Source organism: Corynebacterium sp. LK2510, assembly GCF_040946405.1.
In the GTDB taxonomy this organism is placed as follows: Bacteria; Actinomycetota; Actinomycetes; order Mycobacteriales; family Mycobacteriaceae; genus Corynebacterium.
This window is the reverse complement of sequence record NZ_JAYWLR010000002.1, coordinates 169076-224089: the sequence shown is the minus strand read 5'-3', so window position 1 is coordinate 224089 and position 55014 is coordinate 169076. Positions and strand designations below refer to the sequence as shown.

At 64.7% G+C, this 55014-nt stretch carries 62 protein-coding genes (2 of these 62 only partly in view); 9 read left to right on the top strand and 53 right to left on the bottom strand.

The window, feature by feature from the left end; genetic code table 11:
* From guaA to guaB, 3 genes are all read right to left on the bottom strand, one after another.
* Positions 1-1164: the 5' portion of a glutamine-hydrolyzing GMP synthase gene (gene guaA, locus VVR41_RS02880; protein WP_368523508.1), read on the bottom strand. 393 nt of this gene lie to the left of the window's left edge; the window shows 1164 of its 1557 coding nt (coding positions 1-1164); it begins with the start codon at positions 1162-1164; the stop codon falls past the left edge of the window.
* A 72-nt stretch (positions 1165-1236) separates the two neighbouring features.
* A complete protein-coding gene (locus VVR41_RS02875) occupies positions 1237-2394 on the bottom strand; it encodes a GuaB3 family IMP dehydrogenase-related protein (RefSeq protein WP_321102838.1) in 1158 nt (385 codons plus the stop codon).
* 15 nt (positions 2395-2409) lie between these two features.
* Positions 2410-3945, bottom strand: coding sequence for an IMP dehydrogenase (gene guaB, locus VVR41_RS02870; protein ID WP_368523507.1), 1536 nt, complete (start codon positions 3943-3945; stop codon positions 2410-2412).
* Between the two features lie 230 nt (positions 3946-4175).
* On the opposite strand from guaB, the gene VVR41_RS02865 reads away from it, so the two are divergent.
* Positions 4176-4547, top strand: a complete 372-nt coding sequence (locus tag VVR41_RS02865) for a DUF5319 domain-containing protein (protein WP_321100795.1) — start codon at positions 4176-4178, stop codon at positions 4545-4547.
* Positions 4548-4571: 24 nt separating this feature from the next.
* On the opposite strand, the gene VVR41_RS02860 is transcribed toward VVR41_RS02865, so the two are convergent.
* A complete protein-coding gene (locus tag VVR41_RS02860) occupies positions 4572-5450 on the bottom strand; it encodes a hypothetical protein (protein ID WP_368523506.1) in 879 nt (292 codons plus the stop codon).
* Entirely contained in the window at positions 5447-6019 is a 573-nt protein-coding gene (locus VVR41_RS02855; protein ID WP_321100791.1) for a sigma-70 family RNA polymerase sigma factor, read from the bottom strand. The genes VVR41_RS02860 and VVR41_RS02855 overlap by 4 nt, the downstream gene beginning before the upstream one ends.
* 467 nt (positions 6020-6486) lie before the next feature.
* On the opposite strand from VVR41_RS02855, the gene VVR41_RS02850 reads away from it, so the two are divergent.
* Entirely contained in the window at positions 6487-6798 is a 312-nt protein-coding gene (locus VVR41_RS02850) for a WhiB family transcriptional regulator (RefSeq protein WP_368523505.1), read from the top strand.
* 141 nt (positions 6799-6939) lie between these two features.
* On the opposite strand, the gene groL is transcribed toward VVR41_RS02850, so the two are convergent.
* The 10 genes from groL to glmS form a co-directional block, all read right to left on the bottom strand.
* A complete protein-coding gene (gene groL, locus VVR41_RS02845; RefSeq protein ID WP_368523504.1) occupies positions 6940-8562 on the bottom strand; it encodes a chaperonin GroEL in 1623 nt (540 codons plus the stop codon).
* Between the two features lie 20 nt (positions 8563-8582).
* On the bottom strand, positions 8583-8882 hold the full coding sequence (groES, locus tag VVR41_RS02840) for a co-chaperone GroES (RefSeq protein WP_368523503.1): 300 nt from the start codon (positions 8880-8882) through the stop codon (positions 8583-8585).
* Between the two features lie 154 nt (positions 8883-9036).
* Positions 9037-10083, bottom strand: coding sequence for a tRNA (adenosine(37)-N6)-threonylcarbamoyltransferase complex transferase subunit TsaD (gene tsaD, locus VVR41_RS02835; protein WP_368523502.1), 1047 nt, complete (start codon positions 10081-10083; stop codon positions 9037-9039).
* Complete coding sequence (rimI, locus tag VVR41_RS02830) at positions 10080-10568, bottom strand: ribosomal protein S18-alanine N-acetyltransferase (protein ID WP_368523501.1); 489 nt, start codon at positions 10566-10568, stop codon at positions 10080-10082. Before rimI ends, tsaD begins: the two co-directional genes overlap by 4 nt.
* A complete protein-coding gene (tsaB, locus tag VVR41_RS02825; RefSeq protein ID WP_368523500.1) occupies positions 10565-11242 on the bottom strand; it encodes a tRNA (adenosine(37)-N6)-threonylcarbamoyltransferase complex dimerization subunit type 1 TsaB in 678 nt (225 codons plus the stop codon). Before tsaB ends, rimI begins: the two co-directional genes overlap by 4 nt.
* Positions 11239-11745 (bottom strand): hypothetical protein, encoded by a 507-nt coding sequence (locus tag VVR41_RS02820; RefSeq protein ID WP_368523517.1) that lies wholly within the window; start codon positions 11743-11745, stop codon positions 11239-11241. Before VVR41_RS02820 ends, tsaB begins: the two co-directional genes overlap by 4 nt.
* Before the next feature lie 38 nt (positions 11746-11783).
* Positions 11784-12317 (bottom strand): tRNA (adenosine(37)-N6)-threonylcarbamoyltransferase complex ATPase subunit type 1 TsaE, encoded by a 534-nt coding sequence (tsaE, locus tag VVR41_RS02815; protein ID WP_368523499.1) that lies wholly within the window; start codon positions 12315-12317, stop codon positions 11784-11786.
* Positions 12314-13390 (bottom strand): alanine racemase, encoded by a 1077-nt coding sequence (gene alr, locus VVR41_RS02810; RefSeq protein WP_368523498.1) that lies wholly within the window; start codon positions 13388-13390, stop codon positions 12314-12316. The genes tsaE and alr overlap by 4 nt, the downstream gene beginning before the upstream one ends.
* Positions 13391-13400: 10 nt before the next feature.
* Positions 13401-14072, bottom strand: a complete 672-nt coding sequence (locus VVR41_RS02805; protein WP_368523497.1) for a hypothetical protein — start codon at positions 14070-14072, stop codon at positions 13401-13403.
* A 30-nt stretch (positions 14073-14102) separates the two neighbouring features.
* Entirely contained in the window at positions 14103-15965 is a 1863-nt protein-coding gene (gene glmS, locus VVR41_RS02800) for a glutamine--fructose-6-phosphate transaminase (isomerizing) (RefSeq protein WP_368523496.1), read from the bottom strand.
* Between the two features lie 104 nt (positions 15966-16069).
* On the opposite strand from glmS, the gene VVR41_RS02795 reads away from it, so the two are divergent.
* Complete coding sequence (locus VVR41_RS02795) at positions 16070-16924, top strand: alpha/beta hydrolase (protein WP_368523495.1); 855 nt, start codon at positions 16070-16072, stop codon at positions 16922-16924.
* Here the strand turns inward: VVR41_RS02795 and VVR41_RS02790 are convergent.
* The 11 genes from VVR41_RS02790 to eccCa form a co-directional block, all read right to left on the bottom strand.
* Entirely contained in the window at positions 16921-17160 is a 240-nt protein-coding gene (locus VVR41_RS02790; protein ID WP_321103060.1) for a hypothetical protein, read from the bottom strand. The genes VVR41_RS02795 and VVR41_RS02790 overlap by 4 nt on opposite strands.
* Positions 17160-18719 carry a hypothetical protein gene (locus VVR41_RS02785; RefSeq protein ID WP_368523494.1) on the bottom strand — a complete coding sequence of 520 codons (1560 nt, stop codon included), beginning with the start codon at positions 18717-18719 and terminating at the stop codon, positions 17160-17162. Before VVR41_RS02785 ends, VVR41_RS02790 begins: the two co-directional genes overlap by 1 nt.
* On the bottom strand, positions 18716-19027 hold the full coding sequence (locus VVR41_RS02780) for a hypothetical protein (RefSeq protein WP_368523493.1): 312 nt from the start codon (positions 19025-19027) through the stop codon (positions 18716-18718). Before VVR41_RS02780 ends, VVR41_RS02785 begins: the two co-directional genes overlap by 4 nt.
* 148 nt (positions 19028-19175) lie before the next feature.
* Complete coding sequence (gene glmM / locus VVR41_RS02775) at positions 19176-20519, bottom strand: phosphoglucosamine mutase (RefSeq protein ID WP_368523492.1); 1344 nt, start codon at positions 20517-20519, stop codon at positions 19176-19178.
* A 117-nt stretch (positions 20520-20636) separates the two neighbouring features.
* The gene (gene rpsI / locus VVR41_RS02770; RefSeq protein WP_321103053.1) at positions 20637-21179 is read right to left on the bottom strand and encodes a 30S ribosomal protein S9; all 543 of its coding nucleotides are present in this window, start codon (positions 21177-21179) and stop codon (positions 20637-20639) included.
* On the bottom strand, positions 21179-21622 hold the full coding sequence (gene rplM, locus VVR41_RS02765; RefSeq protein ID WP_321103051.1) for a 50S ribosomal protein L13: 444 nt from the start codon (positions 21620-21622) through the stop codon (positions 21179-21181). The genes rpsI and rplM overlap by 1 nt, the downstream gene beginning before the upstream one ends.
* Positions 21623-21875: 253 nt before the next feature.
* Positions 21876-22505 carry a hypothetical protein gene (locus tag VVR41_RS02760; protein ID WP_368523491.1) on the bottom strand — a complete coding sequence of 210 codons (630 nt, stop codon included), beginning with the start codon at positions 22503-22505 and terminating at the stop codon, positions 21876-21878.
* A 413-nt stretch (positions 22506-22918) separates the two neighbouring features.
* Positions 22919-23203, bottom strand: a complete 285-nt coding sequence (locus tag VVR41_RS02755; RefSeq protein ID WP_321103909.1) for a WXG100 family type VII secretion target — start codon at positions 23201-23203, stop codon at positions 22919-22921.
* Between the two features lie 45 nt (positions 23204-23248).
* The gene (locus tag VVR41_RS02750) at positions 23249-23560 is read right to left on the bottom strand and encodes a WXG100 family type VII secretion target (RefSeq protein WP_321103910.1); all 312 of its coding nucleotides are present in this window, start codon (positions 23558-23560) and stop codon (positions 23249-23251) included.
* A 152-nt stretch (positions 23561-23712) separates the two neighbouring features.
* Positions 23713-24648 (bottom strand): type VII secretion-associated protein, encoded by a 936-nt coding sequence (locus VVR41_RS02745; protein ID WP_368523490.1) that lies wholly within the window; start codon positions 24646-24648, stop codon positions 23713-23715.
* Positions 24645-28271, bottom strand: a complete 3627-nt coding sequence (gene eccCa, locus VVR41_RS02740) for a type VII secretion protein EccCa (protein WP_368523489.1) — start codon at positions 28269-28271, stop codon at positions 24645-24647. The genes VVR41_RS02745 and eccCa overlap by 4 nt, the downstream gene beginning before the upstream one ends.
* Positions 28272-28442: 171 nt before the next feature.
* Between eccCa and eccD the strand changes: the two genes are divergently transcribed.
* Positions 28443-29762, top strand: a complete 1320-nt coding sequence (gene eccD / locus VVR41_RS02735; RefSeq protein ID WP_368523488.1) for a type VII secretion integral membrane protein EccD — start codon at positions 28443-28445, stop codon at positions 29760-29762.
* The gene (locus VVR41_RS02730; RefSeq protein ID WP_368523487.1) at positions 29762-30961 is read left to right on the top strand and encodes a S8 family serine peptidase; all 1200 of its coding nucleotides are present in this window, start codon (positions 29762-29764) and stop codon (positions 30959-30961) included. Before eccD ends, VVR41_RS02730 begins: the two co-directional genes overlap by 1 nt.
* Here the strand turns inward: VVR41_RS02730 and eccB are convergent.
* From eccB to secY, 13 genes are all read right to left on the bottom strand, one after another.
* On the bottom strand, positions 30944-32209 hold the full coding sequence (gene eccB, locus VVR41_RS02725) for a type VII secretion protein EccB (RefSeq protein WP_368523486.1): 1266 nt from the start codon (positions 32207-32209) through the stop codon (positions 30944-30946). The genes VVR41_RS02730 and eccB overlap by 18 nt on opposite strands.
* A gap of 68 nt (positions 32210-32277) precedes the next feature.
* Entirely contained in the window at positions 32278-34470 is a 2193-nt protein-coding gene (locus tag VVR41_RS02720) for a DUF6541 family protein (RefSeq protein ID WP_368523485.1), read from the bottom strand.
* Between the two features lie 84 nt (positions 34471-34554).
* Positions 34555-35430, bottom strand: coding sequence for a tRNA pseudouridine(38-40) synthase TruA (gene truA, locus VVR41_RS02715; protein ID WP_368523484.1), 876 nt, complete (start codon positions 35428-35430; stop codon positions 34555-34557).
* Positions 35431-35529: 99 nt separating this feature from the next.
* A complete protein-coding gene (rplQ, locus tag VVR41_RS02710; RefSeq protein WP_321102181.1) occupies positions 35530-36024 on the bottom strand; it encodes a 50S ribosomal protein L17 in 495 nt (164 codons plus the stop codon).
* A 45-nt stretch (positions 36025-36069) separates the two neighbouring features.
* Positions 36070-37083: a DNA-directed RNA polymerase subunit alpha gene (locus tag VVR41_RS02705; protein ID WP_321102179.1), complete on the bottom strand. Its 1014-nt coding sequence runs from the start codon at positions 37081-37083 to the stop codon at positions 36070-36072.
* A gap of 120 nt (positions 37084-37203) precedes the next feature.
* On the bottom strand, positions 37204-37809 hold the full coding sequence (rpsD, locus tag VVR41_RS02700; protein WP_321102177.1) for a 30S ribosomal protein S4: 606 nt from the start codon (positions 37807-37809) through the stop codon (positions 37204-37206).
* Positions 37810-37835: 26 nt separating this feature from the next.
* Complete coding sequence (rpsK, locus tag VVR41_RS02695) at positions 37836-38240, bottom strand: 30S ribosomal protein S11 (protein ID WP_019193981.1); 405 nt, start codon at positions 38238-38240, stop codon at positions 37836-37838.
* A 3-nt stretch (positions 38241-38243) separates the two neighbouring features.
* A complete protein-coding gene (gene rpsM / locus VVR41_RS02690) occupies positions 38244-38612 on the bottom strand; it encodes a 30S ribosomal protein S13 (RefSeq protein ID WP_321102174.1) in 369 nt (122 codons plus the stop codon).
* Between the two features lie 189 nt (positions 38613-38801).
* Entirely contained in the window at positions 38802-39020 is a 219-nt protein-coding gene (infA, locus tag VVR41_RS02685; RefSeq protein ID WP_018017508.1) for a translation initiation factor IF-1, read from the bottom strand.
* A 206-nt stretch (positions 39021-39226) separates the two neighbouring features.
* Complete coding sequence (locus VVR41_RS02680) at positions 39227-40045, bottom strand: L,D-transpeptidase (RefSeq protein ID WP_368523483.1); 819 nt, start codon at positions 40043-40045, stop codon at positions 39227-39229.
* Positions 40046-40103: 58 nt separating this feature from the next.
* Positions 40104-40895, bottom strand: coding sequence for a type I methionyl aminopeptidase (map, locus tag VVR41_RS02675; protein ID WP_368523482.1), 792 nt, complete (start codon positions 40893-40895; stop codon positions 40104-40106).
* A gap of 82 nt (positions 40896-40977) precedes the next feature.
* Positions 40978-41526 carry an adenylate kinase gene (locus VVR41_RS02670; RefSeq protein ID WP_368523481.1) on the bottom strand — a complete coding sequence of 183 codons (549 nt, stop codon included), beginning with the start codon at positions 41524-41526 and terminating at the stop codon, positions 40978-40980.
* Positions 41526-42854 (bottom strand): preprotein translocase subunit SecY, encoded by a 1329-nt coding sequence (gene secY, locus VVR41_RS02665; protein WP_368523480.1) that lies wholly within the window; start codon positions 42852-42854, stop codon positions 41526-41528. The genes VVR41_RS02670 and secY overlap by 1 nt, the downstream gene beginning before the upstream one ends.
* 285 nt (positions 42855-43139) lie before the next feature.
* Here secY and VVR41_RS02660 point away from each other — a divergent pair, with 285 nt between their 5' ends.
* Positions 43140-43688 carry a DUF1707 domain-containing protein gene (locus VVR41_RS02660; protein WP_368523479.1) on the top strand — a complete coding sequence of 183 codons (549 nt, stop codon included), beginning with the start codon at positions 43140-43142 and terminating at the stop codon, positions 43686-43688.
* Positions 43689-43798: 110 nt separating this feature from the next.
* On the opposite strand, the gene rplO is transcribed toward VVR41_RS02660, so the two are convergent.
* The 8 genes from rplO to VVR41_RS02620 all read right to left on the bottom strand — a co-directional run bounded on the left by rplO (position 43799) and on the right by VVR41_RS02620 (position 49193).
* A complete protein-coding gene (rplO, locus tag VVR41_RS02655) occupies positions 43799-44245 on the bottom strand; it encodes a 50S ribosomal protein L15 (RefSeq protein WP_321103156.1) in 447 nt (148 codons plus the stop codon).
* A 7-nt stretch (positions 44246-44252) separates the two neighbouring features.
* The gene (rpmD, locus tag VVR41_RS02650; protein ID WP_321103158.1) at positions 44253-44438 is read right to left on the bottom strand and encodes a 50S ribosomal protein L30; all 186 of its coding nucleotides are present in this window, start codon (positions 44436-44438) and stop codon (positions 44253-44255) included.
* Positions 44439-44442: 4 nt separating this feature from the next.
* Positions 44443-45075, bottom strand: a complete 633-nt coding sequence (gene rpsE / locus VVR41_RS02645; RefSeq protein ID WP_368523478.1) for a 30S ribosomal protein S5 — start codon at positions 45073-45075, stop codon at positions 44443-44445.
* A 40-nt stretch (positions 45076-45115) separates the two neighbouring features.
* Positions 45116-45520 (bottom strand): 50S ribosomal protein L18, encoded by a 405-nt coding sequence (gene rplR, locus VVR41_RS02640; RefSeq protein ID WP_321103160.1) that lies wholly within the window; start codon positions 45518-45520, stop codon positions 45116-45118.
* Between the two features lie 2 nt (positions 45521-45522).
* Positions 45523-46059, bottom strand: coding sequence for a 50S ribosomal protein L6 (gene rplF, locus VVR41_RS02635; RefSeq protein WP_368523477.1), 537 nt, complete (start codon positions 46057-46059; stop codon positions 45523-45525).
* Positions 46060-46076: 17 nt separating this feature from the next.
* On the bottom strand, positions 46077-46475 hold the full coding sequence (rpsH, locus tag VVR41_RS02630) for a 30S ribosomal protein S8 (RefSeq protein ID WP_321103163.1): 399 nt from the start codon (positions 46473-46475) through the stop codon (positions 46077-46079).
* Between the two features lie 344 nt (positions 46476-46819).
* Positions 46820-48337 (bottom strand): lipase family protein, encoded by a 1518-nt coding sequence (locus VVR41_RS02625; RefSeq protein ID WP_368523476.1) that lies wholly within the window; start codon positions 48335-48337, stop codon positions 46820-46822.
* Positions 48338-48419: 82 nt separating this feature from the next.
* Complete coding sequence (locus VVR41_RS02620) at positions 48420-49193, bottom strand: DUF2786 domain-containing protein (protein ID WP_368523475.1); 774 nt, start codon at positions 49191-49193, stop codon at positions 48420-48422.
* 201 nt (positions 49194-49394) lie between these two features.
* Between VVR41_RS02620 and VVR41_RS02615 the strand changes: the two genes are divergently transcribed.
* From VVR41_RS02615 to fdhD, 3 genes are read left to right on the top strand one after another with little or no spacing between them, the layout of a single operon-like run.
* Entirely contained in the window at positions 49395-49925 is a 531-nt protein-coding gene (locus VVR41_RS02615) for a carboxymuconolactone decarboxylase family protein (protein ID WP_368523474.1), read from the top strand.
* A 26-nt stretch (positions 49926-49951) separates the two neighbouring features.
* Complete coding sequence (locus VVR41_RS02610; protein ID WP_368523473.1) at positions 49952-50242, top strand: DUF6457 domain-containing protein; 291 nt, start codon at positions 49952-49954, stop codon at positions 50240-50242.
* Positions 50239-51066, top strand: a complete 828-nt coding sequence (gene fdhD, locus VVR41_RS02605; RefSeq protein WP_368523516.1) for a formate dehydrogenase accessory sulfurtransferase FdhD — start codon at positions 50239-50241, stop codon at positions 51064-51066. Before VVR41_RS02610 ends, fdhD begins: the two co-directional genes overlap by 4 nt.
* A gap of 8 nt (positions 51067-51074) precedes the next feature.
* On the opposite strand, the gene VVR41_RS02600 is transcribed toward fdhD, so the two are convergent.
* The 6 genes from VVR41_RS02600 to VVR41_RS02575 all read right to left on the bottom strand — a co-directional run.
* Complete coding sequence (locus tag VVR41_RS02600) at positions 51075-51857, bottom strand: formate/nitrite transporter family protein (protein ID WP_368523472.1); 783 nt, start codon at positions 51855-51857, stop codon at positions 51075-51077.
* 270 nt (positions 51858-52127) lie between these two features.
* Complete coding sequence (gene rplE / locus VVR41_RS02595) at positions 52128-52706, bottom strand: 50S ribosomal protein L5 (protein WP_321103959.1); 579 nt, start codon at positions 52704-52706, stop codon at positions 52128-52130.
* A gap of 2 nt (positions 52707-52708) precedes the next feature.
* Entirely contained in the window at positions 52709-53023 is a 315-nt protein-coding gene (rplX, locus tag VVR41_RS02590) for a 50S ribosomal protein L24 (RefSeq protein ID WP_321103960.1), read from the bottom strand.
* A 2-nt stretch (positions 53024-53025) separates the two neighbouring features.
* Positions 53026-53394 (bottom strand): 50S ribosomal protein L14, encoded by a 369-nt coding sequence (gene rplN / locus VVR41_RS02585; protein WP_321103961.1) that lies wholly within the window; start codon positions 53392-53394, stop codon positions 53026-53028.
* Between the two features lie 276 nt (positions 53395-53670).
* A complete protein-coding gene (locus VVR41_RS02580) occupies positions 53671-54480 on the bottom strand; it encodes a nucleotidyl transferase AbiEii/AbiGii toxin family protein (RefSeq protein ID WP_368523515.1) in 810 nt (269 codons plus the stop codon).
* A gap of 33 nt (positions 54481-54513) precedes the next feature.
* A protein-coding gene (locus VVR41_RS02575; RefSeq protein ID WP_368523471.1) for a type IV toxin-antitoxin system AbiEi family antitoxin crosses the window boundary here: on the bottom strand, positions 54514-55014 show its end. It continues 525 nt past the right edge of the window; only the last 501 of its 1026 coding nucleotides appear in the window; its start codon lies beyond the right edge, outside the window — the gene reads right to left on this strand; it ends in the stop codon at positions 54514-54516.

The window sequence follows — 55014 nt, the reverse complement described above, 5'->3', positions numbered from 1 at the left end:
GACCTCGGGAAGGCCGAGCTCACGGCCCACAGCGCGGACCTCGTCCTTGAACAGAAGGCGCAGCGGCTCGACGAGCTCAAACTCGACGTCGTCAGGCAGACCACCGACGTTGTGGTGGCTCTTGATGTTGGCGGTACCGGTGCCGCCGCCCGACTCCACCACGTCCGGGTAGAGGGTACCCTGCACGAGGTAGTCGACCTTGTGGTCGGAGAGAACGTCGGCAACGGCACGCTCGAAGGAGCGGATGAACTCCGCGCCGATAGCCTTGCGCTTCGCCTCAGGCTCCGAGACACCGGCGAGCTTGTCCAAAAACGCGCGCCGCTCGTCCACCGTCACCAAGTTCGCACCGGTGGCTGCCACGAAGTCGGTCTCCACCTGCTCGCGCTCGCCCTGGCGCAGCAGGCCGTGGTCGACGAACACACAGGTGAGGCGGTCCCCGATGGCGCGCTGCACGAGCGCCGCCGCGACAGCGGAATCAACGCCACCGGACAGGCCGCAAATGGCGCGGCCGTTCTCACCGACCTGCTCGCGCACCTGCTCGATGAGCTGCTCCGCAATGTTGGAGGCAGTCCAGTTCTGCTCCAGGCCCGCGATCTCGGTGAGGAAGCGGGTCAAAACCAGCTGGCCGTGCGGGGAGTGCATGACCTCAGGGTGGTACTGCACACCAGCGAAGCGCTTCTCAGCGTTCTCGAATGCCGCCACGGGCGCACCCGGGGTCGAGGCGGTGACCTCGAAGCCCTCCGGTGCTTCGGTGACAGAGTCACCGTGGCTCATCCACACGGAGTGCTCCTCTGCGAGGCCAGCGTGGAGGATGCCCGACGAATTCTTCATCGCGGTGCGGCCGTATTCGCGCGCACCGGTCTTCTCCACCTTGCCGCCGAGTGCCTGGGTCATCACCTGGAATCCGTAACAGATGCCAAAGATGGGCAGGCCGAGCTCGAAGATGTCCTTGTCGAGCTGCGGGGCGCCTTCTTCGTAGACGGACGAAGGGCCACCTGAGAGAACCAGGGCGACCGGGTTCTTTTCTTTCACCTCAGCGGCCGTGATTGTCGACGGCACCACTTCGGAGTACACGCGTGCTTCACGCACGCGACGGGCGATGAGCTGGGCGTATTGGGCGCCGAAATCGACGACGAGTACGGGACGCGTTCCGGGAGTAGTCACGCACCAGATCTTAACCCACAACAGGCCCGACCCATATCTGGGCCGGGCCTGCGTGCGAACTTAAGGGCAACCCTAACGGTTCATGGCAAGATCGACCTTCTGGAATGCCTTGACATCGGTGTAGCCGCACTTCGCCATAGCGCGGCGCAGGCCACCAACCAGGTTCATCGTGCCGTACGGGTCACTCGCCGGGCCGTTGAGCACGGCTTCGAGGGGCTGGCGCTCCTCGGTGTAGCCGATCGGTGCGACGGAACCGCGCGGGAAACGCGGGTGCGCCGACGGAGCCTCCCAGTAAACGCCATGGCCCGCGGCTTCCCGTGCCGCGGCCAAGGGGCGGCCAACCATGACGGCATCGGCTCCGCACGCGATCGCCTTGGCGATGTCGCCGCTGGTACGGATCTCGCCGTCGGCTATGACGTGCACGTAGCGGCCACCCGTCTCATCGAGGTACTCGCGGCGCGCAGCGGCCGCATCCGCGATCGCCGTCGCCATCGGAACACCCAAGCCGAGGGTCTGCGAGCTATTCGTGTTTCCAGAGCCGACGATGATGCCGGCGGCGCCCGAGCGCATCAGGTGCGTGGCAGTGGTGTAATCGTGCACGCCTCCGGCGATGACGGGGACCTCGAGGGAACCGATGAACTCCTTCAGGTTGAGCGGTTCGCCACCGCTTTGCACGTGCTCGGCGGAGATGATCGTGCCGTGGATGAAGAGGATCTCTGCACCGGCCTTCACCACGACCGGTGCGAGCTCGCGCGCATTTTGCGGGGAGACGCGCACACCGACGGTGGCTCCGGATTCACGCACCTGCGCGATGCGCTCGGACAGCAGGTCGTAGTCCAGCGGAGCCGCGTGCAGCTCCTGCAGGGTCTTGGTCGCGGAGTGGCGCGAGCGCAGGACTTCGTCCATGCGCGCGAAATCCTCCGAGACGGCACCGATGTTGGAGACCTTGGCTACCGCGTCCTCGAAGGAGGCGTGGCGGCCAATCAGTCCCTCGGCGTTGAGCACGCCAAGGCCACCGAGGCGTCCCATCTCGATGGCGAACTCCGGGCTGGCCAGAGCGTCCGTCGGGTGGGACAGGAGCGGGAACTCAAACGCGTACGCGTCGATATTCCAGCTCGTATCCACGTCCGAGGCAGACCGAGTGCGCCTCGCGGGCACCAGGGAAATGTCGTCGAGCTTGTAGGCCCGACGTGCCTCGCGGCCGATTCCGATTTCGACGTAGTCGCGCATGAGTGGCTGCTCCTTCTAGCTGCGGTAGTTCGGCGCTTCGACGGTCTGGGTGATGTCGTGGGGGTGCGACTCACGCAGGCCTGCGGTGGTGATCTGGACGAACTGACGCGTTTGCAGCTCTTCGATAGACGCAGAACCGGTGTAACCCATCGCCGCGCGCAGTCCGCCGACGATCTGGTGGGTGATCGCGTCGATCTCGCCGCGGTAAGGAACGCGGCCTTCGATGCCCTCCGGCACCAGCTTCTCCTCGCTGGTCACGTCGGCCTGGAAGTAACGGTCCTTGGAGAAGGAACGCTTCTCACCAGACAGGCCGCGGCCCTGCATCGCGCCCATGGATCCCATGCCGCGGTAGCGCTTGTACTGCTTGCCGCCAACCACGACGATGTCGCCCGGTGCTTCCTTGGTGCCGGCGAGCATCGAACCGAGCATGACGGTCGACGCGCCCGCGGCGAGAGCCTTGGCGACGTCACCGGAGTGCTGCATACCGCCGTCGGCGATGATGGGCACGCCCGCGGCGCGCGCCGGAACGCTGGCCTCGAGAATCGCGGTGATCTGCGGGGCTCCCACACCTGCGACGACGCGGGTGGTGCAGATGGAGCCCGGGCCGATACCGACCTTGATCGCGTCGGCGCCAGCCTCAACCATGGCCTTCGCTGCCTCGCGGGTGGCGAGGTTACCGCCAACCACGTCGACGCGGTCGCCGAAGTCCTTCTTCACACGCGAGACCATCTCGAGCACGCGGTTGTTGTGGGCGTGGGCAGAGTCGACCACAAGCGCGTCCACGCCTGCCTCGACGAGCAGCGCCGCACGCTGGTAGGAGTCCTCGCCGGTGCCGATGCCGGCTGCGACGAGCAGGCGGCCCTGGGCGTCCTTGGACGCGTTCGGGTACTGCTCGCTTTTAACGAAGTCCTTGACCGTGATCAGGCCGGTGAGCTTGCCCGCGGAATCGACGATCGGCAGCTTCTCCACCTTGTTGGCGCTGAGCAGGGACAGCGCTTCGCTCTTGCTCACGCCGTCCGGGGCAACGACGAGCGGCATAGCCGTCATGACCTCGGTGACGCGGCGGCCGTAGTCCGGCTCGAAGCGCATGTCACGGTTGGTGATAATGCCCACGAGGGTGCCGTCTGCGTCGACAACCGGTAGCCCCGAAATGCGGAAGCGGGCGCACAGATCGTCAACGTCGCCGACGGTCATATCGGGCGAAGCGGTAACCGGGTTGGAGATCATTCCGGACTCGGAGCGCTTCACCAGATCGACCTGCTCCGCCTGGTCCTGAGCGCTGAGGTTGCGGTGCAGCACGCCGATGCCGCCCTGGCGCGCCATCGCAATCGCCATCCTGGACTCGGTGACAGTGTCCATGGCCGCGGAGGCGACCGGCATGTTCAACCGGATGTTGCGGGTGAACTGCGTGGAGGTGTCGACCTCACCCGGCACGATGTGGGACTCCGCTGGGAGGAGGAGGACATCATCGAACGTCAGGCCCCGCAGTGCAATCTTGTTGGGGTCGTCTCCACCCGTTTGGACCCGATTCTGAACGTCGTCTCGTCCCATTAAAGTGCTTCTCCTTCACGCGCGTCATCACATGCCCTGATGTTTCACACATGATATAACGGCCATCCAAATTCGACACTGTCCGTCCGATCAGGCGTCGCAAAGCGCCTCATGCACACCCGTGGTGAAGCGGTGGTGAACCCGCGGAAGCCCGCGGGCGCGCTCGCCCCGCCGTTACTGCACCTAGAGGGAATTGCCCCGGCCACACGGGCGCAATATGGTGATTTGTTGTGAACTACGACGACATGATGCCCCTCGACCCGTTCGCGGACGACCCCAATGACCCGGCATCCTTCATCGAGGACGACGAGGTTGCTGTGCCGCTGTCGCCCGAGGAACGCGTCGATGTCACACGCGACCTGGCGCAGGTGCGCGAATTCAAAGCTGTGCTCAAGCCACGCGGCATCCTCGGCATCTACTTCATGTGCGAAGACTGCGACCAGATGCACTACTACAACTGGGAGATCATGGAGGCGAACATGCTCGCCAGCCTCCGCGGCGAGTTGCCTCCCGTCCATGAGCCCAGCGCGCAGCCCAACGTCGAGGCGTATGTCCCGTGGGATTATGCGCTCGGCTACTTGGATGGCCTCGACGCGCGCTAGGAGGGCGCGCGCCCGGGCGGCAACCTAGCTTCCTTCAGCGACGCCCTCTGCCGGAGCGTTAGCTGTCGCCAACGGGTCCACGAACGCGTCAGGCCCGGTCGGGACCGGCGCTGGCTCAGCACTGCGGGTCGATGTGGGCGCAGGCGAGCTCACTGGCGGGCGGGACGGAGCCGTTACCGTCACCGTGACCACGCTGGTGACGGTCGCAGTTTCCGTCTCGGTGGCTGTTGCCACGCTCGGCGCCTCTGCCGGGACCGGTTCGACCGGTGCAGCGGGGGCGGGCTCTGGGCGATCGGGCGAGACGGTGACGGATTCCGTTGCAACCGATGTTGTCGTCTGCGGGGTCGGGTGGTGCTCGTCCTTGTTGAGGTTCTGAATTGAATCCACCAGCAAGCGTGCTTGCTCGAGAAGCTTGCGTGCCCCATCGGCGTCGCCGGACTTGTTGGCGGCGTCAAGATCCTCGAGCGTTCCGGCCAGTTCTACGACCGCAGCACGGTCACCGAAGACGGCGGTGGACGCCCCCCACAGCGGGGAACCCGGGGTAGCGCCGTAGAGGGCAGCACCGCTGCCGACTACAGCAACGGTTGACGCCGCAGCGCCCAACAGGGCTGCAGCCCACGGGCTGACGCGGCGACGCGAACGAGCGCTATCGAGGGAAGCCACGTTCGCCTCGGCGCCTGCGGAATCGCTAGATTCCTCATGCTCCCCCGGCTCCCCGACGAGCGGCGCCGACGGCATCGGACGCTCGACGTCGGCACGCAGCGCGAGAAAGAGCTCTCCAAGTTCATCGTCTCTCGTGTTCTCGCCACGCGACAAGGCGGTGAGGAATGCGTCATCATCCATGACGGGACCCAAGAGCGCAGAAAGCTCACGAGGCTGGTCCTCGTGTTCGCGTCGGTTCATGGTGTGTTCCCTTCATCAATGGCCTGGCGCAACGTGGCTAGCGCTCGGTGCTGAGCGACCCGCACGGCACCTGCTGTGCCGCCCACGATTTCCGCAGTTTCCTCCGCCGATAGCCCGACGAACACCCGGAGAATCAGGATGTTTCGAGCTTTGTCACTTAGTAAATCGAGCAGTTCCCTCACTCTGTTACTACCGTCGCTGACCAGCGCAAACTCCTCCGGGGTTCCACCGGTGTACTCCTGATCCGGAACCTCATCGGTGGGGCTGATCCGGTCACGCGCCATAGCGCGGTGCGCGTCAGCGACCTTGTTGAACGCGATGCCATAAACAAAGGCCATAAACGGCCTGCCCGTGTCGACGTAGCGGCCGATAGATGTGGCGACGGCGAGGCAGATCTCCTGGGCAACGTCGTCCGCCGTGGGAGTGCGCCCGCCGCCGATACGAGCACGGGCATAGCGCAACACCGGCGGGTGGATCAGTCGGATAATGTCCTGGATCGCGCGCTGGTCGCCACGCACGGCCTTCGGCACGAGTGCCGAAAGGGCGGAGTCGAGGTCAGTTTTCGACATCGCATTCCTCCCTGTGGCTGGACACGGCGAACAAGACCGCGCGGACATCGTCCCCGCCACCCGGTACCGCCCGAACACGCCTGGGCGGATGCGCACGTTTGCGTGTGCGTTCACCTCGAGCGGCGCGATTTACTCAATTGCCCATCTATCCTACGCCCCAGATCCACTTCTCGTGCAGGAATCTGGCTGAGAAGGAGCGCGGTGCAGCGCCGGGCGACCGTGTGGAGGCGCACCTGGACATCGCCAGAAATTCACCCATCTTTAACCTGCAAAGAAACCCCAGTGTATGGGCATGTTTTTTGCAGGGTTCGGCCGTGCCGCAACTACCTGTTACTCATCCGATACCTAGCGTTTACCGAAGTCGGTGATCATTCGGGAGCAAGCGCGGCACCGGCACTCAGCGGCACTTCTGCGCTTTGCGGGACTTATATCTATCGGACACCGAAGTTAATAAGGAGCTCCAGTTCATGTCGCAGCCCCACCTGCTCCCTGGCCCCAACGCAGACTTCTGGGATTGGCAGCTCCACGGCGCTTGCCGTGGCGAGGCCTCCGAGGTTTTCTACCACCCGGACGGGGAGCGAGGCCGCGCCCGCGCTCAGCGTGAAAACCGGGCCAAGGCTATCTGCTACTCCTGCCCCGTCCTGACCCAGTGCCGCGACCACGCGCTCAAGGTCGCGGAGCCCTACGGCATCTGGGGCGGCATGAGCGAGGCAGAGCGCCAGTCCCTGCTGCGCGGTGCCTCACGCGGCAGCGTCGCTCTCACCGCCTCGTCACGCTAGGCCAGCCTTCTCCGTACGCATTTTCGGTACCAGGGCAAGGAAAAGCCCGGGGCCTGCCCCTTTTTCGCAGGGACGCCCCGGGCTTAATTGCCCCTCAGAGCCTGTGATCGTCAGACGCGATACCAGGCCCTAACACCAGGCTTAGTGTGCGTGGCCGTGCCCGTGGCCGGCGTGGGAGTCGTTCTCCTCGGCAGGCTTGGTCACGACGGACGCCTCGGTGGTGAGGATCATCCGCGCCACAGAGGTCGCGTTGACCACGGCGGAGTGGGTGACCTTCACCGGGTCGATGATGCCGGCCTCCAGCAGGTTGCCGTACTCGAGCGTCGCGGCGTTAAAGCCCTCGCCGTTGCCGAGCTCCGCGATCTTCGCCACGACGACGGAGCCGTCGAGACCAGCGTTCGCGGCAATCCAGAACGCCGGCTTGGTCATCGCGCGGGCAACCGAGAGGACACCGATCTTCTGCTCACCGGTGAAGTCCTCGGCGAACGCCTCGAGCTCCTTGGCAATCTGGACGAGTGCGGAGCCACCGCCGGCCACGATGCCCTCCTGGGCTGCGGCGCGGGCTGCGTTGATGGCGTCCTCGACGCGGAGCTTGCGCTCGTTGACCTCGGTCTCGGTGGCTGCACCGACGCGCAGGACGGCGACACCACCCGACAGCTTGGCCAGGCGCTCTTCCATCTTCTCGCGGTCCCAGGTGGAATCCGTCGCCTCGATGTCGCGGCGGATCTGCTGGCGGCGCTCCTCGACGGCCTCGGCGGTGCCGGCACCGTCGACGATGACGGTGTCGTCCTTCGTCACAGTGATGCGGCGCGCAGAGCCGAGCTGCTCCAGCGTGACATCCTTGAGGTTGATGCCCACCTCGGGGTCGATCACGGTGGCGTCGGTCACCACGGCGAGGTCGTCCATGAAGGCCTTGCGGCGCTCACCGAAGTACGGGGACTTCACGGCGACGACCTTGAGTGCCTTGCGGATGGAGTTGACCACGAGGGTCTGCAGCGGCTCGCCATCGACGTCCTCGGCGATGATGAGCAGCGGCACGGACTCGTTGGCAATCTGCTCCAGCAGCGGCAGGAAGTCCGGCAGCGAGGAGATCTTGTTGCGCACGAGCAGCACGCGAGCGTCCTCGAGCACGGCCTGGCCGGCGTCCGGGTCGGTCATGAAGTACGGGGACAAAAAGCCCTTGTCGAAGGAGATACCTTCGGTGATGTCCACGTAGGACTCGATCGACTGGGACTCCTCGACGGTAAGGACACCGTCCTTGCCCACCTTGTCCATGGCTCCGGCAACCATCTCGCCGACCTCGGGGTCGCGCGAGGACACGGTGGCCACGTTGGCGATCTCGGTGGAGGAGGACACCTCGGTTGCGCGGTTGCGCAGCTCCTCGACGACCTTGTCGGCCGCCGCACGGATGCCCTTGTTCAGCTCAATGGGGTTCGCGCCAGCTGCGACGTTGCGCAGGCCCTCGTAAACGAGTGCCTGGGCGAGCAGGGTCGCGGTGGTGGTGCCGTCGCCGGCGATGTCGTTCGTCTTGACCGCGACGGACTTGACCAGCTGGGCACCAAGGTTCTCAAACGGGTCCTCGAGGTCAATGTCGCGGGCGATGGTCACGCCATCGTTGGTGACGGTCGGGCCGCCCCATGCCTTGGACAGCACGACGTTGCGGCCGCGGGGGCCGAGGGTGACCTTGACGGCGTCGGCAAGCGTGTCGACACCCTTCTGGATACCCTCGCGGGCCTCCTGGTCAAATGCAATAAGTTTTGCCATTGGTGGCTAAGCCCCCTTAATTACTTCTCGACGACGGCAAGCAGGTCGCGGGCGGAGAGAAGCAGGTACTCCTCGCCGTTGTACTTCAGCTCGGTTCCGCCGTACTTGGAGAACACGACGGTGTCGCCCTCCTTGACGTCGACGGCGACGCGGTTGCCGTTGTCGTCCAGGCGACCCGGGCCTACTGCGATGACGACGGCTTCCTGCGGCTTCTCAGCTGCGGAATCGGGAATAACCAGGCCGGAGGCGGTGGTGGTCTCAGCCTGGGCGATCTGGACGAGAACCTTGTCTTCGAGCGGCTTGATGTTGACGTTTGCCATGATCAACGACCTTTCGTGTGTTGAGCTTTACAATTGAGCGATTACGCAGGTTTTAAGGGGACTGCAGCCGTCGTCGCGGGTGAACAACTGAGCTCTTAACAACCGTGTTAGCACTCTACCCTTACGAGTGCTAACACTCAACCTTTCCGGCGCTCTACACCAGCGGAGTTTCGACCTCAAGAGACGGGTTCGTCGCCGCCCCTAGCGGCGAAGGCTCAGCACCCTCGTGGATGAGCTGCGCGGCCAGCGCCGCGATCATCACGCCGTTGTCGGTACACAGGGAGAACCGCGGGATCCGCAGCTCGATGCCGCGCGCAGCGCACCGCTCGGCCGCCAGCTCGCGGAGCCTGGAATTAGCCGCCACTCCCCCGCCGAGCAGCAGCGTGCGCGCGCCCGTGTCCTCACACGCCATGACAGCCTTCGCGGTGAGCACGTCGCACACTGCCTCCTGGAACGACGCGCACACGTCCTCCACCGAGATCACGCGCCCCTCGCGCTCGGCGGCCTCGACGTAGCGGGCCACCGCCGTTTTCAGCCCAGAAAACGAGAAGTCGAAGCGGTGCTCGCCGCGTAGGTCCTCGGCCTTGCTCAACCCCCGCGGGAACGCGATCGCGTTGCGGTCGCCTTTCGCCGCTAGCTTGTCGACGACCGGCCCACCCGGATACCCCAGCCCCAGCAAACGGGAGACTTTGTCGTAGGCCTCGCCGGCGGCGTCGTCAAGCGTCGAGCCCACCTCGCGCATGGGCTTGCCCACTGCTTGAACCTCAAGGAGCTGCGTGTGGCCCCCGGAGACAAGCAGCGCGATGGAGTGTGGCAGCTCGCGTGCGTCATCCAGGTTCGCCACCGCGACGTGGCCACCTAAGTGGTTGACCCCGAAAAACGGCACGCCCCACGCGGCGGCGTAGGCCTTGGCTGCCGACGCCCCGACCAGCAGCGCTCCCGCAAGCCCTGGGCCCACGGTGGCGGCGACGGCGTCGGGTTTATCCACCCCTGCTTCGCGCAACGCGGCCGCCATCACCTGCGGCATGGCCTCGAGGTGGGCGCGCGAGGCGATCTCGGGCACGACACCGCCGAAGCGGGCGTGCTCCTGCATGGAGGACGCGACAGAGTCGGCGAGCACCTCCATCTCACCGTCCGCTCCGAGGCGCACCACGCCCACTCCAGTCTCGTCGCAGGAGGATTCGATCCCCAGAACAATCATCGTGACTTCCTCTCCCGTTCACTCGCGCGGTGGCGCATCATCGAAAACGCGTCCGCCCCCGAAGGTTGGTAGTAGTTCTTCCGCACCGCCAGGCGGATGAAACCGTAGCTTTCGTACATCGCCACGGCGGGTGCGTTGTCGGTGCGCACCTCAAGAAACATCGGCCCGTCCATCAGGTCCGCAGTGTGGACGAGGTTGTCCATCATGGCTCGGCCAATCCCCTGACCTTGGTAGGCGGGGTCAACGCCAATGGTGTGGACCTCGAACTCGGGGTCGTCACGCGGGCCGAGCATCGCCACACCCGCGTACCCCACCAAGGTTTCGTTGCCGTCTACCTCGTCAAAAGTACCGAGGTAGAAAGTGTAGGGGTGCGCAAACTGGGCGACGAACACGTCACGCGACCACGGACTGTCGTTGGCGAAAAGCACGTGCTCTAGCTCGGCGACCTTAGTCGCGTCCGCAATCGTGAGCTCACGTACCTTCATCGCGCGGACCCGGCGGCGGAAATATCCACGTCCGGAATCGCCGGCGACTTCGGCTTCGGTGTCGGCGGCACCGCATCGGGTCGGCGCAGGTAGTGCGGCACCAGCAGCGCCGGCTCGGAGTCGAGGTCAGCCACCGCGACCAGGGCGGCGGGCGTTGGAGACTGGTACACCGTGTTCCGGGCCTCGACGTTGAGTGTCTCCGCTAGATGCTGCGGGACGCTGAGTACCGCGACGTCGCCGTCGATAAGCACTGCCCCCGGCGCGGTGACCTCCGGGCCGGCGACACGTCGCCCATTGACGTAGTGGGCCCAGTACACCTCGCGGCGGCGCGCATCCGTGACCACTAGAGCGGAGTCGGCGGCCAGGGCGTGGGCGACGGCGTCGTGCGTCACCACCCCATGGACAGGCACACCGAGGGCCTGCCCGAGAGCAGACGCCGTGGCCATCCCGACCCGCAAGCCGGTGAAGGGCCCGGGCCCACAGCCGACAACCACAGCGCCGATGTCGGTGAAGGCCAGCCCTGCGGTGTCGAGAAGCGACTGCACCGTGGGAACGAGCTGCTCGTTGTGCGCGCGGGTCTCGACGATCGACTCCGCTATTGTCTCACCCGTCTCGCTGTCGACCACGCCCGCGATCAAATCCGTTGTGGCTGTATCGAGGGCGAGGACGATCACTGCGCGTTCGCCCCCAGGGTCCAGGTGGCGTTGTCCATGTAGAACGGCAGCGGGGTGTTCAGCGGGTACGGCTGATCCATCGGAACGGTGCAGATGTTGACCGCCTGGAGGTTGACGCGATCCAGCACGACCTCATCAGTCTGCGCGGACAGCAGGATCATGTAGCCGTACGGGCCGGTGAGGTTGACGTCCGCCTCCGTCAGGCCGAGCTGATCCATCTTGGCGGCGGCGAGCTGCGGCGGCTCATTCGGGCAGAGGCTCAGGTAGCCCGCGAACTCGGACGCGTCATAAACCCGCGCTGGGTCGACGAGCTGGCCCACGGTTGCATCGCCTGCAGCCGGCGTACTGTGCAGTAGCGCCTGCTCGAGCGAGTTGGTGTGCCCGGTCTGCACCCCCGATGCAGCCCGCGTCTGCGGGACGACAATGATCGCGGCGAGGACCGCCAGCCAGAAAAGAACTGCGAGGACGACCCAGCTTCGGTGCTTGTTGCTCAGCTTCAACATAGTTGCCAAGCCTACATTCCTCCCCGGACACGGGAAGCCTATACGTCAGCGTCAGCGTGTGAACTGGTGTCAGAGTCAGGTCCCCCACCGACGACGCGCCACGAAATGATGCGCGCCTCCGAGTCCGGATCCTGCTCCACGAGTGTGGTGCGGTCCAACTCGATGAGCAGGTAGCCGCCGGCGATCTGCTCGACCAACCCGCCGCCCCACTCGGCTACGACCACGGCGCCGAGAAGATCCGTATCCAGATCCAGAGCATCCAGCTCACCCAAGGGGTCGCCGGAGGAGCCCTCCCCCAACAGCCGGTACGCATCGACGTGGATCAGCGCGGGGCCGCGGCCAAGCGAGGGGTGCTCGCGAGCGATAACGAACGTCGGGCTGGTGACGCGCCCGCGCACTCCTAGCCCCTGAGCGATGCCCTGCGTCAGGGTGGTCTTGCCCGCACCGAGCGGGCCATCGAGGATCACCACATCCCCGGCACGCAGGACGCTGCCCAGCTCACGGCCCAGCGCCGCTGTCTGCGCCGCCGTGTCACAGACGCGCTGCCCCGCTACTGCGAATTCGCCTCTCATCGGTCCTCCTCCGCGTAGGTGCGCACGGTGCGACCGCCCGGGGCGCACACGACCTCATAGTTAATGGTTCCGGCTCGCGCGGCAAGCTCCGTAGCGCTGAGCCCGCCCTCGCCGAACAGGACGGCCTCGTCGCCTGCAGCAACGCCGCCGGCATTGTCGCCGAGCCAGACGACGATCTGGTCCATGCAGACGCGCCCGACCTGCGGGTAGAGGCGCCCGTTGATGCCGACCTCAAGGTACCCCTGCCACGCGCGAGAGACCCCGTCGGCGTAGCCGGCAGAAACCACGGCGGTCATCCCGTCGGCCGGCGCGTTCCACGTCAGGCCGTAGCTCACGCCCTCGCCGGCGTGGACAGGCTTGACCGCGAGCACGCGCGCCACCCACGTCATCGCCGGGCGCAGCCCGTTGTCCGCATCCTCCACGGGCTCGTGCCCGTACAACGCAATGCCGGGGCGCACCATGTCAAGGCCGAGGTCCTCCCGTGACAGCACAGTGGGCGAGTTCGCAATGTGGGCGCACTCGATGGCGAGCCCGTGGGCGCGGGCTGCGGCAAGAGCACGGCGGAACGTGTCCGCCTGGGCGTCGGAGTAGGTCCCGTCTGCGGAATCGGCGCACGCCAAGTGGGACATGAGGCCGACGACGTTCAGTCCGGCGCGCTGCGCCAGAGCAAAGGCCTCGTCCCACTCTTCCTCGTCGACCCCGGCACGGTTCATGCCCGTGTCGACCTTGATGTGGACGGGGTTGGTAAAGGAGGCGTCGATAAGCGCGCGAAGATGGCGAATGCTCGGCGCAGCGACCTCGATACCGTCGGGGATGGCCTGGCCGGGAACCCACAGCCACGCGAGGACCGGAAGGCCGGTCAGCTCGCGCACGACGCTGGCTTCGGCGAACGTGGCGACCCCGAATGCGTCCGCGCCGGCGGCTTCCATCGCTGGCACGACGCGCTCAACGCCATGGTTGTATGCGTTGGCTTTGACCACGCACATCACCCGGGCATCCCCGGCGCGCTGTTTGACTGTGCGCACGTTATGCGCGATCGCCGCGAGATCGATCCGGGCTTCGAGCAAGTTCATGCCGCCCACTTTAAACCAGGTGCACGACACCGAGGCCGATGAGCAGCACCGAAACCGCCCAGGTCGCCGCAAGCGTCATCGTCCGCGGGTTCGCCCGCGCCCACACGAAGGCGTGCCCCGCCAGGCTGTCGGGGCGAGCGCGCACCCACCCGACGAGGAAAGCGCATAGCGTTGGCAGGCTGAGCGCGACCGTCGCGTAGAGAACGAGCGACACGTAGCGCACCAACGGGTCGATGCCGGCGGCCGACAACACCGCCAGCCCCAGGTAGAACGGCGCCGAGGTGGCGGACTGCACGACCCCGAGCACAAACCCGGTCACCACAGTCAAAGGGTTCGGAGTCCGCAGCGGGCGCATGATCTTGTCGATCAACGCCGAATTATCCCCGCCTTTTAGAGCCAGCAGGCCGACTACAAGGCCAGTGGCGATGAGCACCGTCGCAAAGGCGGGGCCTTCGACGAAGCTCTGGACGACCTCCCCCAGCCCGTCGAAAATAACGAGCATGACCAGCGCCAAGGTGGCCACGCCGAGCCAGTCCCCGGCGATGAGCAGCGCCGTAATCGGCGCATAACGGCTTCTCCCCGACGCGCTCGCGCGGGGGGAGACGATGCCCACGGCCACGATCACACCGATGAGAAGCAGGTTGATCGAGTCAATGAAGGCCAGCGATAACGCACTGAGCACGGTAGACCGGCTCTCCTCTCGGGCAGTCGCCTACTCGACGGTAACGGACTTGGCCAGGTTGCGCGGCTTGTCAATGTCCTCGTTGCCGTTCTCGCGCGCGATATCCGCGGAGAGGAACTGCAGAGGAACCGTGGCCAGCAGCGGCTGCATGATGGTCGGGGTCTGCGGGATGCGGATAAGCCAGTTCGCGAAGGGCTCGACGGCGGTGTCACCGTCTTCCGCAATCACGATGGTCTTTGCACCGCGGGCGCGGATCTCCTGAATGTTGGACACGATCTTCGAGTGCAACTGGGAGACGCCGCGCGGGCTCGGCACGATGACCACGACGGGCAGATCGTCCTCGATCAACGCGATTGGGCCGTGCTTGAGCTCGCCTGCCGGGAACCCTTCGGCGTGGATGTAGGCCAGCTCCTTGAGCTTGAGCGCGCCCTCGAGGGCGATGGGGAAGCCCACGCCGCGGCCGAGGAAGAGCATCGTCTTGATCGCGCCCAGGGTCGAGGAAATGTGCTTGATCTTCTCCTGGACCTCGAGGACCTCTTCAATCTTGGACGGAATCGCCTCGAGCTCATCCCAGATCTGGCGGATCTCGTCGGGGTACTTCGTCCCCTTCGCCTGGGCGAGCGCCAGGCCGACGATGTAGTTCGCGGCAACCTGGGCGAGGAAGGCCTTCGTCGAGGCCACACCGATCTCCGGGCCGGCGTGGGTGTAGAGCACAGCGTCGGATTCGCGCGGGATCTGCGAACCGTTGGTGTTGCACACCGCCAGCACCTTTGCGCCCTGGGTCTTGGCGTGGCGCACTGCCTCGAGGGTATCTGCGGTCTCGCCCGACTGCGAGATCGCGAGAACGAGCGTGCGCTCGTCGAGGATCGGATCGCGGTAACGGAACTCGGAAGCCACCTCGATCTGCACCGGGATGCGCACCCAGTGCTCGATGGCGTACTTCGCAGCCAAGCCAGAGTGGTAGGCGGAACCGCAGGCGACCACGAACACCTGGTTGAAGGACTTCAGGTCGTTCTCGGTGAGGTTGTTCTCGTCAAGGGTGACACGCTCCCCGTCCCAGTGGCCCGCGAGCGTGTCGCGCACGGCGGCCGGCTGCTCGAAGATCTCCTTGAGCATGAAGGAGTCGAATCCGCCCTTCTCCGCGGCCTCCAGGTCCCAGTCAATGACGAACGGGGTGCCTTCACCCTCAGTGCCATCGAAGTTGAGGATCTCGTAGTTGTCCTTGTCAATGATGACAACGGAATCCTGGCCGAGCTCCACCGCGTTCTTGGTGTGCTCGATAAATGCCGCAACGTCGGAACCGAGGAACATCTCGCCCTCGCCAACGCCCACCATCAACGGGGTGGAGCGGCGCGCAGCGATGATCTGGTCGGGGTGGTCAGCGTGGAGGAACAGCAGGGTGAAGGCGCCCTCGAGGCGGTTAAGGACCTTCAGCGCGGAAGCGCGGAAGTCACCCGCCGTGTCGCCGTCGTTGTACGCCAGGGCGAGCAGGTGCGCCGCGGTCTCGGAATCGGTCTCGGAGGCGAACGTGATGCCTTCCTTTTCAATCTCTTCGCGCAGGGGGCCGAAGTTCTCGATGATTCCGTTGTGGACGATCGCCACCTTGCCGTCGAAAGAGAGGTGCGGGTGGGCGTTCTCATCCGTCGGGCGGCCGTGCGTTGCCCAGCGGGTGTGTCCGATGGCGGTGGTGCCGGCGAGGTTCTCACGGCCGACCTCGGCGATCTTGTCCTCCAGGTTGGCGAGCTTGCCGGCACGCTTCACCACAGAGAAATCCCCGCTGCCCGCCACCGCGATACCTGCGGAGTCGTACCCGCGGTACTCCATCCGACGCAGCGCCTCAAGCGCGATATCCAGCGACGCGCGCTGGCCGACGTATCCCACGATTCCACACATGGGAAACAGGATACATCCCCAACCCCGCGCACCTATTCCCCGACGGCCCTGGCACGCGCCCCAACCCCCGCCATGTGCGTGCGGCATCACGTATCCTTGTCCACGTGTCTGCGAAACTGAAGAATCTCTCCGACCTGACCAACCGTGGCCCGCACCAGGTGATGGAAGGCGACCTCGGCTACACCGGTCTGCCCGGTGTGCTCTACGCCCCCGCCGAGGGAACGGACCTTCCGGCTGTTGCTTTCGGCCACGATTGGACGCGCAGCGTCGCCGATTACCGCAACACCCTGCGCCACTTGGCCAGCTGGGGCATCGTCGTAGCGGCTCCCGATACGGAAACGGGTCTTAACCCCGACCATGCCGGCCTCGCAGCTGACCTGGAGACCACCCTGCAGATCCTCGCTGGCGTGCGCCTCGGCAACGGCAACATCACCGTCGCCCCCAGCAAGCTCGGCCTCGCCGGCCACGGCATGGGCGCGGGCGCGGCGACCCTGGCCGCTGTCGAAAATGAGAAGCTCGCCGCGGTCGCCGCAGTTTTCCCTGCAGCCACGGCCCCTTCAGCTATCGACGCCGCCCGAAACCTCTTCGTCCCCGGCATGGTGATCGGACCGGACTCGGACGCAAACGCGATTTTCGATCCCGGCAACCCCGCCGCGCTGGCCTACAACTGGGCCGGTGAGGTGGTCTACCGGGTGGTGAAGAACGGCAGCCAGAACAACTTTGCGGAAGACGGAATGGCCAAGCGCCTCATCGGGCTCGGTGCCCCGAACCGCCGCGTCCAGTCGACCGTACGCGCCCTGCTCACCGGGTACTTCCTTCACCAACTAGGTGGCGACAAGGACTACGAGGCGTTTTCTGAAGTCGATGCATCCGGTAAGGGTGTCAGCTCCATGTTCGGTGAGGAGCTGGCCAAGCACGCGGGGTTGACTCCAAACGACAACGGACTACCGATCCACTAGGTCTCGGCACCGGGTTCTTCGCGCCGCAGTACGCCTTGGACACGGCGGTTGCGTTGGGGGCGATACGCGCCCAGGGGAACATCGGTCGGACGCTTGAGGTTTAACTCGCGGGCCAACTGCTGGTGTCGCGCCGTCTGCTCCATCTGGCGGCGCGATTCGCGTATGGCCGCCTCGAAGTCCATCATTCGTTTCGCCGTGCGGATCTTGTACTGCTCCGCAAACTCGATGAAATCCATCACCACTCCCCCGTCTTCTTGATCCGCGACTCACCGGCGGGTTGCACCGGCACAGACTCCTGCACGTTATGTACCTCGAGGGGCACCTCCGCTCCCTGCACCTCAGCGGCGACAACCGGCTGAGGATCAAGATGCGGGCTGGGCGCACCTGCGTCGTATCCCCCCGACACACCATCACCCACCGCCACGTCTCCCGCAACCGCAGGCTGCGTGAACGCTGCGAGCTTCGCAGCCGGCGCGGGCGGCTCCTCCACAACGGCCAGTTCCACAGGCGGCGGGATCACTCCTTCCGCCACGGGCGGCTCAGGTGGGCACTCGGTCTCTGGAGCAGGTTCTGGCTCTGGCGCTGGTTCCGGTGCTTGCGAGGCGCCGCACTCCACCGGCGCGCACTCCTGAGCTACAGGCTCAACCTCAGCGGGCGGGCACGGCGGTGGTTCGCAGATGACGGCGGCCGCCTCAGCAATTGCCGTTGTTGCCGCCTCTGTAGCGCAACGCATCAGGGCATCCAGGCCAGTGGTTATCGATGCCGCGCTCATCGCACCCACAGTTCCAATGACTCGTGCGGCAGCCTCAACGTCGCATTCTGGGGCGGGCGGGCAGGCGTGCACGTTGACGCACAGCTCTGCGTTTACGGACGCCTGAATGGATCCCACTGCCGCGGCGTGCGTCTTGCTTGGCATATCGACCGCAGGTGGTGCGGCTACCGGCGCAGCACCAGGCGGTGGTGGCTGAGGCGGTTGAGGCAGTGCCGGGGCCGCCGAAGCAGGGGTGGTGCACAGCGCTTCTGCATTCGCAGTGGGCGCGGGTGCCGGGGAGGTTGCGGGTGCTGGTGCAGCGGGGACGTTGACCGCCTCTGGGGCACCGCACTGCGGGCTCAGGCCAGCAGGGGGCGGGCACTCGAACTGGGCGACCGGCTTGGGCTGGTGCTGCTGCGCTTCGTTGCACCGCCTGGTGCATTCAGCGAGGCATCCCTCGATGCACGAATTGCGGTCCTGGGTCGTCGCTTTCACGTGCGTTAGCGACTCAATGACGAGGCCGAGCACGAGCGTGCCCACAGCGCCAACCGGGTGACGTCGGGCCAAGCCGATGGCGACCGCGGCGAGATCGAGCAGCACTGACGAGGCTGTGTCGGAGGTCGCAGTCACCTCCTCGATGGCAGTGCAGCATTCCTCGATTGCCCGGCAGAGCTCGTTGACGTTGTTGCACTGCGTGCTCTCGTCGCAGCGGCGCGTCTCCTCATCTTTGCTGATGCCGATGGATGCGAACCAGTCACCGGCCCCGGAAACAAGGGCGCCAACACCGTAGGCGATTCCGTCGGCGAGCACCCTTTCAAGCACTCCCCGCCCGAGACGGGAGAAGCCACCACCGCCTGAGCGACCACCGGCGAGCTTCTCAGCACCAGCGCGCACGAGGTCGAGGTTCATCCCAGCTGTCCGCCGGTAGTCCTGGGTGATCGAGGCGACTAGATCGTGGATGACGGCTACCTGGGCCGGGTTCGGCGTGGGAAGTGAGCTGGCCTCGGCGGCGATGTGTGAAAGCTTGTCTAACACCACAGTCATCGGGTGCCCCTCCCGCCAAACTCGGCCGCGTTCGAGGTGTCGTGTGCCTCGACGGCGTCGACAAGCGAAAGGATCTGCTCCCACGCTTCGACCCTGTTCTCGAGGAACGAAATGGTCAAACTGTGGATGTCGGTCATCGCAGCCGACAGTGAGCCCGCGGAATGAGCGAACCCCTCCCCGACGGCTGTTGCCGGAAACTCTGATGGTTGCGCACCGAGCTCGGCGATGAGCTGGCGGTGTTCTTCTATGGCCGCGCCGAGTCGCGCGCGCATGTCGTCTGGATCGACGCTCAACGCAACGTCGTTCATTGTCCCCCCCAACAAAGGCGTTTCCCCGCGGGTTGCCCGGACAAGGCCGGGCAACCCGCCCACATCATTGCACCTTAGTTAGACTCCCCGAACCGCGCCGCGGTTCCCTACACCGCGACACTTTCTGCGCACCCTTCGTATAAGACGCCTATACCGCTGCGACGACAGCGGCGAGGCGACCTGCAACCTTGCGCGCGATCTCCGAATCCGAGGCCTCGACCATCACGCGGAAGAGCTCCTCGGTACCCGACGGACGCAGCAGCACGCGGCCGGTGTCTCCGAGCTCTGCTTCCGCGGCGGCGATGCCCTCGCGCACGGTGGCGTCATCGAGAATGCGCGCCTTGTTTGAGACAGGCACGTTGATCAGGACCTGCGGCAACACCTGCATGACTGCGGCAAGTTCGGCGAGGGACTTGCCGGTCTGCGCCATGCGCGCCATGAGCATCAGGCCGGACAGTGTACCGTCACCCGTCGTCGCATGGGCGGGCACGACGATGTGGCCGGACTGCTCGCCGCCGAGCGAGTAATCCCCGCGCCCGAGCTCCTCCAGGACATAGCGGTCGCCGACCTTCGTCTCCTTAATCTCGATGCCCTCGCGCTGCATCGCCAGCTTGAGACCAAGGTTGCTCATCACGGTGGTTACGAGCGTGTTCTTGTGCAGGCTGGCATCGTCTTTCATGCCCTTGGCAAGGATCGCCATGATCTGGTCGCCGTCGACAATGTTGCCTTCAGCGTCCACCGCTAGGCAGCGATCGGCGTCGCCGTCGTGGGAAAGACCAATGTGCGCACCGTGCTCGACAACCGCGGCCTGGATCTTGTCCATGTGGGTGGAGCCGGAGCCGTCGTTGATGTTGAACGCGTTCGGCTCGTTGTAGATCGCCACGACTTCCGCACCGGCGGCCTCGTATGCGGCAGGTGTGACCTCGGAGGCGGCGCCGTTGGCGCAATCCACCACGACCTTGATGCCGCTCAAATCAGTACTCACGGCATCCTTCAAGTGCGCGAGGTAGCGCTCGCGCGCATCCGGAGCCTCTTCGATCACACGCCCGATGGCAGTACCGGTCGGGCCCGTCTCATCGAGGTCGTACATTGCTTGCTCGATGCGGTCTTCGACGTCGTCGGGAAGCTTCTTGCCGCCCGCGGAGAAGAACTTGATGCCGTTGTCCGGCATCGGGTTGTGGGAAGCGGAAATCATCACGCCAATGTCGGCGCCGTAGTCGTCGGTAAGAAAAGCAAGCCCCGGGGTAGGAATAACGCCGACGCGGAGCACGTCAACGCCTTTCGACGCCATCCCGGCCGCCATCGCGGCCGCCAGCATCTCGCCCGACACACGCGGGTCGCGACCAATAATCGCTGTTGGCCGACGCTGGCCCTTCCCAGTCTTCTCAGTAAGTACCACGGCCGCCGCCGCTCCCAGCTTGAGGGCGAGTGGCGCAGTCAGCACCTGGTTGGCCAGTCCGCGCACGCCGTCAGTTCCAAACAGTCGAGTCATGCGGATAATTATGCCTGACCCCGTTTCACGCACCTGCGTACGGTGCACACACGCAGAAATGGCGAAAGCCGCCCCGCTGGAATCCAGCGAAGCGGCATACACCGTGACAACCAGCGATTAACGCTTGGAGTACTGCGGCGCACGGCGGGCCTTGTGCAGACCAGCCTTCTTGCGCTCGACCGCACGAGCGTCACGGGTGAGCAGGCCAGCCTTCTTCAGGGTCGGGCGCTCAGCCGGGTTGTACAGGTTCAGGGCACGCGCGATAGCGAGGCGCAGAGCACCGGCCTGGCCGGTCGGGCCGCCACCGGAGATGTTGGCCTTGATGTTGAACTGGCCCTCGCGCTCGAGAAGGGTGAGCGGGGTGAGGATGTCCTGCTGGTGCAGCTTGTTCGGGAAGTACTCCTCGAACTCGCGACCGTTGACGGTGATGGTGCCCTCGCCCTCGGTGACGGTCACGCGGGCAATGGCGCGCTTACGACGACCGACGGTCTGGATCGGACCCTCGTGCAGGGAAACCGGCTCAACGGCGATCTCAGAGTCAGCCTCAACCTCGGGAGCAATGGCGTCACCGATGGTGTAGTTGAACTCCTCGGTGGCAGCGGTAGCTGCGTCGATGTCGGTGCCGAGGTTCTCTTCTGCGTGGTTCTGCGGATCAGTCATTACTGTGCCACCTGCTTAAACTCGAAGGTTTCCGGCTTCTGAGCTGCGTACGGGTGCTCGGAGCCGACGAAGACGTGAAGCTTCTTGATGGACTGGCGGGAGAGGCGGTTGTGCGGCATCATTCCGCGCACAGCCTCTTCGATGACGCGATCCGGACGCTCGTCGAGAGCGCGGCCCAGGGTCATGGACTTCAGACCACCCGGGTAACCGGAGTGGCGGTAGCGCATTTCGCGGTCGCGCTTGTTGGACGAGATGTGGATCTTGTCGGCGTTGATCACGATGACGTGGTCGCCGGTGTCAACGTTCGGTGCGAACTGGGGCTTGTGCTTGCCGCGCAGGATGTCCGCTGCGGTCGAAGCGAGCTTGCCCAGCACCACGTCGGTGGCGTCGATGACGTACCACTTACGGGTGATGTCACCGCTCTTCGGGTGGTAAGTAGACATGCATGACTCCTTAAAGTCTGTCTAGTGAGCTGCCGGCCATCAGGAGTGTGCGAGGTACTTCCCAACGGCGGCCGGTGGAGACCCGAGGGGAAGTGCGCAAGGCACCCAAGCACACAGGCGTTAAAGATTACGGGATAGGCGGGACAAACACCAAAAAGGACAGGACCGCCGCATCGCTGCGACGGCCAATAAGAAGGTGCGCAGCAACAAACCCCCGACAACCAAGTTGCCGAGGGTTTGAAGAAAGTGAGAGCTAGCTGAGCTTCGGTGTACCGAGAGAGACACCGTCCAACGAGGTTTCTACGTGGTCAGCCCGGTAGGCACGCAGCCTCACCCCGAGCTTATCGGTGCCAGGGTTGATCGTGTAAGTGTAGTCGACTGCCGGGCCGCGGTTCACACGCACTGATTCAACGAGCTTTCCGTTCCGGTAAATCTCGGCGACAAAGTAAGCGGCATCCGACCTGGCGCTATCAGCATCATTCCAACCAAGCGTGGTCGAAAACTTCGTATAGCCATTCACACTCGGATTACCGATGGTCAAAGTCACGTCTCTGAAGTTCCGCGCTTTATACGAGTTCGGGTACGGAGTCCCGTTGAAAACCACCTGCACATTTCTATCAAAATAAGTAGCGACGACGTTGTCGTAGTTGATCACCAGCGTCGGCTCTACCGGCTGCTGCTGACGCGAAGTGGAGACCACGGAAGTGGAGACCACCGAGGTGGACGGGCTCGCAGAGGTAGAGGGGCCAGCAGCGCCCGAGTCAGACGAGCCGGCGGAACTGATACCTGCGATGAGAGCAACGAGCGCAGTGATGAGAGCTGCGACGGCGCCTACCAGCTGCTCCACACGGCCGGAGCGGATGAGACTCACAATATCGGGCATTGAGGGGATCCTCTCAGAAAAAAAGGGGGCTTTGGGGTTTCGTCCATGAATCTAGCAGAGAGTTTTCGGTTCAGCCACAGTAGTTAGCGGTAATGAACTTTTGCGTATGTGCCCGGGTCGGACATCCGTTCGAAAGGTCAACCTCCACCGGCTCCGCCGTGCACGAAAGACAGGACCGCCGCATCGCTGCGACGGTCCTGCTGCCCCGATATTTGTGAGTTAGTGTCTTGCGCGGTGAGCACCACGCCTCGGCGCAGACGCCCCACGCTCCCCCAAGCGCGGTATCAGCCCTGCGGCGCGGTGCGGTGCAAAGTCGGCTTCCCAACGCCGGAGGCGTCCATCCCCCGTGATTGTTCCGGCGCTGGCAGTCTCTTTACGTGGCGAGCTCGAAACGAGACGTCGCCGCTACTTAGTTAGGACCAGCTCGCAGCAGCCGCAGCGTTGACGGCCTTCATGCGGGCGTTGCCCTCCTCCACCGTCGATGCGATCGTGCGGAGGATGGTGTTGAGCTCGTCTGCAGCCTGGTCCCACTTCTGCTGGTGCGCGGCGTAGGCCTGCGCAGCCTCGCCTTCCCAGGTGGAAACCATCGGCTGGAGCATGCTCTTGAGGTCCGCGAGCTGGCCCGAGATCTTCGCTGCCGAGGCGTCCATGTCCTCTGCCGCGGCGGCCAGCTGCCCAAATCCGTACTTAATCTCCATTGTGTGTCCTTTCGCGCGTCTTTCGGATGAGTCGCAGCCCGGCAGCTACAGAGGCAGGCCTGCGGAGATGGAACGGAAGTCGTCGGTGTTGGAAGCGTCAACGCCCTCGAAGTGGTGGGCATTGTCGCGGATGTTGGTGGCGATGGCGGCAAGCGCCTCGCTCAGTCGGGCCTGCGCACTGTCGTAGCGCACCATGAGATCGTCGAAGCTGCGCTGCGCCTCACCACTCCAGAAGGAACGGGTGGACTCGGCAACCTGCTGAACCCGGTCGATTTCGATGTTGACGGCGGAATTGGTGTCGTCGACGCGCTCAGCGGCCGAGCGCATCACCTCGGCTTCCGTCCTGAACTGCTCCATTGCGGGAATCCCCCTCTTATTCGTCGCTGTGCTGGCGGTGGAGTAGGTGGCGGCACCGGAACTGACCCGGCTGTCCCACTCTCACATGTGTATTGGACTGTGTTCGGCCCGCTCCGGTTCCCTACGCAGCAAAAGTTTTTTCGCTGCCGTGGTTAACCCGCTTCCGCAGGCTCGAATTCCGCAGACTCCATCGCCATCCGGCAGGTCGCTTTCTGGACGGTCGTTGCTTCCTGTCGGGTATGGCAGCCAACAAAGAGCTGGTGTCCTCCGTCCGCCCAGGTCCTCCACTCGGCGACGGAGCCGTCCTTGTTTCGCTGGGTGTAGTGGACATGTGCGCCGTCGTTGCTCACCAGCTCAACCTCAGGATCTGCCTCGACTTCGTCGACCACCTGCGCCACCATCTGCTCCGCGGGGAGCTGGTAGAGGTTTTCCACGGCGATCTGGAGACGGAAATCGGGGTCGTCCCCGGTTGCGCGCCACATGTCGCCGTCTGGGACGATAGTGAAACCTGCGGGCAGCTCCACCCGCAACCCCTGCCGCTCCACGACGACGGTCCGCGGAGTCGCAGGCTGGGTTGAGCGCGGCGTCGTCGACGCCGTCCGAGCTACTGACGTCGGCGCGCTGCTCTGAGACACAGCCGTGTTATCCGCGACCACCCGAGAGCTAAGCGAGGACCAGATCGCGCCCGCCGCCAGCGCCGCTACGACGACCGCTGCGGCCGCGATCACCCACCCGTCACCACGTTGCCCGTCCTTGCTTCGGCCGTCAGGCGTCGGGCGCTGAACGCGCAGCTCCGTCGAGGTGTCCTCCACGGTGTCGGGCGCAACCACGGGGAGGGGCTCTGCAGTCAACGTGATGTCGTAGCCGACTAGGGCGCGGCTGAGCGCATCCACATCGTCGTCCTCCCCGACCACGTGCACCACCGCCCCACCCGGTTCCGCCCCGAGGACGCTGCGGACGTGGTGTGCGACGTCCGCCGGTCCCGGACGGTCGTAGCGGTAAACGTTGGAGACGCCCTCGAAAATGACGGCGGCCCCTTTCATGGTGATGGTCAGCGCTGGGGTCTCCGACAGCGTTGGTGTGCTCACAGGTGGCCACCTTCCTCGTAGGTCGCGGCGACCTGCATCGCCCCGGCCGGGGTGTTGTTTCTGATCAATGTGGCCCGGCCGGGTTCTTGTGGCACGGGTTTGACGCCGAAGACCGCGCCTTCTTCCCTGGTGGCGTCGAGAAGCACAACCTCCGGGTTGAGGTCCTTGAACGCGGAGAGGAAGCCGCCGAACAGCGCCCGCGTGATGCCTCCAAATTTGCGTGCTAAAACGATGTGGAGGCCAACGTCGCGAGCATGCGGCAAAAGCGGAATCAGGGGGCGCAGGGCGTCATCGGGGAGCAGCTCGAGATCATCGACGACAACCCAAATCTCCGGGCCGTCCCACCAGGAGCGCTGCGCGAGCTGTTCCGCGGTGACGTCGGGGCCGGGCAGGCGATTCGTCAGTGTGGTGGCCGCCGCAGCCAGCGCCTCCGAGGCAGTCAGCGCCGATCCGGCGTAAGCGGCAATCATGGATTCATCCACGCGTCCGAGGTGGGTGCGCCGCGGGTCGATAATCACGAGACGCGCCTTCTCCCGCTGCAGCCGTTCCACGCTCGCCAGCACCGTGGCCAGCAGCGTCGACTTGCCCGAACCACCCGTCCCCACAGTGAGAACGTGGCCGGACTCGCAGACCACGGTGGACAGGTCCGCACCACCCATGCCGAGTACGACGGCGTTCGGGGTGGCGTCGAGAAGATCACCCGCCCCGATGTGACGCGGCAGGACCTTAAGGCGCGGGACCGGCGTCTGCCCGGAGACCCGGTGGGCAATGTGGGCGAGGTCCTGGGTATGGGTGGCCGCGACAAGCATGTGCACCCCGGCGTCGCTGAGCCCGCGCCCTGGCGACGGCGGAACCTTCGCCTGCTGAGTGCGATCGATCAGCGAATCGTGCGCCTCCGTGAGCTTGAGCTCCACGCGGATGCCGAAGAGGTCGCGGATGTTGGCCCGCAACGCGTTCCACCGCTGGGAGGACACCACGAGATGCACCTGGGCTGCGGGGCCGTCAGCAGCGATGCGCGACAATGCGTCGCGCACATCGGCGAAAGGAGAATCTGTCGACGTCAGCGAGTGCCACCCGTCGACGACGAGAACGATGTGCCGCTCGCCGTGAAGGGAGGGGTCGTCGACGTGGGCGGTGACCTCATCGACGACCCGTCGCACCCGTTCCTCGTCCTCGCGCCCCGCCACACCAGCAACATGGGGCAAAAGCTCCAGGTCGCGGAGATTGCCCGAGCCTGCGTCGATGACGTAGAAGCCGACCTGGTCCGTGGTGTGGGTTGCTGCAAGGGACGCCACGAGGGTGCGCAGCGCCATGGACTTGCCCGACTGCGGGCCACCCACCACGGCGACGTGGCCACCCCTTTCGGACAAATCGATCACGAGATGGCCCTGCTGCTGCAGGTAGGGCTCGTCGGTGATGCCGATGACCGCCCGGAGGAATCCCGCGTTGTCGCACACATCCGCAAGCCCCATCTCTGCGGGCAGGGGCGGAAGCCACACGGTGTGGGCGCGCTGATTCCTCTCACGCGCCGTTGCCACAGCGGCCTCCACCACCGCCTGCAGCAGCGTCGTGGACTCGTCCACGTACTGTTCAACCTCCCGGCTGCGCGCGTGCAGCGCGGCGTGGTCGGCCCACCCTGTAAACACCCTCACCTGCGGCGACGAGGACGCGTCAGCGTGTCTGACACCGCGGACCAGTGGCCCGGAGACGTAGAACGCCCTCAACCGTGTCAGCTCGCCCGGGCCCGACTTCACGTATCCCGACCCCGGTTCGTTGGGCAGCTCGTGCGCATCGGGAACACCCAGCACCTGACGCGACTCGGCGGCCGAAAACGTCTTCAGGCCGATGCGGTAGGACAGGTGCGAATCCAATCCGCGCAGCTTTCCCTCCTCTAACCGTTGCGAGGCAAGAAGCAGGTGCACTCCCAGCGAACGGCCGAGCCTGCCCACCGCGACAAACAGGTCGGCGAAGTGGGGGTGCTGGCTGAGCAGCTCGGAGAACTCGTCCACCACGATCACCAGCGACGGCAGCGGGTCTAACCGGCCCGGGTCCGCTGCCCTGGCGGCGCAGTAGTCGGTGATGTTGGCGAAGTTGCCGGCGGCGCGCAACAGCTCCTGCCGGCGGTTCAACTCGCCGGAGATCGCGTCGTACATGCGCTCCACCAGCACCGCTTCGTCCGACAGGTTGGTGATCACGGCCGAGGTATGCGGCAGCGCCTCGCATCCGAGAAACGTCGCTCCGCCTTTGAAGTCCACAAGCACGAGGTTGAGCTCCTCCGGGGAGTGCGTGGCGGCGAGCGCCACCACCAGGGTCCGGAGGAACTCGCTCTTGCCGCTTCCGGTCGCACCGATGCACAGCCCGTGCGGGCCCATTCCTCCAAGCGCGGCCTCTTTCAGGTCGAGGTGGACGGGAGCGCCGGCAGGCGTGGTGCCTACCGGCACGCTCAGGTGCTGGCGGGTCCCAGCGCGGCCCGGCCACATCGTCCGGGTGTCCAGGTCGTCGATGTCCTCGATGCCGAGCATCCCGAGCAGTCCCGTCCCGCTGGTGCCCGCGGAATCGGACGGCCGACGGTAGAACGCGAGGTGGCGTGCGATGAACTGCGCCTCCGCGCACGATAGGACGTCGTGGGTGCCGAGTGTCTCCGCACCGGATTCCGTGCGCGCGGTCACCTCCCCGTCGCAGACGAGGTGAAACGTTTCGTCGTCGAGGACGTAGTCGGCATCGTCATCGATGACAATGACACAGTCCGCGGTAGGCTCCGCAAACGCCGCGTGTGCCGTGGCCGCCGCCCCGAGGACAACCGTCAGCTCGGCGTTGTCCGGCTCGCGCGTATGCGGCAACCACTTCACCCAGTCCAAGGAGGGATCGGGGTGGTGGTTGATCAGGCCCACTGCTTCGGGGCCGTGGAAAAACGCGAGCTGCGCCACCAGCGCCCGGGCCGTGTCCAGAGCGCCAGGCCCGGCGAGAACGATGCTTGGAAACGCGGCGAGCTGGACCACGATAGGGATGCCGTGGACCGTGCTCACCGCGGCCACCGCGCGCCGCAGGCTCACCGCGCACACCGGGTCGAGGTCTTCCGGGGAGCCTGGATCGGCAACGTCGACAGGCGTGCACAGCGCCCCCGCGCCGACGCCGATTCGCACCTCCCCCAGCTGCGGCGAACCGGCCGAGCGCTCCCACACGCGCGTTGTCGGCGTCGCTGCAAGGAGCTGCGCCGGGTGCGGGTGGTAGTGCTCCATGTGCGCGCGCTGTTTTTCCCCGTTGCGCCGCGCCACTTTTGTGAGGGCGTCGAGATGGCGCAGGTAGACCCGGCGCGCCTCGTCCTGGTTGCCGCCCTTCTCCCCCGGGTTGACCATCATGAGCACGCTGAAGGCCATCATCAGCGGAAACAGCATCATCATGGGGCTCATCCCGCGCCCAGATAGCGCCATGATTGCCACCACGGCGCCCACTGCCGCGAGCATGAGCACCGGCATGACGATTTTGACCAGCGGCTGCGGCGCTTCTTTGTGCGCCTCCGGAACCGGTTCCGCTTTGATGCTTCCCGACGGCAACGGCGGAGCCGGATCCGCAGCATGTGCGGGCAGCGGTGCGATGACCGCGGTGGTGTCTGTCCCAAGCACGAGTTTTCTCTCCCCCCATGCGTCGTCTGCCACAGGCGCCGGCCCCCGTGCCGACTCCCCTTCCTGTGGACGCTGCACCAGAGCATAGGCAATAATCGGCGGTGGTGCGCGGCAAGGGGGACGCCGCCACGCAGCAGGGCACACCTGCGGAATCTTTCACGGGGGAAATTCATGGTTGCCACGTCAGCCCACCACATCGTGCACGTGACGCTGCGCGTCGATGTCGTTTCGTTCCACCGCGACGTCGACCTCACGCTGCCGACATCGTCGACGCTCGCCGAGGTCATTCCGGCGCTCGCACGCCTTATCGATCTGCCCGCCGTTCACCGGCCGTGGCAGGCCACGACGGTTGCAGGCGCTCCACTCGACCTCAACACGGCGCTGCATCAGCTCAAGCTTTACGACGGCGCCGTCATCGTCTTACGCCCTCAGGAGCCCACGGCGCCTCCCGTGGTCCGCGACGCCGCCGAAGCCCTCGCCGCGGCAGCCCCGCGCGCAGCTCAGGTGTCGGGCCTCGACACCGCGGCATCGCTGGCCGGCTGTGCAGCGCTGGCGGCGGTGTTGTTCCCGTTGGCGGGTGCCGCCACCGCGCTGGCCGTGGTGGGAGGTGTCGGAGTCGCGCTGAGCATGTTCGCGCGCTCGCGAGCCTTGTTCGTGACTGCCGCAGTGAGCGTCGCCCTGGCCTGTGCGAGGTGGGTTGCAGGCGAGCCCGCTTCGTGGACGAGCTCAGCCGATCCGGCGTGGGGCGTGCTCGCCGGCGCCGGCACCCTTTTCCTAGTGAGCGTGGTCGGTGCCGCGTTTAGTCTGCTTGATGCCTCATTTACCGCCGCGACGACGACCGCGTCCGCCCTCCTCGCCGTCGGTGCAGTCTCGGCGTGGTTGCCGAGCACTGCAGCGCCCGCCGCCGTCACCGTCGCTGCGGTCGTCATCGTGTGCGCGGCCGCGCCAGGAATCGCGACCCGGGCCGCGGGGCTGAGAATTCCGCGGATTCCCACCGCTGGGGAGGAATTGTCCTCCGCCGACGGTTACCAGCCCGATGTCGACGTCCGCGTCGGGCGGGCGCGCCGAGTGTCGGCCGGTGTCTGCATCGGGGCGGCGCTCGCTGCGGCTCCCGCCTTGCTCTGGTTGGGGTGGACGGGCCGCGTGTGGGCCGCGGTGCTGTGCGTGTGCACCCTGGGCGCGGTGGCGTTCCACGCCGCGCGCCACCACTACCCAGTGCCGCGCGTGGCCTTGAGCACCATCGCATGGGTGGCAGTGTTCGCCTGTGCCGTGGCAGCTGGCCGCGCGGACGCGCCTTCCCCGGTGTTGATCGCCGTTGCCATACTCATCGCGCTAGCTGGTGCCACTGCTGTGTTGTGGGCGTCGCGCATCCCCGAGCTGGAACCGACGACACTCGTCTGGTTTGAGCGCGCGGAGTCGCTCGCGCTCGTGGCCGCTTTACCCGTCGCGGCCCACATCGCGGGGGTATTCGACATGGTCAGGGGGCTATAGTGCGTCAGCGCCTCGGACCCGGCGCGCTCGCCTGCGCTTTGGTTCTGCCCAGCCTCTCCTTCTCTCCGCCCGCCAGCGCGCAGGACATTCCGTGCGTCGCCACCGCCGACGCACTCGCTCCACCTGCGCCGGACTGGGCACCCGAGCTGCACGACTTTGCCACGGGAGCGGGTATCCGCGTCGCTGTGATCGACACAGGTGTCAGCCCCCATCCGGAGCTGGACCAGCTGGTTGCCGGGGCGGATTTTGTCACCCCGCTCGCCCCGGACCCGCTTATGGATTGCGACGGCCACGGCACTGTCGTCGCAGGCATAATCGCGGCCACCGGTGTCGGCATCGCACCTGATGCAGAGATCCTCACGATACGCCAAACGTCTGCGCACTACCGCGGCCCGCGGGAGGGAGAGGAGGGCTCGGGAAGTGTGCAAACGCTTGCCGACGCCATCCATTCCGCCCTCGACCACGGTGTCGACGTGATCAATATTTCTGTGGTGACCTGTATCGACCCCCGCGACATCGGGGCGTTCGATACGGGCGTGCTCGACGAGGCACTCGCCCGCGCTGAGCATGAGGGAACCGTGGTGGTATCCGCGGCCGGCAACGTGGGCCCGGCCTGCGACCAGGGCTCGCACGTCCTTCCTGCCCACTCGCCGACGGTGCTGGCCGTCGGCGCCCGCGATTCCGAGCACACGATTGCTCCCTACTCCGTGGATACGCCTGGTGACGCGCCGGCGTTGTCCGCCCCCGGTGCCCAGCCGGTCGGTTTGTCGTGGACGGGACCGGGATTCGCGTACGGAACGCAGCCCGAGCGCGACGTGGTCGCACCGTTCGCGGGCACGAGCTTCGCCGCCCCAGTGGTCAGTGGCACGGTCGCGCTCGTCAAGCAGCGCCGCCCGCAGCTCCACCCCGCCCAGATCCGTGAGCTCGTGGTCGCGGCCGCTCAGCCTGCGGGCGGGATGGTGGATCCTCTGGCTGTGGTGACCCACGTCCCCGTTCACACGGCTGACCACGCCGATGTCACCGATCACGGGACACCTCTGGTGATCCGCCCTGCGCGCGAGACGGTCTCAAACGCAGGGCAGCGGGCGGCAACGGTGTCCGTGAGCCTCGCCGTGGCCGCCGTACTCGCCGCCGCGGTCTGGGCAGCGTCACGGCCAGGCGGGCCGCGCCGAGGTCGAGCGCTAATACGTCGCGGTTAGGGCCGCTTCGCGCTCGATCACGTCCCCCTCCGGCAAGAGTGAGAGGATCTCCCACGCAACTGTGTCCATGTGCTGTGCACCGATCACCTCTAGCGTCCCGGAATCGGGCACGTGGTGGCGCAGGCCGTGGGTGGAGACAATGTGGTAGCCATGTCCGGTGTCGACGGCCACGGCGCCGTCGGCAAGCCCGGCGAAGTGGGTGGCGACCGCGCCCCCGGACAGCTCGGTGGTGCCGGTGGTTGGTGGCGGCGGTTCGCTCGCTGCACCACGGCTGTCGTTGACGCACACTGCCTCGTTGCTCGGATCGACCCATGCGGGCGCGACGGTGGGCAGGTGGACGTCGATAGGCGGCGACGCGTCCGGGTAGTTCGCCAGCTCCCCGCGCTCGATCCGGCGCACCAGCGCCCCGGCATCGGCGAGGATATCGCGCTGCACAGGAGTGATCTCCTGCACGCCGCGGTCGGCGGTGCGCAGCCACACGCCCTCGCCCGTGTCCACTACCTCCGGCAGCGGGGACGGCAGCGCAACCTGGGGCATCTCTCGCAGCGCGTTGAGGACCTCGACTGGCGGCTCCCACACCGGCGTGTCCGCATCCAGACCGAGTCCGCGCCGCACGACGCGGCCGGCGGGCTCGTCAGATGGAGGAAGCAACGCTCGGCCCTCATGCGTCACCAGCCATTCAGCCCCGCCCGCACGGGTGAAGACCGCACGATCTGCCGCCAGCGCCCGCGCCGGCTCCCCCGCGGCGACGGTGACGGAGTCGCCGGAATGGCACACCGACCAGCTCGTGTCCGCAGAATCGGCGGGTGCGAAATGCGACGGGGCTGTCACCAGCCCCACTGGAACTCCGCGGGGGCGCTGCGCCAGGTTGGCCTCTCCAATGCGCACTGGATCTGCCGGCTCCCCCGCGATCAGCCTGGCTGAGGTCAGGTTCGTCACCGGATGGAGGGTCTCTCCGACCCGGACGTAGAGGTTTGCGTCGCCGCTGCGCAGGATGGGTGCGTCGCCTGGGTCGGCGTTCGGGCGCAACCACGCCAACAATCCCATGACCGCGGCGATGATCGCCACGGCGGCCACGCCGAACAGCATCGCCCTGCGCCGCGTCCCCAACGGGTCGTGGATCATGCGGATATCCCCAAACACGAGCCCGTGCTCGACCCGGCGGCGCATGAACCGGTAGCCGGCCACCTGCGGTCGCGTCGTGGGCAGCAGGCGCTGCTGCTTTTCAGGCGCGGTGCTCGCCCCCATGTTTCTTCCCCCCCGAAAGAATGTCCTGTACTGCCGTTAATCTAGCGCAGGACGAGGCGCTGCGCGCGCTACTGCGCAGCCGCAGTTACCCCAGAGCTCGTCCCCACCGGCTCCAACTCAGGTAGGTCATCCGAGCCGTGTGCAAGCCCGTCTGCGCGCATTGCTCGCAGCTCGGCGTCGGTGAACTGCTCATTGAGCGCAAAGATGACGGTCTCGCCCTGGCGGTAGACCGGGGTCACCCCGGGCGAGGTCCACAGCCCCTTGATCTGCCCGTAGTTCGGGTACTGGATCCACCAGAAGGGCTCGGGGCTGGCGATGAAGAACTTGACGTTGAGGTCCTTGGCTGCCCTATCAACGAGGTTCTCTGTGGTCATGGCCGAGGTGTCTCCTGCACGCGTGGCGCGCACGCCGCTGCCCAGCATGTCGGTTCCCCAGTAGAGGACATCGGTGTTGGAGCCGCGCCCGCCTACCGGCCACATGTAGTGGCGGGAGATAGTGGGCACGCCGTTGTAGGCGTACATCCAGGAGTGTCCGTCGGCTGGATCCCCCATGGTGTAGCCCTCCCATGCGGCGGGTTGGGTGGCCAGCCAGTCGAAGGCCCGCAGGTCATTATCGTCGACCATTCGGTCACCGACGCGCGCGGCACTGTAGGCGGCCCGGGCGCCGTCGGAGGCGCGTTCGCGAACCCACCCGGCGGTCGCCGCGGCGATCACGACGGCAACGACGACGGAGGCGATCACGCTGGCGCGGATCCACGAGGCGCTGCCGCGGCGCGCCGCCACCGGGGCGAGGCAGACAAGGCGCACCATGGCCGCCACGCCGATGGCCGCGCCGGCGACGGTGAGGATCGCAACAGGGAGCACGAGCCGGTGCGCGGTGTTGTAGTGCAGGTTGCCCACGATGGCCAGGGTTTCACCCCACCAGCCGTCGAAAGGACTCATCGCGTTGACCGCCGCGGCGGCGGAGAAGGCATAGAACAGGACAGCCCAGATCTGCCCGCGCCAGAGAAGCGCTACGAGAGCGCCGAAACCGGCCAACCACAGCAGAGTGGTCGCGGAGTGCTCCGGCAGCACCGGGAAGAACTCGCTGACGTGGCGGGTGTCCATGGTGACAACGGCGTTCCACGGATCGGTGATTCTCGCGTCCTCGGGTGTTGCCCAGCCGGAGACCTCCTCCGCCTGCTCAGTGCCGGCGAGCGCCTGGGGCAGGAAAAGCACGGTGCCGGCGAGCGCGGGAACAGCCAACCACAGCGTGTCGGTGAGGCGGGAGCGCTCCGGGCGAATCATGAGGCTGGTCAGCCAGTACAGTGCGACGGGCAGCGCAACGTAGGTCACCGCCGACGGGTGAGTGCTGAGCACTCCGACAAACGCAAGCGCGGCCGGGAATGCCAGCGCCCGGTGGCCGGGAACGCGGCACAGCAGCCATATCACGGAGCCGACCATGCACGTTGCGGCGAGGTAGGGCCACATGCCCACGTAGTCGGAGATCCACAGCAGCGGAGGTGCAACGTAGATCGCAATGGCGGCGAGCGCCGCGGCGATTTGAGCGGTCAGCCCACGGGAGCGCAGCACTGTGAAGCACAGGCACGCCATCGAGATCGGCAGCGCGACTCCCGGCACCACGGTGGCGGCGATGTTGACCGCGGGAATGGGCTCGATTCCGGCGGCCTGGGCGAACAGCGCAGTGGCCGCGTGGAAGCCCGACGGGTAGAGCAGGTCGGCGCGGCTTTCCATGTTCTGCAGCTCGCCCATCCGCGTGGCCGAGGCAACACCTTCGTCCATGATGTAGCGCACCAGGTTGGCGTGCCACTGCGAGTCCCAACCCTGGACGACGTTTCCTACCCCATGGGGCAGTCGCACTAGCCAGGAGAGCCGGTCGGAGATAATCATCCAGGCTCCGGCGACGACACCTGCCGCAGGAATGATCCAGTACGGGTCGGCGATGCTGCCAGCGCGGGCGCCGCCAGGCCACAGGGCGCGGTGCCACGAGACGTCACCGCGGCGCATCACCCGCCGGGCGAACGCCCAGCGCCACACGGCTGCAGCGGCAACAGTAAAGATGAGGCTCACGCTAAAGGTCAGCCAGCCGAACCGCGCGCCCGCCTCGCCCCACAGCCAGGAGCTGAGACCGACTATCCCGAAAGTCACGGGTAGCGCGGCAGCGAGGGCGGCGGGCGACTTCGCGCCTGCGACCCACGACACGACGAAACCGGGGAGCACGAAAACGAGCAGGGCGATCAACACCACTCCTGCAAGCGCCATCGCTGCTCCCTTCTATCGTGTAGTGCGGTGAGGGGATCCTCACCTGTATTCGAGGCAAGTTTAGGCCCCACGCGTCGAGGCCACCTACTCGGCTCGCGGCACAGGGGCGCGCCTGTCGCGTGTCACCGCAACCCGGTCCGCCAGATCCTCGTCGGCCGGGTAGCTCACCCCGGTCAGCGTCAGGCCCTTCGCAGGCGCGAGCTTTACCTCGGGGCTGCGCTCGCGCTGGCCCAGCAGCCCGTCGACCCACTCGGTGCCGCGGCGGCCCTCCCCCACCATCAGGCACGACGCGACGAGCGCGCGCACCATGTTCCAGCAAAACGCGTCCGCGCGCACGTGCGCGAGGTACAGGGAGGGCTCTTCGCTTGTCGACGCCTCCTCCCACCACATCTCTTTGACATCGCGCACCGTCGTGGCGTGCGGGCGTGCCTTGCAAAAGGCGGCGAAGTCGTTGAGCCCCACGACGAGGTCGGCTGCCGCCTGCACGCGCTCGAGCTCCACCGTCTTGGGCCAGACGGCGGTGTCGCGCACGCGGGTGGGCAGCGCCCCGGCGGGGTTCGTGGTGACGCGGTACACGTAGGTCCGATCGAGCGCGGCGAAGCGGGCGTCGAAAAGCGGATGCGCCTTCGTGACGGCGTTGACTCGGACGTCATCCGGAAGAAACTTGGCCAGGCGGCGGACGAGATTAGCGGGGTCGCCGTCGATGGAGCGTTGCTCGAGGCTGGCGGCGGGAATGTCCGCGTGGGCGACCTGACCACTCGCGTGCACCCCGGCATCGGTGCGCCCGGCGACCGCCAGGCGCACGGGTGCGCGCAGGATGGTGGTCAGCGCATCCTCGAGCGTTCCTTGGACGGTACGGGTCGGGGTCCCGTCCGCTGCCGGCTTCTGCGCTGCCCAACCGTGGAAGTCGGTGCCGTCGTAGGCGATGTCGAAACGCAGGCGCAGGGAATCGGAAGTCACCCGCTCACCATAGCAATGCCGAATGAGGGTCCACCAACGGGAAATGCCCCGCACACGCTCGCAATGAGCGCATACGGGGCATTCAGACCCAAGTGAGGATTAGTCCTCCTTGGTCTCCTCGGCCGGAGCCTCGGTGGTCTCCTCGGTGGTCTCCGGCTCAACCTGCTCGGCCTTCTCAGCCTCAGCCTGCTTGGAGGCTGCGGCGCGGGCGGTGCGGGTAGCTTCAGAGGACACGGTCTCCTCGAGGACGAGGGAGATGTGCACCATCGGAGCGTTGTCGCCGGAGCGGTTCTCCAGCTTGATGGAGCGGGTGTAGCCACCGTCGCGGTTGGCGAACTTCGGAGCGAGTTCGTTGAAGAGGTACTTCACGATCTCCTTGTTCGGCAGCTCAGCGGCGACTGCGCGGCGGTCAGCCAGCGTGCCCTTCTTCGCCTTGGTGATGAGCTTCTCGGCGTAGGGGCGAAGCATCTTGGCCTTGGCTTCGGTGGTCTTGATGGCACCGTGCTCGAAGAGAGACTGAGCCAGGTTAGAAACGATGTGCTTCTGGTGGCTGGCAGACCCTCCGAGACGGGCACCCTTCTTCGGGGTAGGCATGTTCGTACTCCTCGTTGCGGTTATGTGAGCGCGTGCTCGGGGTGGTTACTCGGACTCTTCCGCGCTGGTGTCGACGTAGTCGCCGGTCTCGGCGTCGTAACCCTCGATCTGGGTCGGGTCGAAATCTTCCGGTGCGTCCTTGAGCGTCAGCCCCAGCGAAGCCAGCTTGATCTTGACCTCGTTGATGGACTTCTGGCCGAAGTTGCGGATGTCCAGCAGGTCCGTCTCGGTGCACTCAGCGAGCTCGCCGACGGTGTGGATCTCCTGGCGCTTCAGGCAGTTGTAGGAGCGGACGGAGAAGTTCAGGTCCTCGATCGGCAGGTTGTAGGCCGCGATGTACTCGGTCTCCTGCGGGGAGGGGCCGATCTCGATGCCCTCGGCGGCGGTGTTCAGCTCGCGTGCGAGACCGAACAGCTCAACGAGGGTGGAGCCAGCGGACGCGAGAGCGTCGCGGGCGGTCATGGAGTTCTTGGTCTCCACGTCGATGATCAGCTTGTCGAAGTCGGTGCGCTGCTCAACACGGGTCGCCTCAACCTTGTAGGCGACACGGGTAACCGGGGAGTAGATCTGGTCGACCGGGATGCGGCCAACCTCTCCACCAGCGTTCGGCATGGCCGGGACGTAGCCGCGGCCGCGCTCGACGACGAGCTCCATCTCAAGACGCGCCTGCTCGTTGAGCGAAGCGATGTGCAGATCCGGGTTGTGGATCTCCACACCAGCCGGCGGCTCAATGTCGCCCGCGGTGATGTCGCCAGGGCCCTGCTTGGACAGGTACATAACAACCGGCTCGTCGGAGTCGGAGGACAGCACCAGGTCCTTGACGTTGAGGATGATCTCGGAAACGCTTTCCTTGATGCCGTTGATCGTTGTGAACTCGTGGAGCACACCGTCAATCTTGATCGAGGTCACGGCTGCGCCCGGAATGGACGACAGCAGCGTACGGCGCAGGGAGTTTCCGAGGGTGTAACCGAAACCGGGCTCAAGCGGCTCGATGACGAACTTCGAGCGGTTGGTGTCGATGTATTCCTCGGTCAGCTGGGGACGCTGTGAGATGAGCATGAACTTCTCCTTTGTCGGCAACCACTATTTGATGCCGGTAGGAACGGGATTGGGAAGGTCTCGCGCCGTTTCAGATCGCCGGGTGGGCGTCGGAAAGCAGCAGCGGGGTGAAGTAAGTGATTACTTCGAGTAGAGCTCGACGATGAGCTGCTCCTGCAGCGGGACGTCGATCTGAGCGCGCTCGGGCAACTGGTGCACGAGAATGCGCAGGGTCTCCGGAACGACCTGCAGCCATGCCGGGACAACGGAATCGACCAGGTTGTCCTGGGCCTCCTCGAACCACAGCATGTTGCGCGACTTGTCGCGGACATCGATGATGTCGTACTGGGTCACGCGGTGGGACGGGACGTTGGTCTTCTTGCCGTTGATGGTGAAGTGACCGTGGGACACGAGCTGGCGTGCCTGGCGGCGGGTGCGTGCCAGACCGGCACGGTAGACGACGTTGTCCAGGCGGGACTCGAGGAGCACCAGCAGGTTGTCACCGGTCTTGCCGGGGAGACGGTTGGCCTCCTCGTAGTAACGGCGGAACTGCTTCTCCATGACGCCGTAGGTGAAGCGAGCCTTCTGCTTCTCCTGCAGCTGGAGCAGGTACTCGGACTCCTTGATGCGAGCGCGTCCTGCCTGCCCCGGAGGGTAGGGGCGACGCTCGAAGGACATGTCGCCGCCGACGAGGTCGACGCGGAGGCGACGGGACTTACGGGTAGCGGGGCCGGTATAACGAGCCATTGTGTTTTACCTCTTTCCTTTCTGCCTTAAACGCGACGACGCTTCGGCGGACGGCAGCCGTTGAACGGCTGAGGCGTCACGTCGGAGATCGAGGACACCTCCAGGCCAGCGGCCTGGAGAGAACGAATGGCGGTTTCGCGGCCGGAACCCGGCCCCTTGACGAAGACGTCAACCTTCTTCATGCCGTGGTCCATTGCCTTGCGGGCAGCGTTCTCCGCAGCCATCTGCGCGGCGAACGGGGTGGACTTGCGGGAGCCCTTGAAGCCGACGTGGCCGGAGGACGCCCAGGAGATCACAGCACCGTTCGGGTCCGTGATGGACACGATGGTGTTGTTGAAGGTGGACTTGATGTATGCGTGGCCTGCGGCCACGTTCTTCTTAACGACGCGACGGCCACCACGGCGCGCGCCGGAACGAGTCTTAGGAGGCATGTTTTACTTCTTCTTTCCTGCGATGGTCTTCTTCGGGCCCTTGCGGGTGCGCGCGTTGGTCTTCGTGCGCTGGCCGCGGACAGGGAGGCCACGGCGGTGGCGCAGACCCTGGTAGGAGCCGATCTCAATCTTGCGGCGGATGTCAGCCTGCACCTCGCGGCGAAGGTCACCCTCGACGGTGTAGGAGGACTCGATGGCGTCGCGGAGTGCGGCGAGCTGGTCGTCCGACAAGTTGTCCGTGCGCAGGTCGGGAGAAATGCCCGTCTTCTCGAGCAGTTCCTTGGAACGGGTAGCACCGATTCCGTAGATGTAGGTAAGTGCGATCTCCATGCGCTTGTTGCGCGGCAGATCCACACCAGCTAGACGTGCCATGTGGTACGTGCCTTTCAGGTTTTTACGGTGGTTTTCTCCCCACCCGTCCACGCCACGCGGCGCTTTACCCGGTCCGAGCCGGATGATGGGCCGTGGTTACGCGCGGCTCCGGCCACCGTGACCGGAGGTTGTGGGCGCTGCCCCACTTAAAAAACGAGGGGCGTGCCTTGGGAAGGGAGGCTTGGTCTCTTACTTGTAGCGGTAAGTAATGCGTCCGCGGTCCAGGTCGTAGGGAGACAGCTCCACGATGACCCGGTCTTCCGGGAGGATGCGGATGTAGTGCTGGCGCATCTTGCCACTGATGTGGGCAAGGACTTCGTGTCCATTGTCGAGTTCGACACGGAACATCGCGTTCTTCAAGGGCTCGACGATGCGGCCCTCAACCTCAATTGCGCCTTCTTTAGCCATACACTCCACTTCCTACGACACCGAGGAAATTTCCACGGTGCTTACTGAATTACGTACTGCTACCTTGGGCAATCCGGGCAGGGTGAGCCGTCCGGAAAGACACCAAGAGGCGAGTCTATCTGTTCACCTGGGAAAAAACAAACCCCTTTCCTGCCTGACAAGGCGGAAAAGGGGCTGAGAGACCGGGTGGATTCGGGCGGATACGTCTAGTAGACGTACACCTTGTCACCGATCTGCAGGTCGTTGAAGTAGCGCTCTGCATCGCCGCGGTACATGCGGATGCAGCCGTGGGAGAGAATGCTCGGGTCGCCCTGGTGGAACGCGACACCGTTGTTGGTGAAGTACGTCGCGTACGGCATCGGGGCGTTGTTGAACTCCCAGGAGATCTCGTCCTTGACCTTGCGGTTGACGTAGAAGGTCCCGCGCGGGGTCTCGTAACCTGCGCGACCGGGGCCGATGTTTGTGGCCTGGTGGTAGACCTGACCGTTGGACTGCAGCCAGGAGCGGCGACCATCAACGTCGACGCATGCCTTGGCGTCCTTCGGGCAGGGGCCGTAGTCGAAAGCGGGCGCGGCCGGAGCGGGAGCCGGCGCGGCCTGCACAGGGGCCGGTGCCGGCGCGGGTGCCGGTGCCGGCGCGGTGCGCTCGGCGATCAGGCCGGGGAAGAATGCCTCGACGGCCTGGTCGACGGCGGTCTTCGCCTGGGCCGCCAGCTGCGGGCTGAGGGCGGAGAGAGCCTCAGCCTGCTGCAGCAACGCGGCGCGGGTGGCCCACGCCGAGTCACGCGCACCGGCCTGCTGGGAGCTCGAGATGCCTTCGAAGGAGGAGTTCACCTGGTTAGTGAAGGCGTCCAGGCTGGACGAGCCGGAGCTGAGCTGTGCCAGCGGGTTCGACTCCTGGGCAGCAGCCGTCGGGGTGGCGAAGGGGGCGGCGATCAGAGCAGCAGTCACGCCGGTAGCGGCGGCAACGGAGCTCACACGACGCTTCATTGCGGAAGGCTTGGCGTGGCGCGGAGTATACGACATAGCAAAAGTATAACCGTTGGCGTGGATTTCGCTGAGCGTGGACGCACGACGCGCCGCACTAGGGCCGAGGTGTGAGAATCCGCGGGCCCTCCGCCGTCGCGGCCACGGTGTGCTCCCAGTGGGCGGCAGGCGAATTGTCGACGGTGACGACAGTCCAGCCGTCGTCAAGCACCTCGCTGTCGGTTTCTCCCCCAAGAATCAGCATTGGCTCGATCGCAAGCACCGAGCCTTCCTGGATCGTCGGCCCCTTGCGGGGTTTGCCCTCGTTGGCGAGGAACGGGTCTTCGTGCATCGTGCGGCCGATGCCGTGCCCGCCGTATCCGTCGAGGATGCCGAGCGCGATGCCGAACTTTTCCTCGGCAGCGTACGTCGCCATTTCCAGGGCGTGAGAGACGTCTGTCAGCCGGTTTCCCGGGATCATCGCCTTCATCCCCTCAGCCAGCACCCACTCGGTTGCGCGATTGAGCTTATCGACGTCATCCTCCAACTGCCCCACCCCGAACGACCACGCCGAATCCCCGACCCAACCCTCAAAGGTCGCGCCGCAATCGATGGAGACCAAATCCCCGTCCTTGAGCACCACATCCGCGCTGGGGATGCCGTGGACCACGACGTCATTGACCGAGGCGCAGATCGAGCCGGTGAAGCCCTGGTAGCCCAGGAACGTGGGCACCGCACCGTTGCTGCGGATGACCTCCTCCGCCACCCGGTCCAGGTCGAGTGTGGACACGCCCGGGCGAGCGGCAGCCTTCACCTCTACGAGTGCCTGGCCGACAATGCGACCTGCGGCCTCCATGGCGTCGAGTTCCGCGGGTGTTTTCGCGGCGATGGTCCGGCGTCGAAAAGCCATGACCCCTCCCTTTCTGTGGGCGTGGAACGAATGGAAAAACCGGCGCGTCCATCAGGCAGCGCCGGCATGAGGGTGCGGGACCCTACTTGTGTGTGAGCCTCTCCATCGCGCGGGCGTTGACCTCGTCAACGTCGCCTTCCGCGTCGATGGTGATGATCGCGTCACCGTAGTGCGCAATCAGAGGCGCTGTCTCGTCGCGGTAGACACCGAGACGGGTGCGGATGGTCTCCTCGTTGTCGTCGGCGCGGCCGCGGGCAAGCATGCGCTCCACCACGACGTCCTCGTCCACGTTGAAGTTGAGCACGCCGTCGAGGGCGACGCCCTTCCTAGCCAAGAGCTCGGCGAGGATGTCGGCCTGCTCGACTGTGCGGGGGAAGCCGTCGAGAAGGAACCCGTTCTCAGCATCAACCTCATTGAGGCGAGCCTCGACCATGCGTGCAGTCACGTCGGTCGGGACCAGCTTGCCAGCGTCGATGTATCCCTTCGCCTCCACACCGAGGGGGGTTCCCTCCCCGATGTTTGCGCGGAACAGATCACCGGTGGAGATGTGGGGCACACCGAGCTTTTCAGCAAGGATGGTTGCCTGGGTTCCCTTGCCGGCGCCGGGAGGGCCAAGAAGTACGAGACGCATTATCGCAGTAGTCCTTCGTAGTTGGATTGCAGGAGTTGGGATTCAATTTGCTTGACCGTGGTCAGGGCCACGGACACCATAATCAGAATAGCCGTACCACCGAACGCGGTCATGCCCATTTGACCGGATCCGCCGATGCCGGCGTCCAGCGCGAGGTTCGGCAGAATCGCGATCACGCCAAGGTAGAGCGCGCCGACGAACAGGAGTCGGTTCATGACGAATCCGAGGTACTGCGCCGTCGGGCGTCCGGGGCGAATGCCCGGGATGAAGCCGCCGTAGCGCTTCATGTTGTCTGCCTGCTCGGCCGGGTCGTACTGGATCGAGACGTAGAAGAACGAGAAGAAGATGATCATGGCGAAGTAGAACACGATGTACTGCCACGAACCGGGGTTCTGCAGCCACGCCATGACGTTGTTCATCCACCAGTTGTCTGCCGGGGTCTGGTCGTTCATGGTTACGATCTGGGTGATCAGGACCGGAACGTACATCAGCGAGGACGCGAAGATCACCGGGATAACACCGGCTTGGTTGACCTTCAGCGGCAGGTAGGTGGAGGAGCCACCGTACTGGCGGCGGCCCACCATGCGCTTCGCGTACTGCACCGGAATACGGCGCTGCCCCTGCTCCACGAAGATGATGCCAACGACGAGCACAATGACAGCCGCGAGCACGAGCGCGAAGGTCACCCCACCCGACTGGGACAGGATGGTCGCGCCTTGCGACGGGATCTGGGTCGCAATACCGGCGAAGATGAGCAGCGACATACCGTTTCCCACACCGCGCTCGGTGATGATCTCACCGAGCCACATGATGAGGACCGCACCGGAGGTCATCACGATGATCATCATGATGAGCGTCCAGATGTTGCGGTCCTCGATCAGCACCGGCACGCCCTGGCCGAGCAGCTGCTCGCGGTCGGCCAGCGCTACGATGCCGGACGACTGCAAAAGCGCCAACCCGACGGTGAGGTAGCGGGTGTACTGGGTCATCTTTGCCTGACCCGACTGCCCCTCCTTCTTCAGCTCCTCGAACCGTGGGATGACGACGGTGAGCAGCTGCACGATGATCGACGCCGTGATGTAGGGCATGATGCCGATGGCGAAAATCGATAGCTGCAGTAGGGCACCGCCCGAGAACAGGCCGATGATGGAGAACATCGTCGCGTTCTCCCCCTGGGAGATGTCGTTGAGACGGCTGGCAATGGCAGCGTAGTCGACACCCGGGGTGGGGACCTGGGCACCAATTCTGTACAGGATGATCAGCGCGATGGAGATCAGGATCTTCTTGCGAAGATCCGGGTCTTTAAACGCCTGAGCGATAGCGGACACAAAGCCTCCTGGCTTCCGGGCGCGCAGCGCCCCGAAGGTTGTGGACACGTTCTACCCGAGCGCGCGCGGCAGGCGCCACACTCAGGACAGAGTTTGACCCTGACAGCCTACCAGCCCAGCTGGCGGGGGCGTAGTAGCGTGGATGACATTCCACCAAACGCACCCCCGCTCTGCCTGCGCACATTGACGCGACGGAGTGGGTAGATCGTGACACGAGACCCACTTTGACAGCCTGCGAGGGTGCGGATACCTATCCGCCGCATCACAATGCGCTAAGGAGAACCCATGGAAAAGACGCCAGACAAGCGCATCGGAGATTCAGAGCGGTCAGCAGCGCTAGACCGCCTGACCGAGCTGTTTACGAATGGATACCTCGATGTCCATGAGTTTGACGCGCGCACAGCTGTCGTCGTGCGCTCTACCCACGCTTCCGACTTGGTTCCGGTCTTTGCGGATATGCCCGCGGAGGTCTTATCTGACCGCGCCGTCCCCGGTGACAGCGAGTCCAAGCACCCCGAGCGCTCTGCAGTTTCTTCGGATGCCGAAGCCGAGCTCGACCAGATAATCCAACAGGGCAAGCGTGTCCAGAGAGCCGACGCGGTGATCTGGACGGCCACGATGGCACTGTTCTTCCTCGGCCTTTTCGTGTTCAACTGGTCCGCGTTTTGGGTTGTCCTTCCGATTGCCGGGCTCTTGTCAGCCGGTGTGAGATGGGTCTACGGCCTCGATGACGACGCCGAAGAAATCTACGATGAGCTCAATGAAGCTGAAAAAGAACGGCGCGCCGAGCGGCTGAAAGTGGCTATGGAGCGGCGCAAGGAGCTGGGCCAGTAGGAGGTCGCCGGTGAGCGCTCGATACGCCCCGGCAAACGAAATAACGAAAACGGGCCACCTCCCGGAGCGGGAGGTGGCCCGTTAGTTCTTCGCGCTAGTGTGCGTGAAGATTAAGCCTCGGTGACAGAGCCACCTGCAGCCTCGATCTTCTCCACAGCGGACTTGGAGAATTTGTTCGCGGTGACGTCGAGCTTGACGCTCAGGTCGCCGTTGCCGAGAACCTTGACCGGCTGGTTCTTGCGAACCAGGCCAGCTGCGACGATGTCCTCGATGGACACGGCGCCGCCGTTGGGGAACTTCTCGCCGAGGTCGGCCACGTTCACCACCTGGTACTCGACGCGGTTCGGGTTCTTGAAGCCCTTGAGCTTCGGCAGACGCATGTGCAGCGGCATCTGGCCACCCTCGAAAGCAGCGTGAACCTGCTTGCGAGCGCCGGTGCCCTTGGTACCGCGGCCTGCGGTCTTACCCTTGGATGCCTCACCGCGTCCGACGCGGGTCTTGGCCTTGTTAGCGCCCTTTGCCGGGCGCAGATCATGGAGCTTGATGATGTCAGCCATGTTGTCTCTACTCCCCTGCAACTTCTTCAACGGTGACGAGGTGGCGCACCTTGAGGATCTGGCCGCGGGTAGCGGAGTTGTCCTGCTTGATGACCGACTGGCCGATCTTGCGCAGACCCAGAGCCTCGAGGTTCTTACGGGTAGTCGGCTTCTCGCCAACCTTGCCGTGGTGCAACGTAATCTTCAGTGCCATTGTCTTACGCCTCCTGTCCTGCGCGGGCGCGCAGCATACGAGCCGGAGCGACGTCCTCGACGGACTTGCCGCGCTTGGCAGCGATCTCCTCGGGGCGGACAAGCTCCTTGAGGCCGGCGACAGTCGCCTGGACCACGTTGAGAGCGTTGTCGGAACCGAGGGACTTGGCCAGGATGTCCTGGACACCAGCGCACTCGAGCACCGGGCGGACAGCACCACCGGCGATGACACCGGTACCGGGGGCAGCCGGGCGGAGCATGACGATGCCCGCTGCAGCCTCAGCCTGGACCGGGTGAGGGATGGTGCCGCCGATCATCGGGACGCGGAAGAAGTTCTTGCGAGCCTCTTCAGCACCCTTCTGGATCGCGGCCGGAACTTCCTTGGCCTTGCCGTAGCCGACGCCGACCATTCCCTCACCGTCGCCGACGACGACGAGTGCGGTGAAGGACATGTTGCGGCCGCCCTTGACGGTCTTGGCAACACGATTGATGGTGATGACGCGCTCGATGTACTTGTCGCGCTCATCCTGCTGCTGGTTGCGGCGGTCGTCGCGGCGGCCGCGGCCACCACGCTCGTTGCGGTTGTTGTTCTGGTTGTCGGCGGAGCGCCCGCCGTCACGCCGTTCACGTTCGGCCATTACGCGTTCCTTCCGTTGGTGGTGTTGATTGCGGTGATCATTAGAACTTCAGACCACCTTCGCGAGCTGCCTCAGCAAGAGCTGCGATACGTCCGTGGTACTTGTAGCCTGCGCGGTCGAAGACAACTGCTTCGATGCCGGCAGCCTTGGCGCGCTCAGCGATGAGCTGGCCAACCTTGGACGCCTTGTCCTTCTTGTCGCCGTCGAGCGAGCGCACATCTGCCTCCATGGAGGAAGCGGAGATGAGCGTGTGGCCCGCCAGGTCGTCGATGACCTGGACGTGCATGTGGCGCGAGGAGCGGTGGACGACGAGACGCGGGGTCTCGGAGGTGCCACGCAGCGTCTTGCGGATGCGGTTGTGGCGGCGGACGCGAGCCTCGCGGCGGCGGGAGGAGATATCGCGGCCGACCGGGGTGCGCTTCGTGTTCTCTGCAGTGTTGCTCATGTTTACTTACCCGTCTTTCCGACCTTGCGGCGAATCTGCTCGCCTGCGTAGCGGATGCCCTTACCCTTGTACGGGTCATCCTTGCGCAGTCGGCGGATGTTAGCCGCGATCTGGCCAACCTGCTGCTTGTCGATACCCTCGATCGAGAACTTGGTGTTGCCGTCGACGGCGAAGGTGATGCCCTCGGGCGCCTCGATCAGAACGGGGTGGGAGTAGCCAAGGGCGAACTCGAGGTCCTTGCCCTTGAGCTGGACACGGTAACCAACACCGAAGATTTCCATGTTGATCTTGTAGCCCTCGGTGACGCCAACAACGATGTTGTTGACCAGCGAGCGCGACAGGCCGTGCAGAGCGCGGCTGGTGCGGTGGTCATCCGGGCGGGAGACCACGATCTGGTTGTCCTCGACGGAGGCGGTGATCGGAGCCGGAAGCTCGAGCGCCAGGGTGCCCTTCGGACCCTTGACCTCGACGTTCTGACCGTCGATCTTCGTCTCTACGCCATTGGGGATAGCGATGGGTGCTTTACCTACACGCGACATAGTCTTTCAACCTCCCTTTACCAGACGTAGGCGAGGACTTCCCCACCTACGCCCTTCTCCTGAGCCTGACGGTCAGTAAGGAGACCCTGGGACGTGGAGATGATCGCCACGCCAAGGCCGCCGAGAACCTGCGGCAGGTCGTTCGACTTCGCGTACACGCGCAGACCGGGCTTCGACACGCGGCGCAGGCCAGCGATGGACGACTCACGGGTCGGGCCGTACTTGAGGTCGAGGGTGAGCTGCTTGCCCACCTTCTGGTCCTCAACCTTGTAGTCGGAAATGTAGCCTTCCTGCTTGAGGATCTCGGCGATGTTCACCTTGAGCTTCGAGGAAGGCATGGACACGGAATCGTGGTGCGCATTGTTTGCGTTGCGCACGCGCGACAGCATGTCTGCAATCGGATCAGTCATGGTCATAAGTAGTGACCGTTTACCTTTCTCGTTGCGGTTCCCTACCCACCTCGATACGGGCGGCACAGCGCTGAGCTGGCTGCGCGTATCACGTTTTCCGTGTGGTTTGTCGGGGGCTACTTGACGCCCCCCGCGCTAAGTAACGCGGGGCGCTCGCCGCCTCCCTTACACCCGGTCCGCATGACGGCGGGGGGCCTGCAACAAAGTTGGATGTTCAAATGTATGGCGGTTGCGCGCGTCGGCGTGCCAGCGCGCAAGTCCGTCGTTGAACGCTACCCGCTTTCCTGGTGAAAAAGCAATTCCCTCTTTTCCCACGTCGCCGCCCGGCCGCGCTCGGTCGGCGGAGCCTACTACGGAGCGATCGTCCCAGAGCCCTCCGTACCGGAACTGGTTCCGCTGGACGAACCAGGGGGCACAAGCGCACTGGACAGCGGCATGCTCGAGAGCGCGGAGCTCAAGTCCGCCCCCGAGGAACCCTCGTTGCCGTTGAAGTTTCTACATGCCACGTCCGGGCCGAGTGGCCGCCCGTGGAAGCGATCAAGCATGAACGGCATACCGAAAGCGGCGCCGCTGACGGACTGCGCCACGTGGTTGTACTCCCCGATCGGGCCAATTTCAGGGAAGATGTCATCGCGGTAGTAGACGGGGACGTTGTTGGCACACCAGTTGCGCGCCAGGTCCTTGGCTTGGCCGTATGCAACATTGCGGTCATAGAGGCCAGAGACGATCATCACCGGCACAGTGGGAGTGCCGTCGCCGATGCGCTGGTCAGTCATCGCCTGTTTCGCCTCGGGATACTCTTCCATGAGTTCGGTGAGGGATCGGTTGCCGGAGATCCATTCCCGGGTGGTTTGGAAACCGTATGTCTCCATGATTTCGTCGGTACACATCTCGGAGAGGTTTGCCAGAACCGCCTTGCCGCCTTCGTTGGTGTTCTCCTCGATGATCGGCGCGAGGTGGGGGTAGCGCTCAATCAAGCCATTGATCGTGAACCCGATGGCGCCAACGAGGTCGGAGCCGTCGATATTGCGCTGCACCGCGTCAAGGTCTGCCGGCGGCGCGGAGGCGTAGGCGCCGACGAGGTCGAGGTCCGGCGCATAGCTAGGTTGGGCCTCGGCGGCGGCTGCCGCCGAACCTCCGCCTTGGGAGTGCCCGTAGAGGCCCACCGTGCCAAAGGTTTCGCCGCGGGCCTGAACCATCGTGCGGACGGCGCGCGCGGCGTCGAGCATCGCGTGAGCCTGGTCGTCCCGATTCATATAGGTGTGCATGCCAGGCGTGCCCATCCCGATGAGGTCTGTGACGACGACGCGCACACCCTGGTTGGCAAACATCATGTCGTAGAGCCCCTCGAGCGCGACGAATCGCCCGGAGGCCGCCGGATCGGGCTGGCCGTCGAGCGGCCAGTTGCGTGAGGGTGCGCACTGGTCGCCTTGCCCAACGGTTCCCCGCACGATAACGAGGGTCGGGCGCGGCCCTGCCCCACGCCAGGGCACCGTTGGTTCGACGACGTAGCCGGTAACCGGTGTGAGCTCACCGTCGGCGTTTTCCGTGGTGTACATGATCTTGTCCACTGAGTTGGGCAACGCCCAGTCGTTTCCCCCGAAGATGCCCGAGTAGGAGGCTCTCTGGGTTCGCAGGATCTCCCCAACTCTGGTCGGTGTCACGGTAGAGGTGTCGTAGAACGGATCGTAGTCACCACGTTGCACCACTCCCGACGTGACCACGGACGACCCCACAGACGAACCCTCGAGCGAACTTGTCTCCGCCACCGCCCACGGTGACGAGGTCACCAGAACCGTTGCCGCCGCAATCGCCGTTGCCCGGCGCGCGCCACCGCCGCATGTCCGCACGTGCCCAGTCAGCTGCATGTGATGCACCTTTCTATCCGAGTTGACTGTGACGCCCATCACCATAAAACATCTGGAGGCCATCCGCGCGGATAAATTCAGGTCAAAACGGCAGTGCTTTCGCCCCTCCCACGCGCTCCTGACCCAAGTCGGTGCGCGAACCCGCATGCACGCCATACCCGAAGGCAGCCGAGTCGTAGGTGCGGTTGCTGCGGGCGTTCCTCAGCTCCAGCCCCTCCCGCTGCGCGAAGTCGTCCTGGAGCGCGAGGGCGCGCTCGCGGTCGTCGATAAGCGCAAGCGCGTATCTCCCGCGACCCGCGGCGATGTCATCTTCCGCCCGTGCAAGCCGTTCCCCCACCGAGCTGATGAAACCTGTCATGAATGACCTGCGTTTGACCACCGTCGATGTGTCGTACCATCCGGCGCAGCGCTGGTGGCGTGCCCCGGCGATCATGACGGGGCTGAGGAGGGCGTGCAGCATGCGTACCCGCTCGACATGGCAGCGCAGCCCAAAGATGGTGGCCGCCGGCGTGCGCGTGGAGTTATACGCCTTGTGCGCGAACCCGGTGCAGTGCATTGCGTCGGCAAGCCTCAGCAGGAGCAAGGACTGCATGTCGGTGTAGGCCCCGTCGAACTCGACGCGGAGATGAATGGTGTCGGCGCCATCGTCCGGGTTGTCGATGTCGCGCTCGCGAAACCCGTAGGCCGCCATCAGTTCGAACGCGCGCTCGTAAAATGCGTCTCCTTCCGCGGTGCCCTCCCGGTCGGCGGCCTGGTTGAGAAGTTTGCGCACCTTCGCCTTGAGTTTGGCCATGTCCCGCACCCCGTCCAGGGCGCCGTCGACATCCGGTTCCCCACGCATCGTATGTTCGGTCATTGTTTCCCCCCGTGAATCGTTCCGCTCTGATAGCCCGAGCGTCGAGAGAGCGAGTCCCACCCTCACGACGTGCTCCTTTTATAAGGCACACTCCACGCGTGCAGTCCCACGACCGACGCAAAACTGTGGATAACAACCACTCGTTCACCGCCCCAATGGCCGATTGTGGATAACCACACGTACCGCACCTAGAGTTGTGCTATGCCGTCCACAGGATCTTCCGCCGAGTCCTCCGACTCCTCAGCACAGCGCTCCCCCTCTCGCCCCCAGCTGCGCGGCGAGGGCATGCGCTCGCTGCTACCCATGGTGAAGTACTCCTCTGCCCACACCCCGGAGAAACTTCGCCACCTCGTGTCGCTTCGCGCCTCCGCCCTCAACGATTGCCGGGCGTGCATCACCACCCACCGCCGCGACGCGCGCACCGACGGGTGGACCGAGGAGCGCATCCTCAGGGCCGAGGACTGGACCAACTATTCCAGCTGCTACGACGCGGAGGAGATCCTCGTCTTGCGGCTTACCGACGCAATCACGCACATCGACGGAGAGGAATCCGTTCCGGACGAGCTTTGGGACTCCGCCGTCACGGCATTCGGAATCGATGGCACCCACGCGATCCTGGTGAGCATTCTGGCAATTAACTCATTCAACCGGTTGAGCATCACCACTCGGACGAACCCGCACGCTATTAAGGGAACCACCGAGTTCGACCTTGATTACTCCGCCCACCTGTAACCCATCAAAAGAAAAGGAGCGCTGCCGTGCCCGAGAAAGAATCCTTGAACTCCACCCACGAATGGCTTGACGCAGTCTCGCGCGAGCTCGGCGTCGATCCCGCGTTCACGCGTTCGGCTGTCGGCCCGATCCTCGACATGACTGCCAACGTCGCGCACAACGGCCCGTCGCGCCCTGCCGCTCCTACCACAGCGTTTCTCCTCGGATACGCCCTCGGGCGCGTGGCCGAGACCCACGGGGACAACGGAGACGCTTCCGCCGAGCTGCGTGAGAAGCTCTCGCTTATCGACGCCCTCCTGGAGCGATACGAAAAATAATGGGTCGCATCAACCGCGCCTTTGCTGTCACCAAAGTCACCCGCAACAACGGCGCGATCACCCGGGACACGCGTGCCGATAGCGTCACCGTGGAGGAGCCGCTCGAGGTTCGTGCCGGCGGAACAACGCTGCTGACCACGATGCGTACCCCCGGCAACGACATCGAGCTCGCCCACGGATGGCTCTACGCCGAGGGACTGATCACGTCGGTTGAGGACGTCGCCACCGCCCGCTACTGCGCCGGCGCGGTCGGCCCCGACGGAGAGAACACCTACAATCTGCTCGATATCGAGCTCGCAGACAGTGCTGCGCCGGTGACACCCAACGTCATCCGGCTCAACACCGCGACCAGTGCTTGCGGGGTGTGTGGCACACAGTCCATCAGCGAACTTCTACATAAGGCCCACGCCCCGATTTCGCCCGTGGCGCTCGACCCCGACTACGTTTTATCCCTGCCGGATAAGCTCCGGGACGGCCAGAAGCAATTCCGCAAAACCGGAGGAATCCACGCCGCCGGCGCCTTCGATCTCGACGGCAACCCCATCGTCATCCGGGAAGACATCGGCCGACACAATGCCGCCGACAAGGTCATCGGTTATTTGCTGATGAATGGGTTGCTCCCAGCAGACAACCTCGTGTTGGTGATGTCCTCGCGTGCATCGTTCGAGCTCGTGCAAAAGGCGACGATGGCGGGTTTCCCCGCCCTCGTCGCCGTGTCTGCCGCATCTTCTTTGGCAGTCGAACTCGCCCGCCAAGCGGGCATGGCGCTCGCTGGCTTCACCCGCGCTGACCGATTCAATCTCTACGCAGGCGAGCTGGCATAGCTTTTCTCCTAGTCGAGGTAGCTGGTCTTCGTCTTGTTCAGCCAGGCGTAGACAGCACCGATGCCAAGCCCGCCGCCGATCATGTTGCCCACCCACACCACGGCCCAGTTCAGGGCAATGCTCGCAGCACCGAATCCTGCGGGCTGCGGGTCCGAGATAAACGCCAAGGTGAACAGCGAGAAGTTCGCGATGACGTGCTCGAGGCCCAACCCGACGAAGATGGCGATCAGCGGAATGATGACGACGAACTTCGACACGATGTCTGAAGCCTTGAGTGCGCCAACGACGGCCATGTTGACCACGAAGTTGGCCGCAATAGCTTCGAGGAACATACCCGAGACCGGCTTAGCCAACTTACCCTCAGTCAAGGTGGCAATCAGGTGGGTGCTGTCCATCCCACCGAGCTTGCCCGATTGGCTCATAATGAACGCAACGATGATCGCACCGACCAAGTTGAAGATTGTTGCGGCGATCATTAACCACAGGGCTTTGCCCCAGGAGAACTGGCCTCGTGCGGCACCCCAGGAGCCGAACATCATGTCACCCGTAGCGAGTTCAGCGCCGAGAATGACAATCGCGAAAAGGCCGAGGCCGAAAAATAGGGCAAAGACAAGCGGTCCTGTCCCTGGCGCGAGATTCTCCGTCACATTGCCCGCTACGGCAGCGAAAGCCGTGCCGAGGGTGAGGTAAATGCCCGCCAGTATTGCGCGGACGGCGAAACGGGGAAAGTCGTTTCCTAAAAGCTCCGCCTTCTTGGCGGTTCCAGTGTCGATTGCTTCGTGTAGTGCCATTGCGTTCACTTTCTATTTGTTCAGTGACTCAGTTGTCTATGTAGACGCTCTAGGAACCCTCATGTAATAAAAGCCTCGTGGCCGCTGCGCGCGGAAGGAATGCGATCTACAAGAAACCGATGATATGTCAGGGTCGTAGCGCACTTTAGTCGGACCCCGCGCGACGGCGTTTCACCGCTAACCGAACAAACAGATACCTCAACAGACGAAACCCCCTTCGCAGCCACGTGGGACTGTGAAGGGGGTTTTGACGTCGTAAAGCAAAAGCCCTTAGGCCTGCTGCATCTTGCCGTCCTTGTCAACGAACGGGAAGCCGAGGTGGCGCAGGAGTGCGCGGCCCTCGTCGTCGTTCGTCGCGGTGGTGACGAGCGTGATGTCCATGCCGCGAACGCGATCGATCTTGTCGATGTCGATCTCGTAGAACATGGTCTGCTCGGTCAGGCCGAAGGTGTAGTTACCGGCACCGTCGAACTGCTTGTCGTTCAGGCCGCGGAAGTCGCGAATACGCGGCAGAGCGACGTTGAGGAGACGGTCCAGGAACTCCCACATGCGGTCGCCGCGGAGGGTAACCTTCGCGCCGATCGGCATGCCTTCGCGGAGCTTGAAGTTAGCGATGGACTTCTTCGCGCGACGCAGCTGCGGCTTCTGGCCGGTGATCGCGGTGAGGTCCTCGAGTGCGCCGTTGATGACCTTGGAGTCGCGCGCGGCGTCGCCGACGCCCATGTTCACGACGATCTTGGTCAGGCCCGGGATCTGCATGACGTTGTCGTAACCGAACTCGTCGTTGAGCTTGGTGCGGATGTCGTCCTTGTACTGGGTCTTAAGACGCGGGGTGTAGTTCTCAGCCATGCTTAGATGTCCTTCCCGTTCGACTTGGCAACGCGGACCTTCTTGCCGTTCTCATCGAAGCGGTAGCCCACGCGAGTCGGGGTGCCGTCGGAGTCGAGAACCATCACGTTGGAGACGTGAATGGGGGCCTCCTGGGTGACGATGCCGCCGGACTCTGCGCCGCGCTCGTTGTAGGAGTTGGCAACGTGCTTCTTCATGCGGTTCACGCCCTCGACGAGGACCTTGTTGCGCTGCGGGTAGGCCTCAATGACCTTGCCCTGAGCGCCCTTGTCCTTGCCAGAGATGACCTGGACCATATCGCCCTTCTTGATCTTCATACTTAGATCACCTCCGGTGCGAGAGAAACAATCTTCATGAAGCGCTTGTCGCGCAGCTCGCGCGCAACAGGGCCGAAGATACGGGTGCCGCGCGGCTCGGTGTCGTTCTTGATCAGAACGGCAGCGTTCTCGTCGAACGCGATGTAGGAACCGTCCGGACGACGGGTCTCCTTCTTCGCGCGCACGATGACTGCGCGGACGACCTCACCCTCCTTGACATTGCCACCCGGGGTGGCTTCCTTCACGGTGGCAACGATCGTGTCGCCGATTCCGGCGAAGCGTCGGACAGAACCGCCGAGGACACGGATGCACAGGATTTCGCGTGCACCAGTGTTGTCGGCGACCTTGAGACGCGATTCTTGCTGAATCACAGTGGTCTCCTGACCTGGTTGTATGTGCGTCAGATTCCCGTCCTGAACGCACGTGGTCACTTGCTTTTGCGCCTTCGCTTGTCGACGAACACCGGGCCCCGCACTGCGGATTCGCACCGTTGTCGAAGGGTCTCGGGGCGGACACTCGGAAACGCGCGCCAACCCCGACCAGCTCTAGGCAACTGTGGTATTTAACCACAATGCCTGGACAGGCGACAAATTCCTGACTGAGTAGCTTGGGGAAGCTCTCCCCTCCAACACTTCCGCCGTGATCTACTAGGCTCGCAGGTCTGGCCCACCTTGCGGATACCACAAGCCCTCCAACAGTGCGTCAACCTGCTCGCGGCGTCTGAGCACCGGGTACCGCTGCTCGCCAGGGGCAAGCAATTCTTCTGCAAGCCTTTCGCGAACCACGTCCTCTGAAAAACGACAGAAAAGCACCTCCGCCTTCGCTTCTCCGAGCAACTCCCCTGCGTCGACCCCGAGTAGCTCGGCGGCCATACAGTCCTCGTCTCCAAGGTGTCGCTCGGCTGTTCTTCGAGAGTAATTCCCCCATAGAGACTCTCGTTCCCCATACCATGCAATGACCAGCGCCAAATCCGCTGCATCCTTGTAGACCCCTTGTGGCCAGCGATCGCACCAAGCATGCATTTTTAGGACTGCAAATCCCGGCACGGATGCCACCTTTATTTCGGTGCCGTCGAGAAACCGGTGGAACTCAGCTTGGGCGAAGACCTCCCGAAAGCCTTCTACATTGAGTGAGAAGCCGCTGGAACCGACAATCTCCCCTGGCGGTTTTTCAAGGTCTCCGAACGGGATCAGATCGATGGACACACCCCCGATACTGATTGCTTGCCATGCAGTTACCTTCGATGGGAACACTGCTTTCAGCCGCTCAAAGTCCTCCCACGTGTCGATAGCCAGAGCGATGTCAATATCTTTCGTCGTCCTCCCCGGAAGGTGATCACGATAATTCAGTTGGTGAATGTCCCGACATCGCGCTCCGACGACCATGATTCGCTCGCGATCGATGTGTTTTCCAATCTCTCCCACGACGTAATGTAGGTCGTGGATTTGCTCGAGCATCACGACTCCCCCCTATTCACGACTCCACCCCGGTTAGTCAATAATTTCGGATCGTACCTCCTGCGCCACCTCGACGAGGCGAGGTTGGTTTGTGGACAACAAATCGGCATATATCAAGGGGCGTGGCGCTTTTGGCCACGCCGTCACAGGCCCCTCAACATCTCCTGCGCGGCCACGTTGCCCTATCCCAGGCCAGAACGCTGAACGCAGCACAATCTCGCCCTCATCAGCCTTACGAAGGCGGGCTGCACGGAGTATTTCGGGGAGGTCCTCCTGCCCCGAAATGTATAGATGGACGGAGCGACCCCCCTTCACTAGCTCAGGAACTGCCTGTTCGCCACTCACCCACCCCAGCGGCGGGATAGCCGCGAGACGGTCAACGTCCCCATCTCCTCGGAAGAGTTCAAGGTGTTCGCCGAGCCCTGATGAAAATGCTCGCGCCCATGCGTCAAGCAATGGGGCAATGCGCTCGAAGCGGTACGTGCCGTGAAGCTCACTTTTTCCCAGATAACCCGCTGTTGCAAGGAGGTCGAG

What these genes read in the sequence shown, in the direction of transcription:
- glmS (WP_368523496.1), bottom strand. Translation starts at nt 15,965, where the DNA reads ATGTGTGGAATCGTGGGATACGTCGGCCAGCGCGCGTCGCTGGATATC.
- eccD (WP_368523488.1), top strand. Translation starts at nt 28,443, where the DNA reads ATGGTTGCCACGTCAGCCCACCACATCGTGCACGTGACGCTGCGCGTC.
- rpsK (WP_019193981.1), bottom strand. Translation starts at nt 38,240, where the DNA reads ATGCCTCCTAAGACTCGTTCCGGCGCGCGCCGTGGTGGCCGTCGCGTC.
- rplE (WP_321103959.1), bottom strand. Translation starts at nt 52,706, where the DNA reads ATGGCTGAGAACTACACCCCGCGTCTTAAGACCCAGTACAAGGACGAC.
- VVR41_RS02780 (WP_368523493.1), bottom strand. Translation starts at nt 19,027, where the DNA reads ATGAACGACGTTGCGTTGAGCGTCGATCCAGACGACATGCGCGCGCGA.
- VVR41_RS02855 (WP_321100791.1), bottom strand. Translation starts at nt 6,019, where the DNA reads ATGTCGAAAACTGACCTCGACTCCGCCCTTTCGGCACTCGTGCCGAAG.
- VVR41_RS02580 (WP_368523515.1), bottom strand. Translation starts at nt 54,480, where the DNA reads ATGCTCGAGCAAATCCACGACCTACATTACGTCGTGGGAGAGATTGGA.
- alr (WP_368523498.1), bottom strand. Translation starts at nt 13,390, where the DNA reads ATGAACTTGCTCGAAGCCCGGATCGATCTCGCGGCGATCGCGCATAAC.
- glmM (WP_368523492.1), bottom strand. Translation starts at nt 20,519, where the DNA reads ATGACTCGACTGTTTGGAACTGACGGCGTGCGCGGACTGGCCAACCAG.
- VVR41_RS02785 (WP_368523494.1), bottom strand. Translation starts at nt 18,719, where the DNA reads ATGACTGTGGTGTTAGACAAGCTTTCACACATCGCCGCCGAGGCCAGC.
- infA (WP_018017508.1), bottom strand. Translation starts at nt 39,020, where the DNA reads ATGGCTAAAGAAGGCGCAATTGAGGTTGAGGGCCGCATCGTCGAGCCC.
- VVR41_RS02760 (WP_368523491.1), bottom strand. Translation starts at nt 22,505, where the DNA reads ATGCCCGATATTGTGAGTCTCATCCGCTCCGGCCGTGTGGAGCAGCTG.
- tsaD (WP_368523502.1), bottom strand. Translation starts at nt 10,083, where the DNA reads ATGATTGTTCTGGGGATCGAATCCTCCTGCGACGAGACTGGAGTGGGC.
- rplQ (WP_321102181.1), bottom strand. Translation starts at nt 36,024, where the DNA reads ATGCCTACCCCGAAGAAGGGTGCCCGTCTCGGAGGGTCTGCCAGCCAC.
- VVR41_RS02600 (WP_368523472.1), bottom strand. Translation starts at nt 51,857, where the DNA reads ATGGCACTACACGAAGCAATCGACACTGGAACCGCCAAGAAGGCGGAG.
- rplO (WP_321103156.1), bottom strand. Translation starts at nt 44,245, where the DNA reads ATGGCTGACATCATCAAGCTCCATGATCTGCGCCCGGCAAAGGGCGCT.
- VVR41_RS02790 (WP_321103060.1), bottom strand. Translation starts at nt 17,160, where the DNA reads ATGGATTTCATCGAGTTTGCGGAGCAGTACAAGATCCGCACGGCGAAA.
- rpsE (WP_368523478.1), bottom strand. Translation starts at nt 45,075, where the DNA reads ATGGCCGAACGTGAACGGCGTGACGGCGGGCGCTCCGCCGACAACCAG.
- VVR41_RS02750 (WP_321103910.1), bottom strand. Translation starts at nt 23,560, where the DNA reads ATGGAGCAGTTCAGGACGGAAGCCGAGGTGATGCGCTCGGCCGCTGAG.
- rpsD (WP_321102177.1), bottom strand. Translation starts at nt 37,809, where the DNA reads ATGGCTCGTTATACCGGCCCCGCTACCCGTAAGTCCCGTCGCCTCCGC.
- VVR41_RS02620 (WP_368523475.1), bottom strand. Translation starts at nt 49,193, where the DNA reads ATGACCGAACATACGATGCGTGGGGAACCGGATGTCGACGGCGCCCTG.
- VVR41_RS02660 (WP_368523479.1), top strand. Translation starts at nt 43,140, where the DNA reads ATGGAAAAGACGCCAGACAAGCGCATCGGAGATTCAGAGCGGTCAGCA.
- rimI (WP_368523501.1), bottom strand. Translation starts at nt 10,568, where the DNA reads ATGAAGGTACGTGAGCTCACGATTGCGGACGCGACTAAGGTCGCCGAG.
- VVR41_RS02720 (WP_368523485.1), bottom strand. Translation starts at nt 34,470, where the DNA reads ATGGCGCTTGCAGGAGTGGTGTTGATCGCCCTGCTCGTTTTCGTGCTC.
- VVR41_RS02680 (WP_368523483.1), bottom strand. Translation starts at nt 40,045, where the DNA reads ATGTCGTATACTCCGCGCCACGCCAAGCCTTCCGCAATGAAGCGTCGT.
- guaB (WP_368523507.1), bottom strand. Translation starts at nt 3,945, where the DNA reads ATGGGACGAGACGACGTTCAGAATCGGGTCCAAACGGGTGGAGACGAC.
- VVR41_RS02755 (WP_321103909.1), bottom strand. Translation starts at nt 23,203, where the DNA reads ATGGAGATTAAGTACGGATTTGGGCAGCTGGCCGCCGCGGCAGAGGAC.
- rpsH (WP_321103163.1), bottom strand. Translation starts at nt 46,475, where the DNA reads ATGACCATGACTGATCCGATTGCAGACATGCTGTCGCGCGTGCGCAAC.
- groES (WP_368523503.1), bottom strand. Translation starts at nt 8,882, where the DNA reads ATGGCAAACGTCAACATCAAGCCGCTCGAAGACAAGGTTCTCGTCCAG.
- VVR41_RS02705 (WP_321102179.1), bottom strand. Translation starts at nt 37,083, where the DNA reads ATGCTCATCTCACAGCGTCCCCAGCTGACCGAGGAATACATCGACACC.
- map (WP_368523482.1), bottom strand. Translation starts at nt 40,895, where the DNA reads ATGGCTTTTCGACGCCGGACCATCGCCGCGAAAACACCCGCGGAACTC.
- groL (WP_368523504.1), bottom strand. Translation starts at nt 8,562, where the DNA reads ATGGCAAAACTTATTGCATTTGACCAGGAGGCCCGCGAGGGTATCCAG.
- rplM (WP_321103051.1), bottom strand. Translation starts at nt 21,622, where the DNA reads ATGTCTACTTACCACCCGAAGAGCGGTGACATCACCCGTAAGTGGTAC.
- rpmD (WP_321103158.1), bottom strand. Translation starts at nt 44,438, where the DNA reads ATGGCACTGAAGATTACGTTGCACCACGGCAAGGTTGGCGAGAAGCCG.
- rpsI (WP_321103053.1), bottom strand. Translation starts at nt 21,179, where the DNA reads ATGACTGATCCGCAGAACCACGCAGAAGAGAACCTCGGCACCGACATC.
- rplX (WP_321103960.1), bottom strand. Translation starts at nt 53,023, where the DNA reads ATGAAGATCAAGAAGGGCGATATGGTCCAGGTCATCTCTGGCAAGGAC.
- VVR41_RS02615 (WP_368523474.1), top strand. Translation starts at nt 49,395, where the DNA reads ATGCCGTCCACAGGATCTTCCGCCGAGTCCTCCGACTCCTCAGCACAG.
- tsaE (WP_368523499.1), bottom strand. Translation starts at nt 12,317, where the DNA reads ATGAGAGGCGAATTCGCAGTAGCGGGGCAGCGCGTCTGTGACACGGCG.
- VVR41_RS02875 (WP_321102838.1), bottom strand. Translation starts at nt 2,394, where the DNA reads ATGCGCGACTACGTCGAAATCGGAATCGGCCGCGAGGCACGTCGGGCC.
- rpsM (WP_321102174.1), bottom strand. Translation starts at nt 38,612, where the DNA reads ATGGCACGTCTAGCTGGTGTGGATCTGCCGCGCAACAAGCGCATGGAG.
- VVR41_RS02850 (WP_368523505.1), top strand. Translation starts at nt 6,487, where the DNA reads ATGTCGCAGCCCCACCTGCTCCCTGGCCCCAACGCAGACTTCTGGGAT.
- rplR (WP_321103160.1), bottom strand. Translation starts at nt 45,520, where the DNA reads ATGAGCAACACTGCAGAGAACACGAAGCGCACCCCGGTCGGCCGCGAT.
- VVR41_RS02860 (WP_368523506.1), bottom strand. Translation starts at nt 5,450, where the DNA reads ATGAACCGACGCGAACACGAGGACCAGCCTCGTGAGCTTTCTGCGCTC.
- VVR41_RS02670 (WP_368523481.1), bottom strand. Translation starts at nt 41,526, where the DNA reads ATGCGTCTCGTACTTCTTGGCCCTCCCGGCGCCGGCAAGGGAACCCAG.
- VVR41_RS02820 (WP_368523517.1), bottom strand. Translation starts at nt 11,745, where the DNA reads ATGTTGAAGCTGAGCAACAAGCACCGAAGCTGGGTCGTCCTCGCAGTT.
- VVR41_RS02625 (WP_368523476.1), bottom strand. Translation starts at nt 48,337, where the DNA reads ATGCAGCTGACTGGGCACGTGCGGACATGCGGCGGTGGCGCGCGCCGG.
- rplF (WP_368523477.1), bottom strand. Translation starts at nt 46,059, where the DNA reads ATGTCGCGTGTAGGTAAAGCACCCATCGCTATCCCCAATGGCGTAGAG.
- eccB (WP_368523486.1), bottom strand. Translation starts at nt 32,209, where the DNA reads ATGGGGGCGAGCACCGCGCCTGAAAAGCAGCAGCGCCTGCTGCCCACG.